55 protein-coding genes, 2 tRNA genes and 1 pseudogene (1 of these 58 running past the window's edge) are annotated in these 54,671 nt (G+C 67.3%); 25 read left to right on the top strand and 33 right to left on the bottom strand.

Annotated features, from left to right (window positions below; translation table 11 throughout):
- From nudC to ARC23_RS12805, 4 genes are all read right to left on the bottom strand, one after another.
- Positions 1-510: the 5' portion of an NAD(+) diphosphatase gene (gene nudC / locus ARC23_RS12820; RefSeq protein ID WP_057497548.1), read on the bottom strand. 396 nt of this gene lie to the left of the window's left edge; 510 of the gene's 906 nt are visible here — the first part of the coding sequence; its start codon is at positions 508-510; its stop codon lies off the left edge, out of view.
- 153 nt (positions 511-663) lie between these two features.
- Positions 664-1,056, bottom strand: a complete 393-nt coding sequence (gene erpA, locus ARC23_RS12815; RefSeq protein ID WP_057497547.1) for an iron-sulfur cluster insertion protein ErpA — start codon at positions 1,054-1,056, stop codon at positions 664-666.
- 31 nt (positions 1,057-1,087) lie between these two features.
- Positions 1,088-1,552, bottom strand: a complete 465-nt coding sequence (locus ARC23_RS12810) for a bactofilin family protein (protein WP_057497546.1) — start codon at positions 1,550-1,552, stop codon at positions 1,088-1,090.
- Between the two features lie 4 nt (positions 1,553-1,556).
- Positions 1,557-2,300: a DUF6776 family protein gene (locus ARC23_RS12805; RefSeq protein WP_057497545.1), complete on the bottom strand. Its 744-nt coding sequence runs from the start codon at positions 2,298-2,300 to the stop codon at positions 1,557-1,559.
- Between the two features lie 179 nt (positions 2,301-2,479).
- On the opposite strand from ARC23_RS12805, the gene ARC23_RS12800 reads away from it, so the two are divergent.
- Genes ARC23_RS12800 through ARC23_RS12790 form a run of 3 tightly spaced genes read left to right on the top strand, consistent with a single transcriptional unit; the run spans position 2,480 to position 7,240 of the window.
- A complete protein-coding gene (locus ARC23_RS12800) occupies positions 2,480-3,097 on the top strand; it encodes a DUF4126 domain-containing protein (protein WP_057497544.1) in 618 nt (205 codons plus the stop codon).
- Positions 3,098-3,141: 44 nt separating this feature from the next.
- Positions 3,142-5,019 (top strand): EAL domain-containing protein, encoded by a 1,878-nt coding sequence (locus ARC23_RS12795; protein ID WP_057497543.1) that lies wholly within the window; start codon positions 3,142-3,144, stop codon positions 5,017-5,019.
- A 1-nt stretch (position 5,020) separates the two neighbouring features.
- Positions 5,021-7,240, top strand: coding sequence for a hybrid sensor histidine kinase/response regulator (locus tag ARC23_RS12790; protein ID WP_057497542.1), 2,220 nt, complete (start codon positions 5,021-5,023; stop codon positions 7,238-7,240).
- Between the two features lie 35 nt (positions 7,241-7,275).
- Here the strand turns inward: ARC23_RS12790 and bfr are convergent, their stop codons facing one another.
- From bfr to ARC23_RS12775, 3 genes are all read right to left on the bottom strand, one after another.
- Positions 7,276-7,746, bottom strand: coding sequence for a bacterioferritin (bfr, locus tag ARC23_RS12785; protein WP_033833577.1), 471 nt, complete (start codon positions 7,744-7,746; stop codon positions 7,276-7,278).
- 143 nt (positions 7,747-7,889) lie between these two features.
- Complete coding sequence (locus ARC23_RS12780) at positions 7,890-8,096, bottom strand: (2Fe-2S)-binding protein (protein WP_057497541.1); 207 nt, start codon at positions 8,094-8,096, stop codon at positions 7,890-7,892.
- A 108-nt stretch (positions 8,097-8,204) separates the two neighbouring features.
- A complete protein-coding gene (locus ARC23_RS12775) occupies positions 8,205-8,828 on the bottom strand; it encodes an RNA pyrophosphohydrolase (RefSeq protein WP_057497540.1) in 624 nt (207 codons plus the stop codon).
- A 120-nt stretch (positions 8,829-8,948) separates the two neighbouring features.
- Between ARC23_RS12775 and ARC23_RS12770 the strand changes: the two genes are divergently transcribed.
- Positions 8,949-9,025 (top strand) — tRNA-Met (locus ARC23_RS12770).
- Positions 9,026-9,080: 55 nt separating this feature from the next.
- A tRNA-Gln gene (locus ARC23_RS12765) sits at positions 9,081-9,155 on the top strand.
- Positions 9,156-9,491: 336 nt separating this feature from the next.
- Here ARC23_RS12765 and rpsI read toward each other — a convergent pair.
- The gene (gene rpsI / locus ARC23_RS12760; RefSeq protein ID WP_005411311.1) at positions 9,492-9,884 is read right to left on the bottom strand and encodes a 30S ribosomal protein S9; all 393 of its coding nucleotides are present in this window, start codon (positions 9,882-9,884) and stop codon (positions 9,492-9,494) included.
- A gap of 2 nt (positions 9,885-9,886) precedes the next feature.
- Positions 9,887-10,315 (bottom strand): 50S ribosomal protein L13, encoded by a 429-nt coding sequence (gene rplM, locus ARC23_RS12755; RefSeq protein ID WP_005414692.1) that lies wholly within the window; start codon positions 10,313-10,315, stop codon positions 9,887-9,889.
- Between the two features lie 197 nt (positions 10,316-10,512).
- On the opposite strand from rplM, the gene coq7 reads away from it, so the two are divergent.
- Positions 10,513-11,157 (top strand): 2-polyprenyl-3-methyl-6-methoxy-1,4-benzoquinone monooxygenase, encoded by a 645-nt coding sequence (gene coq7 / locus ARC23_RS12750; protein WP_057497539.1) that lies wholly within the window; start codon positions 10,513-10,515, stop codon positions 11,155-11,157.
- 124 nt (positions 11,158-11,281) lie between these two features.
- On the opposite strand, the gene ARC23_RS12745 is transcribed toward coq7, so the two are convergent.
- Together ARC23_RS12745 and speD are read right to left on the bottom strand one after the other, a co-directional pair.
- Positions 11,282-11,602, bottom strand: coding sequence for a DMT family transporter (locus ARC23_RS12745; protein ID WP_057497538.1), 321 nt, complete (start codon positions 11,600-11,602; stop codon positions 11,282-11,284).
- Positions 11,603-11,770: 168 nt separating this feature from the next.
- Entirely contained in the window at positions 11,771-12,565 is a 795-nt protein-coding gene (gene speD / locus ARC23_RS12740; RefSeq protein WP_005411315.1) for an adenosylmethionine decarboxylase, read from the bottom strand.
- Positions 12,566-12,715: 150 nt separating this feature from the next.
- On the opposite strand from speD, the gene crp reads away from it, so the two are divergent.
- Both crp and ARC23_RS12730 read left to right on the top strand, forming a co-directional pair.
- Complete coding sequence (gene crp, locus ARC23_RS12735) at positions 12,716-13,405, top strand: cAMP-activated global transcriptional regulator CRP (protein WP_010482649.1); 690 nt, start codon at positions 12,716-12,718, stop codon at positions 13,403-13,405.
- A 55-nt stretch (positions 13,406-13,460) separates the two neighbouring features.
- Positions 13,461-14,222 (top strand): sulfite exporter TauE/SafE family protein, encoded by a 762-nt coding sequence (locus ARC23_RS12730; RefSeq protein ID WP_057497537.1) that lies wholly within the window; start codon positions 13,461-13,463, stop codon positions 14,220-14,222.
- Between the two features lie 84 nt (positions 14,223-14,306).
- On the opposite strand, the gene ARC23_RS12725 is transcribed toward ARC23_RS12730, so the two are convergent.
- The 10 genes from ARC23_RS12725 to ARC23_RS12680 form a co-directional block, all read right to left on the bottom strand.
- Positions 14,307-15,023: a haloacid dehalogenase-like hydrolase gene (locus ARC23_RS12725; RefSeq protein ID WP_057497536.1), complete on the bottom strand. Its 717-nt coding sequence runs from the start codon at positions 15,021-15,023 to the stop codon at positions 14,307-14,309.
- On the bottom strand, positions 15,020-15,814 hold the full coding sequence (gene trpC, locus ARC23_RS12720) for an indole-3-glycerol phosphate synthase TrpC (protein ID WP_057497535.1): 795 nt from the start codon (positions 15,812-15,814) through the stop codon (positions 15,020-15,022). The genes ARC23_RS12725 and trpC overlap by 4 nt, the downstream gene beginning before the upstream one ends.
- A 74-nt stretch (positions 15,815-15,888) precedes the next feature.
- Complete coding sequence (gene trpD / locus ARC23_RS12715) at positions 15,889-16,920, bottom strand: anthranilate phosphoribosyltransferase (RefSeq protein WP_057497534.1); 1,032 nt, start codon at positions 16,918-16,920, stop codon at positions 15,889-15,891.
- Positions 16,921-16,936: 16 nt separating this feature from the next.
- Positions 16,937-17,524 carry an anthranilate synthase component II gene (locus ARC23_RS12710; protein ID WP_057497533.1) on the bottom strand — a complete coding sequence of 196 codons (588 nt, stop codon included), beginning with the start codon at positions 17,522-17,524 and terminating at the stop codon, positions 16,937-16,939.
- 2 nt (positions 17,525-17,526) lie between these two features.
- Positions 17,527-18,297 (bottom strand): SIMPL domain-containing protein, encoded by a 771-nt coding sequence (locus tag ARC23_RS12705; RefSeq protein ID WP_057497532.1) that lies wholly within the window; start codon positions 18,295-18,297, stop codon positions 17,527-17,529.
- A 67-nt stretch (positions 18,298-18,364) separates the two neighbouring features.
- Positions 18,365-19,840: an anthranilate synthase component I gene (gene trpE, locus ARC23_RS12700; protein ID WP_057497531.1), complete on the bottom strand. Its 1,476-nt coding sequence runs from the start codon at positions 19,838-19,840 to the stop codon at positions 18,365-18,367.
- A gap of 292 nt (positions 19,841-20,132) precedes the next feature.
- Positions 20,133-21,086: a lipid kinase YegS gene (gene yegS / locus ARC23_RS12695; RefSeq protein WP_057497530.1), complete on the bottom strand. Its 954-nt coding sequence runs from the start codon at positions 21,084-21,086 to the stop codon at positions 20,133-20,135.
- Between the two features lie 224 nt (positions 21,087-21,310).
- Positions 21,311-21,793, bottom strand: coding sequence for a GNAT family N-acetyltransferase (locus ARC23_RS12690; RefSeq protein ID WP_057497529.1), 483 nt, complete (start codon positions 21,791-21,793; stop codon positions 21,311-21,313).
- 12 nt (positions 21,794-21,805) lie between these two features.
- Positions 21,806-22,483: a ribulose-phosphate 3-epimerase gene (rpe, locus tag ARC23_RS12685; RefSeq protein WP_057497528.1), complete on the bottom strand. Its 678-nt coding sequence runs from the start codon at positions 22,481-22,483 to the stop codon at positions 21,806-21,808.
- A 57-nt stretch (positions 22,484-22,540) separates the two neighbouring features.
- Positions 22,541-22,870 (bottom strand): J domain-containing protein, encoded by a 330-nt coding sequence (locus tag ARC23_RS12680; protein ID WP_049415432.1) that lies wholly within the window; start codon positions 22,868-22,870, stop codon positions 22,541-22,543.
- A gap of 141 nt (positions 22,871-23,011) precedes the next feature.
- Between ARC23_RS12680 and ARC23_RS12675 the strand changes: the two genes are divergently transcribed.
- The 8 genes from ARC23_RS12675 to ARC23_RS12640 all read left to right on the top strand — a co-directional run bounded on the left by ARC23_RS12675 (position 23,012) and on the right by ARC23_RS12640 (position 30,822).
- Positions 23,012-23,938 carry a phosphoribosylaminoimidazolesuccinocarboxamide synthase gene (locus tag ARC23_RS12675; RefSeq protein WP_057497527.1) on the top strand — a complete coding sequence of 309 codons (927 nt, stop codon included), beginning with the start codon at positions 23,012-23,014 and terminating at the stop codon, positions 23,936-23,938.
- A gap of 144 nt (positions 23,939-24,082) precedes the next feature.
- Entirely contained in the window at positions 24,083-24,568 is a 486-nt protein-coding gene (locus ARC23_RS12670) for an Mpo1 family 2-hydroxy fatty acid dioxygenase (RefSeq protein ID WP_057497526.1), read from the top strand.
- Between the two features lie 331 nt (positions 24,569-24,899).
- Positions 24,900-27,728, top strand: coding sequence for a monovalent cation/H+ antiporter subunit A (locus ARC23_RS12665; protein ID WP_057497525.1), 2,829 nt, complete (start codon positions 24,900-24,902; stop codon positions 27,726-27,728).
- Complete coding sequence (locus ARC23_RS12660; RefSeq protein ID WP_049468031.1) at positions 27,728-28,120, top strand: Na+/H+ antiporter subunit C; 393 nt, start codon at positions 27,728-27,730, stop codon at positions 28,118-28,120. The genes ARC23_RS12665 and ARC23_RS12660 overlap by 1 nt, the downstream gene beginning before the upstream one ends.
- Complete coding sequence (locus tag ARC23_RS12655; RefSeq protein WP_057497524.1) at positions 28,117-29,652, top strand: monovalent cation/H+ antiporter subunit D; 1,536 nt, start codon at positions 28,117-28,119, stop codon at positions 29,650-29,652. The genes ARC23_RS12660 and ARC23_RS12655 overlap by 4 nt, the downstream gene beginning before the upstream one ends.
- On the top strand, positions 29,649-30,155 hold the full coding sequence (locus ARC23_RS12650; protein WP_057497523.1) for a Na+/H+ antiporter subunit E: 507 nt from the start codon (positions 29,649-29,651) through the stop codon (positions 30,153-30,155). The genes ARC23_RS12655 and ARC23_RS12650 overlap by 4 nt, the downstream gene beginning before the upstream one ends.
- A complete protein-coding gene (locus ARC23_RS12645; protein WP_005411334.1) occupies positions 30,152-30,436 on the top strand; it encodes a K+/H+ antiporter subunit F in 285 nt (94 codons plus the stop codon). The genes ARC23_RS12650 and ARC23_RS12645 overlap by 4 nt, the downstream gene beginning before the upstream one ends.
- The gene (locus ARC23_RS12640) at positions 30,433-30,822 is read left to right on the top strand and encodes a Na+/H+ antiporter subunit G (RefSeq protein ID WP_057497522.1); all 390 of its coding nucleotides are present in this window, start codon (positions 30,433-30,435) and stop codon (positions 30,820-30,822) included. The genes ARC23_RS12645 and ARC23_RS12640 overlap by 4 nt, the downstream gene beginning before the upstream one ends.
- Positions 30,823-30,869: 47 nt before the next feature.
- Here ARC23_RS12640 and ARC23_RS12635 read toward each other — a convergent pair whose 3' ends face one another.
- Both ARC23_RS12635 and ARC23_RS12630 read right to left on the bottom strand, forming a co-directional pair.
- Positions 30,870-31,835: a sodium:calcium antiporter gene (locus ARC23_RS12635; RefSeq protein ID WP_057497521.1), complete on the bottom strand. Its 966-nt coding sequence runs from the start codon at positions 31,833-31,835 to the stop codon at positions 30,870-30,872.
- A gap of 73 nt (positions 31,836-31,908) precedes the next feature.
- Entirely contained in the window at positions 31,909-32,565 is a 657-nt protein-coding gene (locus tag ARC23_RS12630; protein WP_057497520.1) for a hypothetical protein, read from the bottom strand.
- Positions 32,566-32,690: 125 nt separating this feature from the next.
- Between ARC23_RS12630 and ARC23_RS12625 the strand changes: the two genes are divergently transcribed.
- Positions 32,691-33,230: a hypothetical protein gene (locus ARC23_RS12625; protein WP_057497519.1), complete on the top strand. Its 540-nt coding sequence runs from the start codon at positions 32,691-32,693 to the stop codon at positions 33,228-33,230.
- 84 nt (positions 33,231-33,314) lie between these two features.
- Here ARC23_RS12625 and hmgA read toward each other — a convergent pair whose 3' ends face one another.
- Both hmgA and hppD read right to left on the bottom strand, forming a co-directional pair.
- A complete protein-coding gene (gene hmgA, locus ARC23_RS12620) occupies positions 33,315-34,613 on the bottom strand; it encodes a homogentisate 1,2-dioxygenase (RefSeq protein ID WP_057497518.1) in 1,299 nt (432 codons plus the stop codon).
- Positions 34,614-34,699: 86 nt separating this feature from the next.
- Complete coding sequence (gene hppD, locus ARC23_RS12615; protein WP_203226361.1) at positions 34,700-35,812, bottom strand: 4-hydroxyphenylpyruvate dioxygenase; 1,113 nt, start codon at positions 35,810-35,812, stop codon at positions 34,700-34,702.
- A 129-nt stretch (positions 35,813-35,941) separates the two neighbouring features.
- Here hppD and ARC23_RS12610 point away from each other — a divergent pair, with 129 nt between their 5' ends.
- Positions 35,942-36,436 (top strand): MarR family winged helix-turn-helix transcriptional regulator, encoded by a 495-nt coding sequence (locus tag ARC23_RS12610; RefSeq protein ID WP_010482680.1) that lies wholly within the window; start codon positions 35,942-35,944, stop codon positions 36,434-36,436.
- Positions 36,437-36,517: 81 nt separating this feature from the next.
- Here ARC23_RS12610 and ARC23_RS12605 read toward each other — a convergent pair whose 3' ends face one another.
- The 4 genes from ARC23_RS12605 to ARC23_RS12590 all read right to left on the bottom strand — a co-directional run bounded on the left by ARC23_RS12605 (position 36,518) and on the right by ARC23_RS12590 (position 41,017).
- Positions 36,518-37,657 (bottom strand): hypothetical protein, encoded by a 1,140-nt coding sequence (locus tag ARC23_RS12605; RefSeq protein WP_057497517.1) that lies wholly within the window; start codon positions 37,655-37,657, stop codon positions 36,518-36,520.
- A 178-nt stretch (positions 37,658-37,835) separates the two neighbouring features.
- Positions 37,836-38,441: a thioredoxin family protein gene (locus tag ARC23_RS12600; RefSeq protein ID WP_057497516.1), complete on the bottom strand. Its 606-nt coding sequence runs from the start codon at positions 38,439-38,441 to the stop codon at positions 37,836-37,838.
- A gap of 19 nt (positions 38,442-38,460) precedes the next feature.
- Entirely contained in the window at positions 38,461-39,960 is a 1,500-nt protein-coding gene (locus tag ARC23_RS12595) for a peptide MFS transporter (protein WP_057497515.1), read from the bottom strand.
- A 181-nt stretch (positions 39,961-40,141) separates the two neighbouring features.
- Positions 40,142-41,017 (bottom strand): tryptophan 2,3-dioxygenase, encoded by an 876-nt coding sequence (locus ARC23_RS12590; protein ID WP_057497514.1) that lies wholly within the window; start codon positions 41,015-41,017, stop codon positions 40,142-40,144.
- A gap of 334 nt (positions 41,018-41,351) precedes the next feature.
- On the opposite strand from ARC23_RS12590, the gene pdhA reads away from it, so the two are divergent.
- From pdhA to ARC23_RS12570, 4 genes are read left to right on the top strand one after another with little or no spacing between them, the layout of a single operon-like run.
- Complete coding sequence (pdhA, locus tag ARC23_RS12585; protein ID WP_057497513.1) at positions 41,352-42,434, top strand: pyruvate dehydrogenase (acetyl-transferring) E1 component subunit alpha; 1,083 nt, start codon at positions 41,352-41,354, stop codon at positions 42,432-42,434.
- Positions 42,427-43,494, top strand: coding sequence for an alpha-ketoacid dehydrogenase subunit beta (locus tag ARC23_RS12580; RefSeq protein WP_057497512.1), 1,068 nt, complete (start codon positions 42,427-42,429; stop codon positions 43,492-43,494). Before pdhA ends, ARC23_RS12580 begins: the two co-directional genes overlap by 8 nt.
- Before the next feature lies 1 nt (position 43,495).
- Entirely contained in the window at positions 43,496-43,849 is a 354-nt protein-coding gene (locus tag ARC23_RS12575; RefSeq protein WP_012512332.1) for an SH3 domain-containing protein, read from the top strand.
- The gene (locus tag ARC23_RS12570) at positions 43,846-45,234 is read left to right on the top strand and encodes a dihydrolipoamide acetyltransferase family protein (protein ID WP_057497511.1); all 1,389 of its coding nucleotides are present in this window, start codon (positions 43,846-43,848) and stop codon (positions 45,232-45,234) included. Before ARC23_RS12575 ends, ARC23_RS12570 begins: the two co-directional genes overlap by 4 nt.
- A gap of 168 nt (positions 45,235-45,402) precedes the next feature.
- Here ARC23_RS12570 and ARC23_RS12565 read toward each other — a convergent pair whose 3' ends face one another.
- From ARC23_RS12565 to ARC23_RS12555, 3 genes are all read right to left on the bottom strand, one after another.
- Positions 45,403-45,789, bottom strand: coding sequence for a VOC family protein (locus ARC23_RS12565; RefSeq protein ID WP_057497510.1), 387 nt, complete (start codon positions 45,787-45,789; stop codon positions 45,403-45,405).
- Between the two features lie 175 nt (positions 45,790-45,964).
- A complete protein-coding gene (locus ARC23_RS12560) occupies positions 45,965-46,672 on the bottom strand; it encodes a helix-turn-helix transcriptional regulator (protein ID WP_057497509.1) in 708 nt (235 codons plus the stop codon).
- Positions 46,672-47,307, bottom strand: a complete 636-nt coding sequence (locus ARC23_RS12555) for a Rossmann-fold NAD(P)-binding domain-containing protein (protein WP_057497559.1) — start codon at positions 47,305-47,307, stop codon at positions 46,672-46,674. The genes ARC23_RS12560 and ARC23_RS12555 overlap by 1 nt, the downstream gene beginning before the upstream one ends.
- Positions 47,308-47,412: 105 nt before the next feature.
- Between ARC23_RS12555 and ARC23_RS12550 the strand changes: the two genes are divergently transcribed.
- On the top strand, positions 47,413-48,951 hold the full coding sequence (locus ARC23_RS12550; RefSeq protein WP_057497508.1) for a GGDEF domain-containing protein: 1,539 nt from the start codon (positions 47,413-47,415) through the stop codon (positions 48,949-48,951).
- 95 nt (positions 48,952-49,046) lie between these two features.
- Here the strand turns inward: ARC23_RS12550 and ARC23_RS12545 are convergent, their stop codons facing one another.
- On the bottom strand, positions 49,047-49,973 hold the full coding sequence (locus ARC23_RS12545; RefSeq protein WP_057497507.1) for a DUF808 domain-containing protein: 927 nt from the start codon (positions 49,971-49,973) through the stop codon (positions 49,047-49,049).
- A gap of 215 nt (positions 49,974-50,188) precedes the next feature.
- Here ARC23_RS12545 and ARC23_RS12540 point away from each other — a divergent pair.
- Positions 50,189-51,835, top strand: a pseudogene (locus tag ARC23_RS12540) (ABC1 kinase family protein); the annotation flags it as partial.
- Positions 51,836-52,078: 243 nt separating this feature from the next.
- Positions 52,079-54,184, top strand: a complete 2,106-nt coding sequence (locus ARC23_RS12535; RefSeq protein ID WP_057497505.1) for a phosphoglycerol transferase I — start codon at positions 52,079-52,081, stop codon at positions 54,182-54,184.
- The last annotated feature ends 487 nt before the right edge of the window (positions 54,185-54,671 follow it).

Genomic DNA, 54,671 nt, shown 5'->3' with positions numbered 1-54,671 from the left:
CTCCACCGCCACGATCACGGCGGGGTCGACACGCGGGTAGTGCTCGGTGGAACACTGCGCGCACCGACCGACGAAGCCGCCGCGGGCAAACGCCACGGCGCCACCGCACACGCCGCAGAAGCGGGTGCGCGCGTGCCAGTAGGACATGCCACGGGCGTAGCTGAAGGCGGTCGCATCGGCCATCGGCCACAGCAGCGCGGCCTGGCGCAGGTCGAGGCGGCGCGGCGCGGTGATGGTCACGCTGGCGGCTTCAACCGAGAACCACGCCTGCTCACCGCGCAGGCCGAGGAAGATCGCAGCACCGGGGCCACCGCCAATGTCGGCGCCGGTCACTGCCAGCGGCTGATCGTCATCGCCGGTAAAGGCGCTGCCGTCATGATCGAGGACGAGGATCCGCGCGCCCGGCCACAGGCGCGCCAGTGCATCGGCATCCTCGCGCAGGGCATCGGCGCGCTCCAGCGGTTCGCCCACGAAGGCGAAACCTGAAAGCGGCGAAGGAGTATTGGGCATCCGGCAAGCGTGCCGCCAATCGATGCGGGTGGCAAGGTCGGCGCTGTGCGCAATCTGTCGTTGTGGATGCAGGAAGGACCATCCACGCATGGCGTGGATCTACTCGCTCTGGCAGGTGCCAACCCTGGTTGGCACATTCCGGCCACAGGCCTCTTACATGCTGAAGCTGCTGCCGCAGCCGCAGGTGGTCTTGGCGTTCGGGTTGCGGATCACGAACTGGGCACCGGTCAGGCTCTCGGTGTAGTCCACCTCGGCACCCATCAGGTACTGCAGGCTGAGCGGGTCGACCAGCAGGGTCACCCCGCTGGTCTGCACCGCCAGATCGTCATCGGCCCGGTTCTCGTCGAACTCGAACCCGTACTGGAAGCCCGAACAGCCGCCCCCTTCGATGTACACGCGCAGGGCCAGGTCGGGGTTGCCCTCTTCCTGGATCAGGGATCTGACCTTGGCGGCCGCCGACTCGGTGAAGTTCAGCGGGCGCTCCAGCGACTGGTAATCGGGCGCGGCGGCCGGGGTGGCGCCGGGCAGGGAGACTAGCGTGCTCATGGTGTCAGCATGGGGGCGCCGGCGATGGCTTTCAAGCCATCGCCTCGGCCAGCTTGCGGCGCGCGGCGGTGTCGCCCTTGCCGGCATTGGCCTCATCGCCTTCCGGGGCTGGCAGCGCTGCCATCGGGGCGCTGGCATGGATCAGGCGGCCGTTCAGCTGGGCGCCCGCATTCATTTCCACCACCTGGTAATGGACGTTGCCGTTGACCCGTGCGCTCGGGGTCAACTCGACCTTCTCGGTGGCGTGTACATCGCCGTCCAGGCGACCGCTGATGACCACCACCTGGGCCCGGATCTCGCCCTCGATCACGCCATGCTCGGCCACCGTCAGGGTCGCGCCACTGGCGCCCTCGGCGGCGATCACCTTGCCATGGATGCGGCCTTCCACATACAGGCCCCCACTGAATTCCACATCGCCGCGGATCACCACCTGGTTGCCGATCAGGGCATCGACCACCAGCTGGCCTTCACGGTTGGATTTGCTGCTTCCGAACATCTACCTACTCCCCTTTGCTGGCCGGCGCACCGGCCTGTTTCCAGTCGAATACCTGGGTGGTACCCCCCGTACCACTCCCCAATGTCACCCGCACGCGTTGCGGGGTGAAGTCAGCCGGCAGCATCACGCTGCCGGTGAGCTGCTGGAAGTACCGGAACGAGTATTCCTGTCCCGGTACCTTGCTGCGCTGGTGCAGATCATCCCAGCTGATCGTGGCCAGCTTGCCGTTCTTGACGCCTTCCACGGTGAAACGCATCTGCCCCTGGCTGATGGCGCCGCGGTTGAGGTTCTGGGTCAGCACGGCGGTGTACTGCCAGGTGCCGGCAGCCTCCGGGCTGAACTCGATCGAATGGGTGTTCAGGCCCTTGCGCTGGCTGGTCGAGCCGACCAGGCGCTCGTAGAAGGCCACGTCGGCACGCAGGCCGGCGATCTCCTCGTCGCGCTCGGCCAGCGAGGATTGCACCTCGGTGTTGGCGGCGCGGCTGATGCGGTCGGAGGCTTCCAGCGTGGCCTGCTTCTGGCGCAGTTCGGTCAGCTGCGCCTGCAGCGTCTCGGCGCGCTTCTCGGCAGCCTGCAGGCGCTGGCCCTGGGCATCGCGCGGGGTGGCCATCCAGCAGCCACCCAGCACCGCCAGCACCAGGCTGAGCAGCCAGATGCCGCCGATCACCAGCAGGCGGCGACGGTCGGCCGGCGGTTGCGGCGCGCCGGGCAGGCGGACCTGCACGCGCATGGGAGGACGGTTGGTCATGGGTGGTTTCCGGGGTATCGCGCGGGCGACACCGGTACGGCCCCTGTGGCAAACGACGGGCTAGTGTATGACAGGACGGGTGGGTTTCCTGCGCAGTGGCCGGCCACGGTCTGTGGCGTTCAGGCACGCCATCGTCGATAGTGTGGCCCCCTGCACAGTTCCGTCGCCGGAGCACCGCCATGACCGAAGCCCACCTGTTCGTGATCGGCATCCTGCTGGCCTGGCTGGCCGGCATCCGCGTCTACCTCACCGTGTTCGGTGTCGGCCTGGCCGGGCTGCTTGGCTGGGTCGACCTGCCCCCCGCCCTGCAGGCCACCGAGTCGTGGTGGGTGCTGGGAACATCGGCGGCGCTGGCCATCACCGAATTCTTCGCCGACAAGATCCCCGGCGTGGACTCGGCCTGGGACCTGGTGCAGACCCTGGCACGCGTACCCGCCGGCGCCTTCCTCGCCGCCGCCACGCTGTCGCCGGATGGCCAGCTGGGAACGGGCGCGCTCGCTGCCGGCGCCGGCGTGGCGCTGGCCAGCCATGGCCTGAAAGCGGGCACCCGCGCCCTGCTCAACACCTCGCCGGAACCGGCCAGCAACTGGGTGGCCTCCGCCGCCGAGGACACCGTAGTGATCGGAGGCCTGGCGTTGGCGCTGGCGCACCCGTGGATCGCGCTGGTGGTGGTGCTGGCCTGCAGCCTGGCCGGTGCCCTGGCGGTCTGGCTGGTCTGGCGCGCCCTGTGGAAGGGCGTGCGCTGGCTGGCACGCGGGGGCTCGGCGTCGGTAACGCGGCAATCCGGCAGCGGTTGATTACCGGGCTTGTCGCATAATGGACGCGAACACCAGGAGCACCGATGGCCGCAAACGAATCCCCCGCGGGCGCCCGCCCGGGACGCGCTGAAACCCCGCCGGCCGACCACTGGCAGCGCTGGGCACACGAGGTGACGGCCTCGGTGATGGCAACACCGCCGCCTCCGGCCGGTCCGGCGGCAACAGCACCGCCCTCCGTTGCGCCACCGGCGCTGCCGGGTGCGGCCGTGCTGGCCGACGCCGGCAACTCTGACCCGGCCCCACCGCCTGCGGACTCGCCCTATCGCGTACTGATCGTCGAGGACGACCGTGCCCAGGCCCTGTTCGCGCAGAGCGTGCTGCACGGCGCCGGCATGCAGGCGATCGTGCACAGCGATGCCGACGGCGCGCTGCAGGCCATCAAGGAACACCATCCCGACCTGATCCTGATGGACCTGCACCTGCCAGGGCTGGATGGCATGCGACTGACCGCGCTGATCCGCCAGCAGCCCGGCCTGCAGCTGCTGCCGATCGTGTTCCTCAGCGGCGACCCGGACCCGGAGCGCCAGTTCGAAGTGCTCGACAGTGGTGCCGACGACTATCTGAGCAAGCCGATCAGGCCCCGTCACCTGATCGCGGCCGTGGCCAACCGCATCCGCCGCGCGCGGGCCCAGGCCGCCACGCTGCCCGGTGCGGGCGGTGCGCCGGCCACCAGCAACCCGGAAACCGGCCTGCCGACCCGCCACCACGTGTTGCAGCAACTCAATGCCGCGCTCGCCCACCGCGACCATGGCGGTGTGTTCTTCATCGAGGTGGCCAGCGCACTGGGGCTGCGCGAGCGCTACGGCTATGCCGCCTTCGAGCGGCTGATGGTGCAGGCCGGGCAACGTCTGGCCGAGGCCGGTGACCCCCATCTGCTGGCCCGCCTGAACGACAACAGCTTCCTGCTGCTGGCCCGCAATGCCGGCGAAGACTCGCTGGAAGGCATCGCCGCGACCCTGCGCGAGCAGCTCTCTGCACGCGCCTTCGTGATCCGCGATGACGAGTCCGTGCACCTGCGCGGCGTGGTTGGCTATGCGCCGTTGTCGCCCGGCTTCGACGACGCCAGCAGCGCGCTGGAAGCCGTGGAAAGAACCACCCTGCAGGCGCGCCTGCTCAGTGCAGGCGTGGCCGGCCACGTGCATCGCCAGGCCGTGACCGAACAGGAGCACCTGGCCCTGCTGGAAGGCCAGCTGGAACTGGCCTACCAGCCGATCGTCGCCGTTGCCGGCGGCAATACCGCGCAATACCAGCTGCTGCTGCGCCTGCGCCAGGCCGATGGCACGGTGCTGGCCGCCGGCCAGGTGATCCCGGCGGCCGAAGCGGCCGGCCGCATCGCCGACCTCGACCAGCAGGTGATGGACCATGCGCTGGGCCTGCTGGACCTCTACCGGCACGCCACGCAGCCGCTGAACCTGTTCGTTTCGCAATCGCTGCGCACGCTGCAGCGCGACGCCTTCGGTGACTGGCTGCTGGAATCGCTGCAGCAGCGCGACCTGCCCGGCCGTGCGCTGGTGATCGACGTGCGCCTGCCCGATGCGTTGATCCACACCGTGCCGTTGCAGCAGTTCTGCCAGCGCATGGCCACTGCCGGCGTGCGCTTCTGCCTGAGCCAGTTCGAGCCCGGCGCCGATGCCGACGCGCTGCTGACCCAGCTGCCGCTGTCGTTCGTGCGCATGGCCGCGCGCTATTCCAGCAGCCATTCCAACCCGGCCACGCGCGAGGAGCTGCGCCGGGCGATCGAACAGGCACATGCCGCCGGGTTGCAGATCATCGGCCAGCAGATCGAAGATCCGCAGGCCGCTGCGGCGATGTGGGTCGGCGGTGTCGACTACATCCAGGGCAACATGGTGCAGTCGGCCGGCAGCGACCTGAACTTCGACTTCCACAACGCGGTGCTCTGAGGTGCCGCTGTGGGTGGCGCTGCTGGTGGCCCTGGCGGTGGCGGCCTGCGCGTTGCTGCTGTCGAGCCTGCGCCTGCGTGCCCAACGGCATGCGCTGAGCGCGCTGCAGCACAGGCATGACGCGCTGCTCGGCGAGCGCGACCAGCTGCGGCGGACCACCGAGCGCCAGGGCCAACTGGAGCAGCAGCTGCTGCAGGCCAAGCAGGCGGCCGAGGCGGCAGTGCTGGCCAAGGGCGAATTCCTGGCCACGATGAGCCACGAGATCCGCACCCCGCTCAACGGCATCCTGCCGATGCTGGAGCTGATCGCACGCGGGCCGCTGGGCGATGACCAGCGGCAGATGCTGGCCACCGCGTCGGCCAGCTCGCAGCAGCTGCTGCGCATCGTCGACGACATCCTCGACTACTCACGGCTGGAAGCACAGGCACTGGAACTGGAGATCACCAGCTTCAACCTGCGTGACCTGCTCGACGGCGTGGTGCAGTTGATGCAGCGTGCCGCCGACAACAAAGGCCTGGCACTGGCCTTGCAGCTGGACCCATCGGTGCGCCTGCCGGTACGCGGTGATCCGGTCCGCCTGCGCCAGGTGCTGAGCAATCTGCTGGCCAACGCCATCAAGTTCACCGCACGCGGGCAGGTGCAGCTGCGCGTGCTGCGCCTGGGCGAAGCGGCCGCGCAGCATCAGTTGCGCTTTGAGATCATCGACACCGGTATCGGCATTGATGCGGCACTGCAGGCCCGGCTGTTCCAGTCCTTCAGCCAGGCCGACGCTTCAACGACCCGCCTCTATGGCGGAACCGGCCTGGGCCTGGCCATCTGCAAGCGCATCATCGACCTGATGCAGGGCCGTATCGGCGTGCAGTCCACCCCCGGCCAGGGCGCCACTTTCTGGTTCGAGATTCCGCTGCTGAAGGTGCCCGGCGACCTGCCTGCGATGGCCCGCGCGCCGGCCCCGCTGCTGCTGTTCAGCGCCGACGCGACGCTGCAGGCGCGCGTGCAGCGCATCGCCGCCCATCACGGTCTGCAGGTGCAGGTGCTCGCGCAGCTGGATGCCGTGGTCGAGCGCCTGCGCGCAGCGCCGGGCCCCGGGCAGCAGGCCCCGGCGTGGTTGCTGGCCGATGCACGCGCGCGTCGCAATGGCGGGGCCACGCTGCAGCAGGTCGTGGCCGAACGTGGCGAGGATGACATCCTGCAACTGCTGTGGCTGCAGGACGAGGCCATGCCGGCGCGCGCGCGCCAGCACCGGCTGCCCACCGACTTCGATGATGCCGCCCTGCATGCACTGCTGGGCGCTCCGGCGGCCCACGCACGGCCCTCGGCCCTGCTGGCCAGCGCCGAAGCCCTGCCGCCGGCGACGGCGCTGGCGCCGCTGCATCTGCGCGTGCTGCTGGTCGAGGACAACACGGTCAACCGGATGGTCGCCGAGCAACTGCTGCGCGTGTTCCAGTGCGATGTCCGTCACGCCGCCGATGGTGAGCAGGCGCTCGCCGCGCTGCGCGAAGGCGGCACGGATGTGGTCCTGATGGATTGCCAGATGCCGGTACTGGACGGCTACGCCGCCACACGCCGCTGGCGCGCCGAGGAAGCCGACGCCGGGCGCACGCGCCTGCCGATCATCGCGATGACCGCCAATGCCATGGCCGGTGACAGGGAGCGTTGCCTGCAGGCCGGCATGGACGACTACCTGTCCAAGCCGATCGCGCGCGCCACGCTGCATGCGCTGCTGAAGCGCTGGGGTGGCGGTAAAGCCGCATCACCTGCACGGCTTTCTGTAGAGCCGAGCCAGGCTCGGCTGACGGCCAATAGCAGCCGCGCTCCATCAGCCGAGCCTGGCTCGGCTCTACAGGACGATGACAACCGAGTCGGCTCCAAGCCGCAGCCGGTGCTGGACCGCGATGTGCTGGACGAACTGCATGCGGTCATCGGGGAGAGCGCCATCCAGATCGTCTCGGTGTTCCTGGAGGATGCGCCGGCGATGGTGCAGCAGTTGCAGCTGGCCGCGCAGAACGGTGATGAACTCCGCCTGCAGGCGGTCGCGCACAGCCTGAAATCATCCAGTGCGAACGTGGGGGCGTTGTCGCTGTCGGCGGTTGCTGCGCGCATCGAGCGCGAAGCGCGCAGTGGCAGCCTGCAGCGCCCCGCCGTGGCGGTCGCGCTGCTGGTGGCCGAGTTCGCCCGTGCGCGGGTGGCGCTGACGGGCTACCTGGCACAGCGCCGGTAGCATCGAGCTCGTTCGACGCTACCGGCAGATTGCAATCACTCTTCCAGCTTGCTCAGCAGGTACTTCGGTTCGCCGATGCGCTCGATCAGGTCAAGCTGGGTTTCCAGCCAGTCGATGTGCTCCTCTTCCGAATCGAGGATCTTCACGAACAGCTGGCGGCTGACGTAGTCGCCCACCGAATCGGCATGCGCCACGGCCTCGCGCAGCGTGACCACACCGTCGCGTTCCAGCGACAGGTCGCACTGCAGGATCTCGGTCGGGTTCTCGCCGATGCGCAGCTTGCCCAGCGCCTGGAAGTTCGGCAGGCCTTCGAGGAACAGGATGCGGTCGGCGAGCATGTCGGCATGCTTCATCTCGTCGATCGATTCCTTGTACTCGTGCTCGGCCAGTTCCTTGATGCCCCAGTTCTTCAGCATCTTGGCGTGCAGGAAGTACTGGTTGATCGCGGTCAGCTCGTTGTAGAGGACCTTGTTGAGGAATTCGATGACCTTGGTGTCGCCTTTCATGGCGGTGCTCCTGCGCGCTGAAAACGCGGGCACTTTACCCCCTTGCACGCAGGCGTGAAGGAACGCGAATCGTGCGCATTGGCCAGTGCGGCCAGTGGTGAACCGGATGGGGGGCGTGGCGTCAGCGCCGCGCGAAGTGCGGATCAGGCCGCCTGCAGGCCCAGCACCGGCAGCGGCAGGTCGTGGGTGGCCAGTGCCTTGGCCAGCAGATCACCGGCCATGTCCAGGCAGGATCCGCAGGTAGCGCCGCAGCCGGTACGCATGGTCAGCTCGCCCACCGAGGTGACGCCCTGTGAGGCGGCTTCACGGATCTGGTGGTCGGTGACTCCGTTGCAGATGCAGACGTACACAGGCAGGAACCGGGCTGACAGGCCAGAAGCGACCTGTTGCCTATTCCAATGGAAACGAGAATGGTTGTCAATCAAGGACATGAACCATTCTCGATACCGTTCAGCCGATCAGCTCGCCGGGCCGTCGCCCTGGGCCTTCCTGGGCCAGTAGCCGCGGGTACGGGGGCGCTTGCGGGGGCGGTCGTGACCGGCGTTGTGCCCCGGCATCCAGGCCTCGGCGGCGCTCTTGGGCATGGCGGTGACCCCCTCCTGGCCTGCGACCCCGCGAGCCAGTGGCGCCAGGTGTCGCAATGCGCGAGCGTAGACGCCGCGCTTGAACATCACCACATGCTCCACCGGGTACCAGAAATCGACCCAGCGCCAGTGATCGAACTCGGGCGAGTCGGTGTGGTCCAGCTTCACATGGGATTCGTCGCCGGTCAGCCGCAGCAGGAACCAGACCTGCTTCTGGCCGATGCAGACCTGCCGCTCGTTGCGGCGGATGGCCCGTGCCGGCAGCTTGTAGCGCAGCCAGCCGGGCGTTGCCCCAAGCACTTCCACATGCTCAGGCAGCAGGCCGGTCTCTTCCTGCAGTTCACGATACATGGCCTCGACAGGCGTCTCGTCGGTATTCATGCCGCCCTGCGGGAACTGCCAGCCGTCCCGGCGCACGCGTCGTGCCCAGAACACCTGGCCGTCCTGCCGCATCAGCACAATGCCGACGTTCGGTCGATAGCCGTCCGGATCGATCACGATGCGGACTCCTAAAAAATCTACTGTCCGGGACTATCCCATGCCCTCTCCCGGCCCACAAGCTCGGCACAAAGGTGTTGACATGACCGCCACACATCCGCAGAATAGCGGGCTCACCAAGGCTATGTAGCTCAGCCGGTTAGAGCACAGCACTCATAATGCTGGGGTCGGTGGTTCGAGTCCACCCATAGCCACCACATTGAAAATGAAGTTGTTTTTCAATGTGAAAAGTGAGAAAATAGTTGCACGTTTTGCCCCGTCGCCAAGCGGTAAGGCACCTGACTCTGACTCAGGCATTCGGTGGTTCGAATCCATCCGGGGCAGCCAAATTAAAAGCAAAAGGCCAGATCTTTCGATCTGGCCTTTTGCTTTTAATTTGGTCGCGCATTCCACCTTATCCCCGCGCCTGTCGGCGCACCCCCTTGAACAACAAGGGGGCTCTGCTCCAGAGAGAGGCCCGGGGTCGGATCCTTTTCCAGAGGAAAAGGCTCTGACCCCCCTTCCGACCCCACCCCCTTCCGAGATGCGAAACCATGTGTAGTGCCGGCCGCCGGCCGGCAACCAGGAAATGCATCCTCCCGAAACGACAAAAGCCCGGCCGAAGCCGGGCTTTTGCGTTTCCAGCCAGCGGGCTCCCGAAGGAGCCCAACCAGGCGCGATGGATCAGCGCTTGGAGAACTGGGTGGCGCGACGGGCCTTGTGCAGACCGACCTTCTTACGCTCGACTTCACGGGCGTCACGGGTCATGAAGCCAGCCTTGCGCAGCTCGGACTTCAGGGTTTCGTCGTACTCGACCAGTGCACGGGCAATGCCCAGACGGATCGCACCGGCCTGGCCGGTGGTGCCGCCGCCAGCGGCGGTGACCAGGATGTCGAAGCTTTCGGTGTTCTTGGTCAGCTCGAGCGGCTGGCGCACGATCATGCGCGCGGTCTCACGACCGAAGAACTCGTCCAGCGGACGGCCATTGACGGTGATGTTGCCCGAACCCTTGCGCAGGAACACGCGAGCGGTGGAGGACTTGCGGCGGCCAGTGCCGTAGTTTTGAGTGATAGCCATGATTAGATATCCAGAACCTGCGGCTGCTGTGCGGCGTGCGGATGCTCAGTGCCGGCGTAGACCTTGAGCTTGCGGTACATCTGGCGACCCAGCGGGCCCTTCGGCAGCATGCCCTTCACGGCGATCTCGATCACGCGCTCCGGGTGGCGCTCCAGCGCCTGGGCCAGGGACTCGGTCTTCAGGTTGCCGATGTAGCCGGTGAAACGGTGATACATCTTGTCCTGCAGCTTCTTGCCGGTGACGGCAATCTTTTCTGCATTGATGACGACCAGGTAGTCGCCGGTATCAACGTGCGGGGTGTAGACCGGCTTGTGCTTGCCGCGCAGACGGCGGGCCAGCTCGGTGGCGAGACGGCCCAGGGTCTTGCCCTCGGCGTCGACGAGGTACCAGTCGCGCTGGACGGTCTCGTTCTTGGCAGTGAAAGTGCTCATGAAGAACTCTAGGTTAGGTCGGGCTCATTGCGGCGAAAGGCTCGCCGGAACTCTGCCACGCGTTGTGAAAAGGTGAAGCGTAAGAGGCGGGATTGTACGCAGGTCAGACCCCCGTTGCAAGCCGGCCCCTGACCGGGTTGGCAGGGGGACGGGGCCGGGCGAGAATCGCGGGGTCTTCCGCCCCACCGTGTACCGCCATGACCGTGCTCCGCCAGATCACCCCGCTGGACCACCTGCTGACCGAGGCGCAGCGCGCCCTGGACACGGTGTTCGGCAACCCGCCGGCGGCCCGTCCCTACCCGGCCACGGAGACCGGCGAGCCCGGCATGGACCGCGCCGAACGCCGCCATGCGGCCGGCCTGATGCGGATCAACCACGTCGGCGAGGTGTGCGCGCAGGGCCTTTATTTCGGCCAGGCCGCCGTGGCCCGCGACCCGGCCACGCGGGAACACCTGCTGGAAGCGGCGCAGGAAGAGACCGACCACCTGGCCTGGTGCGCCACCCGCCTGGGCGAACTGGACAGCCGTCCCAGCCTGTTCAACCCGCTGTGGTATGCCGGCAGCTACACCATCGGCACCCTGGCCGGGCTGCGCGGGGACGGCTGGAACCTGGGCTTCGTGGTCGAGACCGAACGCCAGGTGGAGGCCCATCTGGACGAGCACCTGGTCGACCTGCCGCCCGGCGACCTGCGCAGCCGCGCGGTCATCGCCGTGATGAAGGAGGACGAGGCCCGCCATGCGGACCACGCCGAGCAGGCCGGCGCACGCCGCCTGCCGTTCCCGATTCCGGGCGCGATGGCGCTGGCCTCCAAGGTGATGAAGACCATCGCCTACCGGCTGTAGGCCCCGGGTAGTGCCGGCCGCTGGCCGGCAACCCCCAGGCACCGCCGAAGATCAGGAGGTTGCCGGCCAGCGGCCGGCACTACCGAATCAGGCGGTGGGGCCCGACCGTTGGTCGGGCCATCAATCAGTTCGGCGACACCAGCTTCAGGCCGATCACACCGGCCACGATCAGGCCCACGCACGCCAGCCTGGCCGGCGATGCGCTGTCGTTGAACAGGTAGATGCCCAGCACCGCCACGCCCAGGGCGCCGATACCGGTCCAGATCGCGTAGGCCGTACCGACCGGGATGCTCTTCATGGCCTGGCTCATCAGGTACAGGCTGATCAGTGCGGACACCACCGTGGCAACGGTGGGCAGGGGTTTGCTGAAGCCTTCGGAGTACTTCATTCCAAGCGCGAAACCGATCTCGAACAGACCGGCCAGCAATAGGTAGATCCAGGGCATGGTGGGGGGCTCCTTACCTTTTTTGACAAAAACGAAACGGCCCGGTGTTTTCACACCGGGCCGTTGGTCGGTACATCACCGTGGAACTATACCGCTTGCGCAACACAGGTTCCACGGGGCGGGTCGTCCCGCCTGGGTGGCGATGCCTGCGGGCATCGCGCATGGGGCTTACTCGGACAGGTTGCGGCCGTGGAACAGCTCTTCGATCTCGCGCTTGAGCAGCGCTTCGATCTTCATGCGTTCCTTGAACGACAGGTTCTTGGCCTTTTCCTCGAACAGGTACTGGTCCAGGTCGAAGTCCTTCAGGTGCATCTTCGTGTGGAAGATGTTTTCCTGGTAGACGTTGACGTCGAACATCTCGTAACGCGACTTGATGTTCTTGGCCAGGAAGTTCTGGATCGAGTTGATCTTGTGGTCGATGAAGTGCTTCTTGCCCTTCACATCGCGGGTGAAACCACGGACGCGGTAGTCCATGATCACGATGTCCGACTCAAGGCTCTCGATCAGGTAGTTCAGGGCCTTCAGCGGCGAAATGACGCCACAGGTCGCCACGTCGATGTCCGCGCGGAACGTCGCGATACCTTCCTGCGGATGGGTTTCCGGGTAGGTATGGACGGTGATGTGGCTCTTGTCCATGTGCGCGACCACGGCATCGGAGATCAGCTCCTTGCCGGCCAGCTTCTTGTCGATCACCGGTTCTTCGGAGATCAGGATGGTCACCGAGGCACCCTGCGGGTCGTAGTCCTGGCGGGCCACGTTCAGGATGTTGGCGCCGATGATCTCGGCGACATCGGTCAAGATTTGAGTCAGCCTGTCGGCGTTGTACTCTTCATCGATGTATTCAATGTAACGCTGACGCTCCTCTTCGGTGCGCGCGTAACACACGTCATAGATGTTGAAGCTCAGCGCCTTGGTGAGGTTGTTGAAACCCTGCAGCCTCAGGCGAGGCAACGGCTTGACCACGGCGGTCGATTCCTGTGTAAGAAGGGAAAGGGGGAATTATGGGGCAAACTGCCCCCGGGGGGGAACGTGAAGACGCAAGAGTTCTGGCACACTGTTTGCCCTTAACAATTGCGCTGGTTAAGCTCCGCTATCGACCCCGTGAATCCGTTCATGCGCAGAGGGAGCGCCCCTATCGTGTCAACCGTGCGCCTAGCTAGCAGTCCACTGGCCCTGGATATCGCCACCATCGATCGTTTCCTGGCGCACAGCCATCGGCGGCGATATCCCACCCGTACCGACGTCTTCCGACCCGGTGACCCGGCGGGAACCCTGTATTACGTCATCAGCGGCTCGGTTTCGATCATGGCCGAGGAAGATGACGACCGCGAGCTGGTGCTGGGCTACTTCGGTGCCGGCGAGTTCGTGGGCGAGATGGGCCTGTTCGTCGAATCGGACCGCCGCGAGGTGATCCTGCGGACCCGCACCGCCTGCGAGCTGGCTGAAATCAGCTACGAGCGCCTGCACCAGCTGTTCCTCGGCCCGCTGTCGGCCGATGCCCCGCGCCTGCTGTACGCGCTGGGCCAGCAGATCTCCAAGCGCCTGCTCGACACCAGCCGCAAGGCCAGCCGCCTGGCATTCCTGGACGTCACCGACCGGATCGTGCGCACGCTGCACGACCTGGCCCAGGAACCGGAGGCGATGAGCCACCCGCAGGGCAGCCAGCTGCGCGTCTCGCGCCAGGAACTGGCGCGCCTGGTCGGCTGCTCGCGCGAAATGGCTGGCCGCGTGCTCAAGAAGCTGCAGACCGATGGCCTGCTGCATGCCCGTGGCAAGACCGTGGTGCTGTACGGCACCCGTTGAGCACGCGGTGGGTGCGGACCTTGGTCCGCACTCCTTCGCACGCTAGGCTCGGTGCATGGAACTGAGCAGCGAATTCTGGTGGTTCATCCTCATCGGCCTAAGCGCACAGCTGGTGGACGGCGCTTTGGGCATGGCCTTCGGCCTGGTCTCCTCGTCGGTGATGCTGAGCATGGGCCTGCCCCCGGCCCAGGTCAGCGCCAGCATCCACACCGCTGAAGTGTTCACCACCGGGGCCTCGGGTGTGTCGCACCTTGCAGCCGGGAATGTCGATAAACGCCTGTTCCTGCGCCTGGCCCTGCCCGGTGCGGTCGGTGGCGCCCTGGGCGCCTACGTGCTCACCCAGATACCCGGCGACATCATCCGCCCCCTCATCTATCTGTACCTGCTGGTGCTGGCGATCATCATCCTGGCGCGCGCCGCGGGGCGCTGGATGCCCAAGGGCGAGATCCGCCGGGTACCGGTGCTGGGCTTCTTCGCGGGCCTGCTGGACGCCAGCGGTGGCGGCGGCTGGGGGCCGATCGCCACGTCCACCCTGCTCGCCCGGGGCGGCCAGGCGCGCACCACCATCGGTACGGTCAATGCCGCGGAGTTCGTGGTCACGCTGACGGTGTCAGCGACCTTCCTGCTGTCGATGGGGGTGCAGCACCTGCAGATCGTCGCCGGCCTGCTGATCGGCGGCATGATGGCCGCGCCGGTGGCGGCGATCCTGGTCAAGCGGGTGAAGGAGCGCTGGGTGCTGGTGGCCGTTGGCGTGCTGGTGCTGGGCATCAGCCTGTTCCAGATCGGGCACGCGGTGTACGGGCAGCTGGGGCGATAAGCGCAAGAGCCTGTAGAGCCAAGCCATGCTCGGCTGCTGGCCGGAAAGCAGTCGAGCATGGCTCGACTCTACAACAGGCTCGAATCAGGCCTTGTCGCCGCCGCGGTCCACGCAGCCCCAGTTGAGGATGCGGGTGCCAGCCGGCAGCACGCGGCGGAAGAACGCCACCCGACCCGGCTTCGGGTTCACCACCACTGGCGCCTTGGCGGCCAGCAGCAGCGGCAGGTCGGCGGTGCTGTCCGAATACGCGATATCGATATCGCCGTAGCCGCGCTCACGCAACATGCGCATCTTTTCTTCGTTGTGGCAGTGGCGGGTCGGGCCGACGCCGCCCCATCGCGGGCCGACCTCGGTGCCGATCACCGGCACGTCCTGATGGGCGACGAACGCCAGGATCGCCCGTGCCAGCTCCGGCGGCGCACCGGTGGCCACCACCACCCGGTCGCCCTTGGCGCGGTGCGCGGCGAACACCTCCAGCGCCTGCGGCAACAGCTTGGCGCGCATCTGCGCCTGGTTGCGCAGCACGTAGGCATCGATGACCTTGTTGAAGTCACGCGCACGGTGCAGGCCGAAGCTGCCGATCCACACGTAGACCGAAATGCCGGCACGGCGCGTGGGCAGCATCGCCACCATCGGCCCGGCAATCGGCGTGACCAGCAGCGCGGCCAGCATGCGCAACGGGTTGCGCTTGATCAGCGAGGCGAACAGGTGCGTGCCCGAATCGCCGTCGTAGAGGGTGTGGTCGAAGTCGAAGACCACCAGCGGCGCATCCCCGCGCGGCGTTGGATAGTGCGTTGTCATGCCGCGAAGAATAGCTGACGCAGGCCCTCGCCCGGCTCTTCCACGCGCATGAAGGCCTCACCGACCAGGAACGCATGGATACCGGCGTCGCGCATCAGCGCCACGTCCTGCGGGCCGAGGATGCCGCTCTCGGTGACCAGCAGGCGGTCACGCGGCACCGCCTGCTGCATGTCCAGGGTGGTCTGCAGCGACACCTCGAAGGTGCGCAGGTTGCGGTTGTTGATGCCGATCATCGGCGCCGGCACCTGCAGCGCGCGCTCCAGTTCATCGATGTCGTGCACTTCCACCAGCACGTCCATGCCCAGCGACAACGCCAGTTCGGACAGCGTGGCCAGCTGGGTGTCGTCCAGCGCGGCGACGATCAGCAGGATGCAGTCGGCGCCCAGCACTCGCGCTTCGTACACCTGGTAGGCATCGATCACGAAGTCCTTGCGCAGCACCGGCAGCGTGCAGGCCTCGCGCGCCTGCTGCAGGTAGGCGTCGGCGCCCTGGAAGAAGTCCACGTCGGTCAGCACCGACAGGCAGCTGGCGCCACCGAACTCATAGCTGACGGCAATGTCGGCCGGGCGGAAGTCCGGGCGGATGACGCCCTTGGAGGGGCTGGCCTTCTTCACCTCGGCGATCACCGCCGGGTCGCCGTTGGCCACCGCCGCCTGCAGCGCGCGCACGAAGCCACGTACCGGCGGGGCGCTGGCCAGGGCGGCCTGCAGCGCCTCGAGCGGGCGCTGGGCGCGGCGCTGGGCCACTTCTTCGGCCTTGCGGGCCAGGATCGTCTGCAGGATGTCGCTCATCGTCGTCGGTTCAATGCGGGGGCGGCGAGGACGGCCATTATCGGCCATCGGGTGGGTCAGGCTGAACCGCGCGCTCAGGCAACCAGCGCGCGGGAGGTGTCAACGTACTGCTGCAGGCGCTGGCGGGCGCTGCCGTTGGCGATGGCGGCACGGGCGCGGGCCAGTCCGTCGCCGATGTCGCTGGCCACGCCGGCCACGTACAGCGCGGCGCCCGCGTTGAGGGCAACGATATCCAGCGCCGGACCCGGCTGGTTGTCCAGCACCGCGCGCAGCAGGGCAATGGACTGCTCCGGGCCATCCACGCGCAGGTTGCGGCTGGCCGACATGGCGATGCCGAAGTCCTCCGGGTGGATCTCGTACTCGCGCACCTTGCCGTCGCGCAGTTCGCCCACCAGGGTGCCGGCGCCCAGCGAGATCTCGTCCATGTTGTCGCGGCCCCAGACCACCATGGCGCGCTCGGTGCCCAGCTCGCGCAGCACGCGCGCCTGGATACCCACCAGATCAGGATGGAACACGCCCATCAGCACCGAGGGTGCGCTGGCCGGATTGGTCAGCGGGCCAAGAATGTTGAAGATGGTGCGCACGCCCATTTCGCGGCGGACCGGCGCGACGACCTTCATCGACGGGTGATGGATCGGCGCGAACATGAAGCCGATGCCGGTGCGGTCGATGGCCTGCGCCACCTGCTCCGGCTGCAGTTCGATCACCGCGCCCAGCGCTTCGAGCGCATCGGCACTGCCGGACTTGGAAGACACGCTGCGGTTGCCGTGCTTGGCCACGCGCGCACCGGCGGCAGCGGCCACGAACATCGAGCAGGTGGAGATGTTGAAGGTATGCGAGCCATCGCCGCCGGTGCCGACGATGTCGACCAGGTGGGTGGGATCGGCCACCGGCACCGCCAGCGCGAATTCGCGCATCACGGTGGCCGCTGCGGCGATCTCGTCGATGGTCTCCTTCTTCACGCGCAGGCCGGTGAGGATCGCAGCGGTCATCATCGGCGAGACGTCGCCGCGCATGATCTGCCGCATCAGGTCGACCATTTCGTCGAAGAAGATTTCGCGGTGCTCGATGGTGCGTTGCAGGGCTTCCTGGGGGGAGAAGCTCATGGGAATGCTCCTTGGATCAGGCCGCCGGGCGCTGCAGGAAATTGCGCAGCAGGGCGTGGCCGTGTTCGGTGAGGATGGATTCGGGGTGGAACTGCACGCCTTCCACCGGGAACTGGCGGTGGCGCAGGCCCATGATCTCTTCGATCGAGCCGTCGTCGTTCTCGGTCCAGGCAGTCACTTCCAGGCAGTCCGGCAGGCTGTTCTTGTCCACCACCAGCGAGTGGTAGCGGGTGGCCTGGTAACGATCCGGCAGGCCGGCGAACACGCCCTTGCCTTCGTGGCGGATCGGCGAGGTCTTGCCGTGCATGATGTTGCCGGCACGGATGACCGTGCCGCCGTAGACCTGGCCGATGCCCTGGTGGCCCAGGCACACGCCGAGGATCGGCGTGGTCGGGCCCAGGCGCTCGATCAGCTGCAGCGACACGCCCGCTTCGTTGGGCGTGCACGGGCCGGGCGAGATGACGATGCGCTCGGGTTTCTGCGCGGCGATCTCATCCACGCTCATCGCATCGTTGCGCACCACCTTCACCTCGGCGCCCAGCGTCTGCAGGTACTGCACGAGGTTGTAGGTGAAGCTGTCGTAGTTGTCGATCATCCACAACATGGTCAGGTTCCGTCGCTTATCAGGAAAATGGCGTACACGTTTTCGGTGTAGGTGATGGGGCCGGCTTCGATCGACTCGCGTATGTTCGAACCGGTGGCCTCGATGCTGTTCTGCGGCGCGGGCGGCGCGGGCGGCGTGACCATGTCGTCGGCGCGGGGCCAATTGCCCGCCTGCACGCCATAGGCTAAGTTCGGCGCCACATCGGAAATGCTGTACAGGCCGCGCAGCCGCGTGCCGTAGGCCTTGGCCAGGCCCTGCGCGGACTGGCGGGTCTGGGCTGCAGCCTCGCCCTTGAGCTCGCGCCGCAGCGCCACTTCGCCCGAATAGGCCGGCGCCAGGCTGCTGACCTGCACGTTCTCGTTGGCCTTCAACGCACCCAGCACGTCCTGCATCGCCTTCACGCTGGCGAAGCTGGCACGCAACTGGCGCGACACGCGGGTACCGATGAAAACCTGCCGGTTCTGCTCATAGCGCGTCGCCGGGCCGATCCGCAGGTTGTCAGCGCGCACGCTGCCCTCCACCGCCTTGTGCTGCTTGAACAGCGCCAGCACGCGGGCCACGTTGTCCTGCACGCGGCGGCGCGCCGCATCGGCGTCCATGTCGGTCTCTTCGATGTTCAACTGCAGGCCGAACCGGTCCGGCATCACCGTGCGGGTGCCCTGCCCCTTCACCAGCAGGTGCGGCTGCGAGGGAATGGTGTTGGCCTGCGCCCATGCAGACGGGGCCATCGTGGCCAGCAGTGACGACCACAGCAATGCGCTCAGCAGCTTCATGCGGTACTCCTTGTCTTGAATGGGAACAGCGGAAGGTGCCGCGGCGCAGGCCACGGCACAGGCAAACTCACAGGCCCTTGGCAGCCTGGGCGACGGCGCGGAACAGCGCGCGGCCCTTGTTCATCGTCTCGTCCCATTCCTTGTCCGGGTCCGAGTCGTAGACGATGCCGGCGCCGGCCTGCACGTACAGGCGGCCGTCCTTGATCACCGCGGTGCGGATCGCGATCGCGGTATCGGCATCGCCGTGCCAGCCGATGTAGCCGATGCTGCCGGCATAGACGTTGCGCTTGATCGGTTCCAGCTCTCGGATCACTTCCAGCGCGCGGATCTTCGGCGCGCCGCTGACCGTACCGGCCGGGAAGGTGGCACGCAGCACGTCGGCATAGCTCAGGCCCGGCTGCAGCTGCCCGGTCACTTCGCTGACGATGTGCATGACGTGGCTGTAGCGCTCGATCACGAACTGCTCGCCCACTTCCACGGTGCCGGCCCTGGATACGCGACCGGCATCGTTGCGGCCGAGATCGATCAGCATCAGGTGCTCGGCGCGTTCCTTCGGATCGGCCAGCAGCTCGGCTTCCAGCGCCAGGTCCTGCTCGACAGTGGCGCCGCGCGGACGGGTACCGGCAATCGGGCGCACGGTGACTTCGCCATCCTGCAGGCGCACCAGGATTTCCGGCGACGAGCCGACCACCTGCAGGTCGCCGACATCGAGGAAGTACATGTACGGCGACGGATTCAATGCACGCAGCGCACGGTACACATCGACCGGGCGCGCCTTGAACGGCACGCTCAGGCGCTGGCTGAGTACCACCTGGAAGATGTCACCGGCGCGGATGTATTCCTTGCTGCGCTGGACCGCATCGACGAAGCCTTCGCGGGTGAACCCGGAGACGAAATCCGATTCGTCCAGCACGTCGCTGTTGAGCGGCGCCGGATAGCCGGCACCCGGTGCACGCAGCTTGGCGGTCAGTGCATCCAGGCGCGCCTGGGCCTGCTCGAAGGCGCCCTCGACCCGCGGGTCGGCGTGCACGATCAGGTACAGCCGGCCCTTGAGGTTGTCGAACACGGCCAGTTCGTTGGAATCCAGCAGCAGGATGTCCGGCGTGCCCAGCTCATCGCGGCCGGCGGGCGGGGCCAGGCGCGGCTCGATGTAGCCGATGCACTCGAAACCGAACCAGCCGACCAGGCCACCGGTGAAGCCCGGCAGGCCTTCCAGCTTCGGCACCGAGTGGGCGCTGCGCAGCGCCTCGACTTCGGCGAACGGGTCGGCCACCTCGCGGGTTTCCACTACCTGGCCATCTTCGCGCACGGTCAGCGTGTGGCCGTGGAAGGCGTACACGCGGCGCGCCGGCAGGCCGATGATCGAGTAACGACCAAAGCGCTCGCCGCCTTCGACGGATTCAAACAGGTAGGTATTGGGGCCGTCGGCGAGCTTCAGATAGACCGAAAGCGGCGTGTCCAGGTCGGACAGCACTTCACGGACGACGGGAATATGGGTGTGGCCTTCAGCGGCCTGCTGCTGAAACTGAGCGTGCGAGTTCAAGACGACTTTCCTTCCGGGACACAGCGTTATGGGGGCGGACGACGGCAACGGGCCACCATCGCCACCAACGGCGTGCGGAAGAAAGGGTATGCGGGGTCGTCAGGCTGGACACCCCCTGACTGTATCGCAGCTTGGACGGCAGGGGAACCCTGGCAAACTGAACCACGGCACGGCCGGGCCGGCCGCGGGAACCGACGACGCGGACCGGTAGAGTCGACTGTCAGTCGACTTGCGCGCGTAGCGCGGGGTTTTTACGCCGTCGGAACGAAAAGCAGTCGACTAACAGTCGACTCTACCCCCCCTGCCCATCTAATCCCTGCCCGGCCAGCAACGGGCAACCAGCCGGCAGATGCATCCGCACCCGGCCCGGTACGCACTCGATGCGGAACTGGCGGGCCTGCACCGGTTCGCCGTCCAGGTTGAGCGTCAACGGACGCTCGGATTCCACCTGCAGCCACGGCAGCCGCGCACGCGTGGCCAGCTGTTCCAGCGCAGCCTGGGTGCCGGACTTCAGCATCTGGCCAAGGGTGGCGGTGACCTCGCCTTCCAGCTCCGGCAGCACCGTGACATCCAGCAGCCCATCGTCGATCAGGGCCTGCGGGCACAGCTGCTGGCCACCGCCGGCCTGGCGCCCGTTGCCGATGCCCAGCGCGATGAAGTCGCCTTCCCAGGCGAAGTCCGGGCCGGACAGGCGCGCGTTGATCGGCTCGATGCGGCCGAGCTTGGCGATACCGGTAATGACGTAGGCCAGCCCACCCAGCATCTTCTTCAGCCCGGCATCGGTCTCCACGGTGACCTGCGTGCCGAAGCCGCCGCTGGCGAGATTGGCGCACCACCATTGCGTGCCATCGGCGTCCACGCGCAGAAGATCGATCGCATGCGGGGTCGCCTGCCCGATCAAGGCGAAGGCCTCCTTCGGCTCAGTGGGAATGTCGGCGGCAGTCGCGAAATCGTTGGCGGTCCCCATCGGAATCAGCGCCAGCGAGGGCAGCGCATCTGCCGCTTCCTCGCGATGTGCCAGTGTCTCGGCCACCGCACTGAGCGTGCCATCGCCACCGGCGGCCACGATCACATCCACGCCATGATCGATCGCCTCGGCCACATAGCGCTCGGCGTCGCCGTCTTCCCAGGTCACCCGCACCTCCAGCTGCACGCCCTGCCCGCGCCAATGGCTGACCGCATCGCGCAGTTGGTCATTGCCTGCGGATTTGCCGTTGAGGATCAGGCGCCAGCGCGGGGTGGTCATGCAGTGCTTCCAGCAGGGGGTGGCACAGGCTAGCAATGCGCTGTTTGTCCGCAGTGAATGTCACGCCGGTGTCATTCAGCTGCTGGAGAATGGAAGGCCATAGCAGGGACGACGGATGGAGGCAGGATCAGCCTCCCACGCATGCAGCGAGGCCACGCCAGAGATTGGCGTGGCCTTTTTTTTGCCCGGCAGTAGATCCACGCCATGCGTGGATGCACTCCGCCTCAACCGTTGGCGAAATCGTGCAGCGCCTGGCCCTGCAGCCGGTACACGGTCCACTCATCCTGCGGTTTCGCGCCGGCCGCGGTGTAGAACGCGATGGCCGGGGTGTTCCAGTCCAGCACCGACCATTCGAAACGGCCGCAGCCTTCGGCCACGGCCTGGCGGGCGATGTACTTCAGCAGCGCCTTGCCGGCGCCGGCGCCACGCTTTTCCGGGCTGACGTACAGGTCTTCCAGGTAGATGCCCTTGCGACCCAGCCAGGTCGAGTAGTTGTAGAAGTACACCGCATATCCGATGGCCTCGCCACCGGCTTCGCAGATCAGCGCGCGCGCCGTGGCATCGGCACCGAACAGGCTCTCGGCGATGCCGATCTCATCGGTCTGCACCGAATGCTCGGCCTTCTCGTAGATGGCCAGCTCACGGATGAAATGCAGGATCAGACCGGCATCGGCCACGGTGGCCGGGCGGATGTTCAACACGGCCACCGTACTCATGGCTCAGCCCCTTGCCGCAGCGACGTTGGCGCGCATCTGCGCGATCACGTCCTGGTAGCTGGTCCTGGCATTGAAGATGGCCGAACCGGCGACAAAGGTGTCGGCGCCCGCGGCAGCGATCTCGCCGATGTTGTCGGCCTTCACGCCGCCGTCGATCTCCAGGCGGATGTCCTTGCCGCTGGCATCGATCATCCTGCGCACCACGCGCAGCTTGTCCAGCGCCGAGGGGATGAAGGCCTGCCCGCCGAAGCCCGGGTTGACCGACATCAGCAGCACCAGGTCGAGGTCATCCAGCACCCAGTCGAGGATGTCCACCGGCGTGGCCGGATTGAGCACGATGCCCGGCTTGCAGCCCAGCGAGCGGATCAGCTGGATGGTGCGGTGCACGTGGCGGCTGGCCTCGGGGTGGAAGCTGATGTAGGTGGCGCCGGCTTCGGCAAAATCCGGAACGATGCGGTCCACCGGCTCGACCATCAGGTGCACATCGATCGGCGCGGTCACGCCGTGCTTGCGCAGGGCCTGGCAGACCATCGGGCCGATGGTCAGGTTCGGCACGTAGTGGTTGTCCATCACGTCGAAGTGGACCCAGTCCGCGCCGGCGGCGAGGACGTTGTCGACTTCCTCGCCGAGGCGGGCGAAGTTGGCGGACAGGATGGAGGGGGCGATGAGGCAGTTGGACATGGCCGGGGCCTTCGGAACGGGGAAAGGGGTCTCCCGCCCGCAGGCGGGACTGTGGGGTCAGCGCTTGCGCAGGGTCTTGATGCGGTCGTAGGCGGCATTGATCCGCCGCGACTTCTGCTCGGCCTGCTGCTGCAGCTCGGGGGCTGCGCCGCCCAGCTTGTCGGGGTGGTACTGGGAGATCAGCCTGCGGTAGGCGCGCTCGATCTCGGCATCGGTGGCCTCGGAGGTCAGCCCCAGCTCCCGGTACGGGTTCTCCTTGTTCAGGCGGAACCAGTCCGAGTCGAAGGCATGGCCGATCAACAGGCCGACCACCGCGCCGAACAGCGGATTGGGTCGGAACAGCAGGGCGCCGGCGATGAATCCGAGCAGTTTTCCGTACCAGCGCATGGCGCCCCAGGGTCGACCGGCGAAATGGACGCTCATTTTACGTCACAGCGGGCCCGGACCGCTTTACACTAGGCCGCCCGCTGGTCAGCGGGCCCGCCGGGTCCGTTGGGCAGCCGTATCGACAACGCCCCAGGAGTGCCCGTGCCAACCACGCTGTTGCAATCCGATCTCCCCGGCCTGCCCTTGCGCCATCGCGGCAAGGTGCGTGATGTGTTCGATATCCCGCGCGAGCGGCTGCCTGCAGGGACCCCACCGGGCGACTACCTGCTGATGGTCGCCACCGATCGCCTGTCGGCGTTCGACGTGGTGCTGCCCGACCCGATTCCGGGCAAGGGCGAGATGCTCTGCCAGGTGTCCAACTTCTGGTTCGCCAAGACCGCGCATCTGATGCCCAACCACCTGACCGGCATCGAGGTGGCCAGCGTGCTGCCCGAAGGCGTGGACCCAGCCCTGTACGCCAAGCGCGCGGTGGTCACCCGCAAGCTGAAGCCGGTGCCGGTGGAAGCGATCGCCCGCGGCTACCTGATCGGCAGCGGCTGGAAGGACTACCAGCGCACCGGCAAGGTCAGCGGCATCGACCTGCCCGACGGCCTGCGCCAGGCCGAGCAGCTGCCGGAGCCGATCTTCACCCCCTCGACCAAGGCCGCCGTGGGCGACCATGACGAGAACATCGATTTCGATGCGATGGTGAAGCAGGTCGGTGCGGACCTGGCCGAGCGCGTGCGCGACGCCACCCTGCGCATCTACAAGTTCGCCGCCGATTACGCCCGCGAACGCGGCATCCTCCTGGCCGACACCAAGTTCGAGTTCGGTACCGACGCCGACGGCCGCCTGTACATCATGGACGAGATGCTGACGCCGGATTCCTCGCGTTACTGGCCGGCCGACGAGTACGAAGTGGGCACCAGCCCGCCGAGCTACGACAAGCAGTTCGTGCGCGACTACCTGGAGACGCTGGACTGGGGCAAGACCGCCCCGGGCCCGAGCATCCCGGCCGAGATCATCGAGCGCACCCGCGCCAAGTACGCTGAAGCGCTGCAGCGCCTGGCCGGGATCAGCGTCGACTGATCCCCTGCGCCCCCCGGCCGAAGAGGCAGGGGGGCGTTCTGCACGCGGAGTGCCGGCTGCTGGCCGGCAACTTCGCGAACTCGGCTATGCTCTGGATTGCCGGCCAGCGGCCGGCACTACCGTTGTCCGAGGAAGCGACGCAGCATGCAGACCACCACCGAGCTTGCGCGGCCGATCGACCGCTATTTCGCCAGCTATTCCGACGACCATCGCAACGTCATCAACCAGCGCATCCATGTGGTGGCGGTGCCGGCCATCCTGTGGTCGGTGGTGGCGCTGCTGTGGTGCCTGCCGCCGCTGATCACCTGGTTCCAGTACGGCATCTGGTCGGCGTTGGCGATGTTCAGCGCCTGGTGTTTCTACAACAAGCTGTCGCGCCCGCTGGGCATCGGCATGCTCATCCAGTTCTTCGTGTTCGGCTGCCTGTGCCGCCTGCTGGAGGCCGAGATCGGCCTGCACAACCTGTTCTGGCTGGCCGTGGGCGTGTTCGTGGTGGCCTGGATCGCGCAGTTCATCGGCCACAAATTTGAGGGCCGCAAGCCCAGCTTCCTGACCGACCTGACCTACCTGCTGATCGGCCCGGCCTGGGTGATGGCCAAGTTCTACCGCAAGCTCGACTGGCGCTACTGACCTCCCGGCCCGGCTGCGGTCGTCGTTTCCTGAACGGGCAGATTCCATCACCGGCGCTCCACGACGGCCCTGCCAGCCTGCGCTGGTGACTCGTTCCCCACTTCCCGCCCATCGACGGCAGCCCCTGTGCGACAGGGCCTGCGGTCTCCCTGCGTGGGCGTAGGGTGTCCTCCCAGCGCTAGCGGGGAAGAGATGCAGGAACGCGATGCTGCACCGCAGAAAAAATGAATCAGCGAACGTTACATGCAATTGATCGCTGTTCGATGGGTTTCGGCGACATTTCGCAGCCTGTTATCCTCCCTGACCTGCTCGTGAATCATGGATTCCCTGCATGCTCCCCAGCCTGCCCCTGCTGCTGGCCCTGCCGTTCCTGATGGCAGCGGCTGTTGCGGCCTTCCCCCGTAGTTCGCGCTCGACTGCTGCCTGGCTGGCGGCGCTGGCGCCGTTGGGCGGGTTGGCCATCCTCGGCTGGCTCACGCCGTCGGTGCTCGATGGCCAGGCGGTGCGCACCCTGGTGCCCTGGCTGCCGCAGATCGGGCTGGACTTCAGCCTGCGACTGGACGGGCTGGCCTGGATGTTCGCGGGGCTGGTGCTCGGCATCGGCGCGCTGGTGGTGCTGTATGCGCGCTACTACCTGAGCCAGCAGGACAACGCGCACCGCTTCTACTGCTACCTGCTGCTGTTCATGGGTGCCATGCTGGGCATGGTGCTGTCGGGCAACCTGCTGTTGCTGATGATCTTCTGGGAAATGACCAGCATCAGTTCGTTCCTGCTGATCGGCTTCTGGTCGCACCGCCAGGACGCCCGCGAGGGCGCGCGCATGGCGCTGGTGATCACCGGCGGCGGCGGCCTGGCCCTGCTCGGTGGCGTGCTGCTGATCGGCCGCATCGTCGGCAGCTTCGACCTGGACGTGGTGCTGGCCGCCGGCGAGCAGATCCGCGCCAGCGCGCTGTACCCCTACGCCCTGTTCCTGGTGCTGGCCGGCATCTTCACCAAGAGCGCGCAGTTCCCGTTCCACTTCTGGCTGCCGCATGCGATGGCCGCGCCCACCCCGGTCTCGGCCTACCTGCACTCGGCCACCATGGTGAAGGCCGGCGTGTTCCTGCTGGCGCGGCTGCACCCGGTGCTGGCCGGCAGCGACCTGTTCTTCTACACGGTCAGCGGCATCGGCGCGCTGACCCTGCTGATCGGTGCCTGGAACGCGATCTTCCAGCACGACCTGAAGGGCCTGCTGGCCTATTCGACGATCTCGCACCTGGGCCTGATCACCCTGCTGTTCGGCCTGTCCACGCCGATGGCGGTGGTGGCCGGCGTGTTCCACATCCTCAACCACGCCACCTTCAAGGCCTCGTTGTTCATGGCCGCCGGCATCATCGACCACGAGACCGGGACCCGTGACATGCGCAAGCTGGGCGGCCTGCGCAGGCTGATGCCGTTCACCAGCGCACTGGCGATCATCGCTTCGTTGGCGATGGCGGGCATTCCGCTGCTCAACGGCTTCCTGTCCAAGGAAATGCTGTTCGCCGAGGCGATTACGGCCGGCGGCCCGGGCATCATGCGCACGGCGGTGTCGATCGCGGCGCTGCTGGCTGGCGTGTTCGGGGTGGCCTACAGCCTGCGCTTCGTGCACGACACCTTCTTCGGCGCTGGCCCGCACGACCTGGACCGCGTGCCCCACGAACCGCCGCGCTGGATGAAGGTGCCGGTGGAACTGCTGGTGGTGATCTGCGTGGCGGTGGGCGTGGCACCTGCACTGACCGTAGCGCCGGTGCTGCACGCCGCGGCGGCGTCGATCCTCGGCAGCGCCATGCCCGAGTACAGCCTGGCGGTCTGGCACGGCTTCAACCTGCCGCTGGCGATGAGCGCGATCGGCGTGATCGGCGGTGTGGCCCTGTATTTCGGCCTGCGCAAGCTGATCAACCTGCACGCCGTGACCAATGTCAGCACCGGCCGCAACGTGTTCCATGCACAGCTGGATGCGATCTCCGCGCTGGCCATGCGGCTGACCAACGGCATCGCCAACGGCAGCCTGCAGCGCATGCTGCTGGGCCTGGTGCTGGTGGCGATCGTGGCCGCCGCCGCGCCGTTCGTGGCCAACCCCGCCTCGCCGGACTGGACCAGGCCACAGCCGATCCCGCTGCTGGGCTGGGCGCTGTGGCTGGTGATGATGGCCTGTGCGGTCGCCACCCTGCGCATCTACAAGCAGCGCCTGCTGGCCGTGCTGCTGGTCGGCGGCGTCGGCCTGATGGTGGCGCTGACCTTCGTGTTCCTGTCCGCGCCCGACCTGGCCCTGACCCAGCTGCTGGTGGAGATGGTGACGCTGGTGCTGATGCTGCTGGGCATGAACTACCTTCCCGCCCAGTCCGGCCCGGAGCGTCCGCGCTGGCGCAAGCGCCGCGACGCGGTGATCGCGATCATCGCCGGCGCCGGCCTGGGCGCGCTGGCCTACACCGCGATGACCCTGCCGCCGAACACCATGGCCGGCGAGCTGCTCGCCCGTGCCCTGCCCGAAGCGTATGGGCAGAACGTGGTCAACGTGATCCTGGTCGACTTCCGCGGCTTCGATACCTTCGGCGAGATCACCGTGTTCGGCATCGCCGCGCTGGTGGTGCATGCCCTGCTGCGGCGTACGCGGATGGCACCGGAGCAGATCATGCCCGGCCCGCCGATCAAGCTGCCGGTGCCGGCCGACCTGGCCCAGATCATGTTCCCGCTGACCCTCACCGTGTCGATCTTCCTGTTCCTGCGCGGCCACAACGCGCCGGGCGGTGGCTTCATCGCCGGCCTGGTGCTGGCGGTGCCGCTGCTGATCCAGTACGTGATCCAGGGCACCGCGTCGGTGGAGTCGCGCTTCGGCTTCGACTACATCCGCTGCATCGGCATGGGCCTGCTGATCGCCCTGCTCAGCGGCTGCGCCTCGATGCTGTTCGGCGTGCCGTTCCTGACCAGTGGCCACCTCGACCTGCACCTGCCGCTGATCGGCGACGTGCCGCTGGCCAGTGCGATTGGCTTTGACATCGGCGTCTACCTGGTGGTGTTCGGCGGCGCCATGCTGATGCTGTCGATGATGGGCACGATCAAGCCGTCGCGTACCCGCACTGCCCGCAAGGGTGAGATCGACCTGCAACGCCGTTCGGCCCGCACCGGGGAGATGCACTGATGGAACTGGCCCTGGCTACCGCGATCGGCGTGCTGACCGCCATCGGCATCTACCTGCTGCTGCGTGCGCGCAGCTTCGATGTGATCCTCGGCATGACCTTCCTGTCCTACGCCACCAACCTGCTGATCTTCGCCGGTGGCCGCGTGGTGCTGGGCAAGGCGCCGGTACTGCAGGAAGGCGTGGACAGCCACCTGGGCAACTACACCGACCCGCTGCCGCAGGCGCTGGTGTTGACCGCGATCGTGATCGCCTTCGCGATGACCGCGGTGAGCATCGTGCTGGCCATGCGCAGCCGCAGTGACAACCACAGCGACCACGTGGACGCCCACGAGCCCGACGACGACCTGCAGGATGAGCGCGCACCGCCGCGCCAGGGCGAGGACCGCGCATGAACCATCTGGTGATCCTGCCGATCCTGGTTCCGCTGCTGGGTGCGGCACTGTCGCTGTTCGTCGAACACCGCCGCTATGGCCCCAGGGTGCAGCGCGCGGTGGCCTGGACCTCGCTGTCGGCGCTGGCGCTGGCGGTCGGATTGCTGTTCGCCAGCACGGCCAGTGGCGAGATCAACGTCTACCTGCTCGGCGACTGGCCGTCGCGGCTGGGCATCGCACTGGTGGCCGACCGGCTGTCGGCGTGGATGCTGCTGACCACCCTGCTTCTGGCCATTCCCTGCCTGCTGCATGCCTGCTCGGGCTGGGACCGTCGCGCCCCGCACTTCCATGCGCTGTTCCAGTTCCAGCTGGTGGGCCTCAACGGTGCGTTCCTGACCGGCGACATCTTCAACCTGTTCGTGTTCTTCGAGGTGATGCTGATCGCTTCCTACGGCCTGCTGCTCAGCGGTGGCCGCGGGCTGCGCATGCGCATCGGCCTGCACTATGTGGTGTTCAACGTCACCGCCTCGACCCTGTTCCTGATCGCGCTGGGCCTGCTGTACGCCTCGCTGGGTTCGTTGAACATGGCCGAGCTGTCGCAGCGCATCGCGCAGGTGCCGCCGGCGCAGCTGACCCTGGTCAAGGCGACGATGGGCCTGTTGCTGCTGGTGTTCTGCGCCAAGGCCGCACTGATGCCGCTGTACCTGTGGCTGCCGGAAGCCTACTCGCGCGCGCCGGCCGCCGTGGCCGCCCTGTTCGCGATCATGACCAAGGTCGGCCTGTACGCGGTGCTGCGCGTCCAGATGCTGTGGTTCGGCGACGAGGCCGGCGCAATGGCCGGCTACGGCCGCGACTGGCTGCTGTGGGCCGGCGTGGCCACGCTGGTGCTGGGCGGCCTCGGCGCGCTGGCCGCGACCCGCCTGCGCGTGCTGATCTCCTACCTGGTGATCGTGTCGGCGGCCACGCTGTTCATCGCCTTCTCGGTCGGCACGCCGCAGGTACTGTCGGCCGGCCTGTACTACCTGCCGCACAGCAGCTTCGTGGCCGCCGCGCTGTTCCTGATTGCCGACCTGATCCGCCGCCGCCGTGGCGGTGCCAGCGACCGCAAGGAAGTGGTCGCGCCGATGCCGGGCAAGGAAACGCCGGCGGTGTTGTTCCTGATCGGCGCGGTGTCGGTGGCCGGGCTGCCACCGCTGTCCGGCTTCCTGGCCAAGGCCGCGCTGCTGGCCGGCATGCCGGCGCAGTACACCGCACCGGTCTGGACCGCCGTACTGGTCAGCAGCCTGCTGGTGATCATGGGCCTGACCCGCGGCGGCATCCGCTTGTTCTGGCGCGTGCCGCCGGTCGACCCCGATGCGCCGAAGCCGCGCAAGGCACGCCTGCGCCGGGTCGAGCTGTACGCCGCCTGCCTGCTGCTGGCCTACGGCGTCGGCATGACCCTGGCCGCTGCGCCACTGATGCGTTACACCGACGCCACCGCCGCACAACTGCTGCACCCCAGCGAGTACGTGCAGCAGCTGCGCGCGACCACGCCGGAGATCCGCCAGCCATGACCGCCCCGCGCTCCCTGTTCCGTCGCCTGATTCCCTCGCCGATGCTCAGCATCATGGTGGTGGCGTTCTGGCTGCTGATGTCCGACAGCTTCAACCTCGGCCAGATCGTGCTGGGGCTGGTGCTGGGCGTGGTGGTACCGCTGTTCGCCGCGCGCCTGGACCGCGAGTTCGCCCGCATCGGTACATTGCGGCCGCTGCCCAAGCTGGTGTGCGTGACCCTGTGGGACATCCTGATCTCCAACATCCGCGTCGCCCTGCAGGTGCTGGGCCCGGAAAAGAACATCCACCCGGGTTTCATCTGGCTGCCGCTGGACATCGCCAACATCCACGGCATCGCCGCGCTGACCAGCATGATCACCCTGACCCCGGGCACGGTCTCGGCCGCGCTCAGTGACGACCGCAGGTTCCTGCTGGTGCACGTGCTGCACCTGGAGGATCCACAGGACCTGATCGATACGATCAAGCGCCGTTATGAGGCGCCGTTGATGGAGATCTTCCCATGACCGGTTTTGAAGTCATCCAGACCACCCTGGTGGTGTGCATGCACGTGGTCGGCCTGGCCATGCTGCTGGCCACCTGGCGCCTGCTGCGCGGGCCGACCGTGCCCGACCGCATCCTCGCACTGGACACCCTGTCGGTAACCGCGATCGCCGAACTGATGTTGTTCGGCATGTACCTCAACTCGCCGATCTATTTCGAGGCGGCGCTGATCATCGCCATGCTCGGCTTCGGCAGCACCGTGGTGCTGAGCAAGTTCGTGCTGCGCCGGGACATCGTCGAATGATCACCGCGATCCAGATCGGCCTGTCGATCCTGCTCCTGTTCGGCTGCTTCTTCATCCTGGTCGGCGCACTGGGCCTGGTGAAGCTGTCCACCTTCTTCAAGCGCCTGCATGCACCGACCAAGGCCAGCACACTGGGCGTGGGCTGCGTGCTGGTGTGTTCGGTGTGCTACCACATCTTCCTGGGCCAGGACCCGCAGCCGCGCGAGCTGCTGATCACCGTGTTCCTGTTCATCACCGCACCGATCAGCGCGCACATGATGGCCAAGGCCGCGCTGTCGCTGCTGATGGAGACCCGCCCCAGCCTGCCCGGCAACGAGCGTGCCGCCGAAGAGCAGCTGCCGCCGCCGGAACCGGTGCGGGAAGAAGACACCGCGCAGAACCGGTAGTTCCGGCTGCGGGCCGGCACGAACAGCAGCCGAGCGTGGGCTCGGCTCTACAGCGCCGGTGCGCCCACCAGCAGCAGCTCCAGTGCGAACCAGCCGACGAACGCGACCAGCAGGATCGCGCCTTCACCACGGCTGATCTTCAGGTCGCCGCGCAGCATCGGGTACAGCACCAGCGCGAACGCCAGCAGCGCCGGCAGTTCCAGGCGCACGAACGAGGCCGGCAGCGCCAGCGGTTGCAGTATCGCCATCGCGCCGATCACCAGCAGCAGGTTGACCACGCTGGAACCCAGCACGTGGCCGAGCACCATGTCGCCGTGCCCGCGGCGTGCGGCGGCGATGGCCGTGGCCACTTCCGGCAGCGCCGTGCCGATTGCCACCGGCAACAGGCCGACCAGCAGCGGCGTCCAGCCCAGCGCGGCCCCGAAGTCGGCGGCGGCACCCACCACCAGGCGCGCGCCCCAGTACAGGGTCAGTGCGGCGATCAGCACCCGCAGCACGTTCAACGGCAGGCTGGTGCGGCTCAGTGCGGACTCGGCGAGGGCCGCCTGCACCTCGGCGCTCTCACTGCGGCCCCGGCGCAGCAGCAGCACCTGCACGGCGATGAAGCCGGCCACCAGCACCCCGCCTTCCCAGCGCGCCAGGCGACCATCCAGCCCGAACAGGATCAGCAGCACGCCGGCCGCCAGCAGCGAGCACCACAGCACCGTCTGCAGGCGCGCGCGCAGCAGCAGGGGCGCGGCGATGGCCGCCACCGCCAGGGTCAGGCCCAGGTTGGCGATGCTGCTGCCCACCGCATTGCCCAGCGCCAGTTCTGGCTGGCCCACCGCCAGCGCGCGCGCGTTGACCGCCAGTTCCGGCAACGAGGTGGCTACCCCGAGCAGCAGCAGCCCGGCGGTGAACGGGCTGGCCCCGAAGCGCTGGGCCAGGCCGGACACGGCCTTGACGATGGAGTCCCCGCCCAGCGCCAGCAGCAGCAGGCCGAGCAGGAACCAGGCAATGGCAATGGCGATCATCGAGCACTCCCCCAGCAATGGTGGCGCGATTCTACGCGTGGCCTGAGCGCATGGCTGGGCGGTGGATCAAGGATCAGCCACAGCCTTCGGCGTAATCGACCTGCGGGGTCTTGCCGACGCGCCAGGCACTGACCCGTCCATCAGCGCCGAGTGCGAAGTCGATGACCGCCCCGCCCTCCTGCGCCGGGCGCACGCGCAGGTGCTGCGCTTTCTCGTCGTACTTGTCAGGACCGACGTCCGCGCGCTCGGGGTACAGCACCTGCAGCTCGCCCAGGGTCATGCCGACCTTGCCGCCGCCCGGTGCGGTGATGGCGGCGCTGCGCACGTCGTAGCGCACCAGCTTGCGGCCTTCGATCATCAGGCGCGGGTCCTCGGCATCCTGCGGGCGCAGGAAGTAGCAGCCGTCGTTGCCGTCGTCGGCGGGCAGCGGCTTGCCGGCGGCATCGGTGCCCAGCCCCTGCAGCGGCGTGCCGAAGCCGCTGCGGACCTCGGCGATGCCGGTGCCCAGCGTGGCGCCGCCGAATCCATCCAGGCGCGCCGGGCTGTCCTTGCGGAGGTCGTTCGCCGGGCGGGCCGCCAGGTCGGGATCGGTCGACTGCGCGGGCCCGGTCGCCGAGGCAGTTTCGGCCGGGGTATCACTGCCGCTGCCGGCGGCGCCCTGCTTGTCGGGGCCTGCACTGCAGGCGGCGAGCGAAAGGAGCAACAGACCAGCAATCGGGAGGTGCTTCATCGGTGCGGTTCCCTGGCACGAAGGTAGCTGCACGCTAGCGCAGCGCGCGTGCAGGCGCTGCATTGTCATCGCCGTTTCATCGCCTTCGTTCAGGCTCGGCGTGCACCGACTTGGCTGTCCCTTCCATGCAACCGCGCAAGACCGATCTCGCCCGAACCGCGCTGCAGGCGCACCGCGCGCCGCTGGACATGCGCCAGCGCCGGTTGCTGATCCTGTGCGATGGCCAGCGCAGCATCGCCGATCTGACCGGCCTGCTCGGCCAGGACGCGCCCGCCATGGTGATCCAGCTGGTGCAGGCCGGCTACCTGAGCACCGGCCCGGCAGCGGCGGCCCCCTCCCCTCCAGCCGTTGCCGGGCCAGCCAGGGCCGCATCGGCGCAGGCGTCGGCAGCGCCTGCCGCCACGCCGGTCGAACGTCGCCGCTCGCTGGTGGCCGCGCGCATCTACGTGCTGGGGATCCTGGAGATGCAACGTCACCCGCAGGCAGCGGCATTGTTCCGCGACCTGCAGCAGGCGCGCGCGGAAGAAGAGGTGTTGCAGCGGCTGCATTCGGCGATGCGGATGCTGCCCGGGCTGGCCTCGGACGGCTATTGCCAGCGCGTACGGCAACGCCTGCTGGAGGCGTTGCCATTGGAGCATTGCGACGCGTTCGCCGAGGTCGCTTGAAGAAAAAAGGGGACGGAGGGGATTAAGCCGTTTCAGGCACACGTGTGCTGATTGCGGCTTAATCCCCTCGTCCCCCTTTTCGGGTCAGCGGAAATTGTTGCGCAGGCCGTTCCAGCACTGCTGGTAATCGCCCTGGCGATGGCCCGCTGCCAGCGCCTGCGCGGTCGGCCGGATCACTGCGCGGGTCTCGAACATGAAGGCCATCGTGTCCTTGATCACATCGGCCTTGGACAGGTCGGCACTGGAGGCCTTGTCGAAGGTCGGCGCGTCCGGGCCGTGACCGCTCATGCAGTTGTGCAGCGATGCGCCACCCGGCACGAAGCCTTCGGCCTTGGCATCGTAGGCGCCATGCACCAGGCCCATGAACTCGCTGGCGATGTTGCGGTGGAACCACGGCGGGCGGAACGTGTTCTGTGCCACCAGCCAGCGCGGCGGGAAGATCGCGAAGTCCATGTTGCTGGTGCCGGGCGTGTCGCTGGGCGAATGCAGTACCAGGAAGATCGACGGATCCGGGTGGTCGTAGCTGATCGAGCCGATGGTGTTGAAGCGGCGCAGGTCGTAGCGGTACGGCGCGTAGTTGCCGTGCCAGGCCACCACGTCCAGCGGCGAATGGTCGATCGGCGCGCGCCACAGGCGGCCCTCGAACTTGGCGATCAGCTCGAAGTCACCGTCCACATCCTCGAACGCCGCGTGCGGGGTCTCGAAGTCGCGCGGGTTGGCCAGGCCGTTGGAGCCGATCGGGCCCAGGTCGGGCAGCTTCAGCAGCGCACCGTAGTTCTCGCAGATGTAGCCGCGGCTCGGGCCAGCGGGCAGTTCGACGCGGAACCGCACGCCACGCGGGATCACCGCGATCTGCTGCGGCTCGATCTCGATCACGCCCAGCTCGGTCAGCAGGCGAAGGCCGCCCAGCTGCGGCACGATCAGCAGCTCGCCATCGGCATTGTAGAAGTAGCGGCCAACCATGTCGCGGTTGGCGGCGTAGAGGTGGATGCCCACGCCGGCATGCGCGTCGGGCGAGCCATTGCCGCCCATCGTGTACAGGCCTTCGACGAAGTCGGTCGGCAGTTCCGGCAAAGGCAGCGGGCTCCAGCGCAGCTGGTTCGGCGAGGCCGGCTGCGCGCCGAAATCGCACTGCAGCTGCGACTGCGCGAACGGGGTGAACTCGCCGTGGGTGACCGCCGGGCGGATGCGGTACAGCCAGCTGCGGCGGTTGCTGCCACGCGGGGCGGTGAAAGCGGTGCCGGTCAACTGTTCGGCGTACAGGCCGTGGGCCACCTTCTGTGGCGAATTCTGCCCGACCGGCAACGCGCCGGCGACGGCCTCGGTGGCGAACTCGTTGCCGAAACCGGACTGGTAGCCGCGGGCGGTGAGGGCGGGGGACATGGGAACTCCAGAGATTGCCGGCCAGCGGCCGGCACTAACATTCGGACAGGCAATGCCGACCGGCAGGCCGACATTGCCTGCAGACCTTACAGCACGCCGCGGCGGATCTGGTCGCGCTCGATGCTCTCGAACAGCGCGGTGAAATTGCCTTCGCCGAAGCCTTCGTTGCCCTTGCGCTGGATGATCTCGAAGAAGATCGGGCCGATGCAGTTCTGGGTGAAGATCTGCAGCAGCTTGCGCTGGTGGGTTTCCGGGTCGGCATCGATCAGGATCTTGTTCCTGGCCAGGCGCGGCACGTCTTCACCGTGGTTGGGCACGCGCTGGTCGATCACGTCGAAGTAGGTTTCCGGCGTGTCGAGGAAATCCACGCCCTGCGCGCGCATCGCTTCGACGGTCTCGTAGATGTTCTCGGTGAAGCAGGCGATGTGCTGGATGCCCTCGCCCTTGTACGCGTCCAGGTACTCGTTGATCTGGCTCTTCGGATCGGACGATTCGTTCAACGGGATGCGCACGATGCCGTCCGGGGCGGTCATCGCCTTGGACACCAGGCCGGTCTTGAGGCCCTTGATGTCGAAGTAGCGGATCTCGCGGAAGTTGAACAGGCGCTCGTAGTAGTCCGACCACTGCTGCATGTTGCCGAAATACAGGTTGTGGGTCAGGTGGTCGATGAAGGTCAGGCCGAAGCCGAACGGGTGCAGGTCCGCCCCTGCGATCGGCTCGTAGTCGCCGTCGTAGATGCTGCCGGCGCTGCCATAGCGGTCGACCAGGTACAGCATGCAGTCGCCGATGCCCTTGATGACCGGTGCGCTGACCGCCTTGCTGTCCGGCTTGAAGGCGATGGCTTCGGCGCCGTTGCCCAGTGCGGTCTGGTAGACCTCCTGGCCCGGCTTCTTGAAGCGGATGGCGAAGCCGCAGGCGCACGGACCATGCTTTTCGGCGAAGTCGGCGGCGAACGAATCGGGGTCTTCATTGACCAGGAAGTTGACGTCGCCCTGGCGATAGACGGTAATCGGACGCTGCTTGTGCTTGAGCACCGCGCTGAAGCCCATCTTCCGGAAGTACTCATGCAGCTCCTGGCCACGGCCGGCCGGGGCGGCGAATTCGACGAACTCGAAGCCGTCGATGCCCATCGGGTTCTCGAAGGTGGTGACCTGCATGCCGGGGTTGGGGTGCGAGGCGGTCGGGACTGCGGTATTCATGGCGTGGCTCCGAATCGGTACCGCATCGGTACAAACCAGGTGCGGGCAGGTTGGGACCCGGCGAGAATGCAGGGTCTGGACCTTCCCCTTATAGTTACATTTGAAACCACCAGCAAGGTGCACCGCAACATGAGCCCCGCCGATCCCGCCTCGACCCGCCTGCGTGCCTCGCACGTCCTGCTCGACCTGGAACAGTTCCTGCCCTACCGGCTGAGCGTGCTGTCCAACCGGGTCAGCGGCAACATCGCCAAGCTGTACGGCGATCGTTACGGTCTGGCGATTCCCGAATGGCGGGTCATCACCATCCTGGCGCTGTACCCGGGTTCCTCGGCCAGCGAGGTCTCCGACCGCACGGCGATGGACAAGGTGGCGGTCAGCCGCGCCGTGGCCCGCCTGCTGGAACGCGGCTTCATCAAGCGCGAGACCCACGGCGACGACCGCCGCCGTTCGGTGCTGGCGCTGTCGGCGGCCGGCTTCGAGGTATACGAGACCATCGCGCCGATGGTGATCGAGATCACCCGCAAGCTGATGTCGGTGCTGAGCGAGGAAGAGGAGCAGCTGCTGGAAAAGCTGATCCTGCGCCTGGCCGGTGATGGCCTGGAGCGGATGGGCGAAGGGGTCTGAGGGAAAAAAGGGGACGGAGGGGATTAAGTCGTTTCAGGCACACCTGTGCTGATTGCGGCTTAATCCCCTCCGTCCCCTTTTTCAGCTCAGGTGTTTGCGCCGCGCATGGATCCACGGCACCGCCAGCGCGGCGATGGCGCCACCGGCGAAGCCGAGCGAGGCGGCGACCGTGGCCGCTTCGACCGCCCCCGGCAGGGCCAGCGCGGCGGCCACCAGCAGCAGCGAGGGCAACCCGACGAACGTGCCCAGGAAGAAGTGCCAGCGCGGTGACCAGGTGTTGAGCTGCAGCAGGCTGACCGGCTGCCAGGCTTCGGATGCGGCATCCTCGGCGATCTTCGCCACGGCCTTGCCCAGGTCCACTTCGGGCAGCGCGCGGCCCAGGCGTGCGCTGGCCAGCAGTTCGGCCACCGCCTCCACCGGCGGGAACGTAGTTGGCCACGCCACCGGCGCCGGCACGCCGTAGGCGGTCAGCAGCGGCACGCTCAGCCACGGCGCCACCAGCGGCCGCATGCGGCGGCGGCCGTGCACGCACCAGATCTGCGGCTGGCCGTGCACGGTGACGCTGTACAGCGCCAGTTCGCTGGCCGCTGGATAGCCCAGCATGGTCACCCGCGCGGCCAGGCTGTCCTGCCCCATCGCACGCAGGAAGCCGGGCCGGCTGCGCCCTTCCTGCATCCACGCCAGGCCCAGCGCGCCGACCAGGTAGGCTTCTGCCACGTCCTTGCTGCCGGCCGTGGCGCGCTCGTCGCTGGCCAGGTACCACGTCAGCGATTTCGGTTCGGACACATCGCCCAGGCCCCAGCGGCTGTCGTCGCCCAGCACATGGCGCACCGGCAGGCGGGCGGGCGCGGTCTCGCCACGCTCGCCGGGCTGCAGGAACGGCAGCACGCCCTGGATGAAGGTGGACAGTTCGATCGCGCGCACGCCATGGCCCTGCCATTCAGGCGGCAGCAGTCCCGCCAACTGGCCTTCGGCAGCCAGCGCATCAAGCCGCGATTTCTGCTCGACCAGTTTCTGCACAGCACCCTTCAGCACCACGTTGTCGGGCAGCGCGATCTGCGGCAGGCGATGGCGCGGCGGTGCCAGTTCAACGATGCCCTCACCGGTGCCGGCGTCATCGAGCAGCGCCTCCTGCGGCGGCAGGGTCACACCCTCGCCTGCCCCAGCCGCGGCCAGGTCGCTGGCAGGTTCGGGCAGTCGTTCGGCGTGGTCGCTGTGCATGGGCGTTCCGGAAGGTTGCATCGACGGGGTGTCGATTGAGGTCCTTGCCGGTAGCGGCGAGCGCGTTGCGATATTGAGAGGCCGATTCCGGGAATGTGACCGCCACCACAGTAGATCCACGTCATGCGTGGATGCGACCCGACATCAATCAGTGCCGGCCAGCGGCCGGCACTACCCCCTATTCCGGTTTGTCAGGTGCCCACTGCTTGAGGAACGCGGTCACCCGTGCGGGCTGGAAGGCTTCGCCCTTGCGCAGCTCGCCGGTGGCCTGCGATACCAGCAGTCCGCCATCGGCATCCAGCACCAGCAGGTGCGGGTAGTCGCGCTCCATCACCGGGAACTGGGCGAAGAAGGCGGTGTTGGGCTGTTCGTCACTGGCATTGACCTTCACCCACACGTAGTGCGCATCGCGGAAGCGGCGCAGGTCGCCGTTGCCTTCCACGATCTCGTCCAGTGCGTGGCAGCGGTCGCAGGCGGCGTTGCCGACCTCCAGCAGGATGCGCTTCTTGCCGCGCTGGGCTTCCACCTTGGCGGTGGCCAGGTCGTCGGCGGGGTTGCGGGCCGGGTCGAACTGCGCGCCGAGCCCGGCGATGGCGGCGATGTCCGCCGCCACCGGGGTATTGCCCGAGGCCACCGGTTCGCTGGGGTCAGCGACCGGTGGCTCGGTGGGTCGGGTATCCAGAGGTTGCGTGGGCTCGGCGGCGGCAGGCGGCTGCGGTTGGGAACAGGCGCCGATCAGCGCCGCACAGACCACCACCATTGCACCACCGAGCTTCATGCGCATGCCTTCTACCCTCTCATCATCATTTGACGCCGTGCATCAGCTTGTTGATCAGCGGGGCGATCAGGAACAGCACCACGCCGGAGCCGATCAGGGCCCAGAACCCGAAGGTATACCCCTTCAGGGCCGACTCGACCGTCATGCCGCCTTCACCACTGACCACGCCGGCGAAGATGCCCGACAGGTTGTTGCCGATGCCGGTGGACAGGAACCAGCCACCCATGCCGAAGCCGACCAGGCGCACCGGTGCCAGCTTGGTCACCATCGACAGGCCGATCGGCGACAGGCACAGCTCGCCGACCGACTGGATGACGTAGACCATGAACAGGGTCCAGAACGGAATCTTGCCATCCACGACCATCTGCGACAGGGCGTACATCAGCAGTGCGAAGGCGGCGCCGTTGAACAGCAGGCCCAGGCCGAACTTGCGCGGAATGGACGGATTGGCGCGGCCCAGGGCCACCCAGATCCAGGCGATGACCGGCGCCAGGGTGATGATCGCCACCGAGTTGACCGACTGGAACCACGCGGTCGGGAAGGTCCAGTCACCCATCTGGCGGTTGACGATGTTCTCGGCCAGGAAGGTGAACGAGCTGCCGGCCTGTTCGAAGAACATCCAGAACATCACGTTGAAGGCGAAGATGATCAGCATGGCGATCACGCGGTCGCGCTGCACCTTGCCCTCGCGGATGCCCTCCACCAGCAGCAGGATGGCCAGCGCGGTGAACATCGCACCCAGGATCCAGGCCAGCGCGGTAGCGCCGGTGGCCAGCAGGAAGTACGCCACGGGAATGGCGATCACGGCACCGGCCAGCACCATGATGATGCGGCCGAAACCTTCGGCGCCGGCCGGCGGTGCACCGATGCCCTTCAGGCCGGCACGACCGATGTAGAACCACACCAGCGAGATCAGCATGCCCACGCCGGAGGCGATGAACACGACCTTGTACGACGGCATTTCCGAGGTACCGAAGACCTTGCGGGCCAGGTACTCGGTCAGCACCGGGGCGATCATCGCGCCGATGTTGATGCCCATGTAGAAGATGGTGAAGCCCGAGTCGCGGCGCTCATCCTTCAGCCCGTACAGCTTGCCGACCATGGTCGAGATGTTGGGCTTGAACAGGCCGTTGCCGACGATGATCGTGGCCAGGCCGAGCTTGAAGATGTGCTCCTGCGGCAGCGAGATCATGAACAGGCCGGCCGCCATGATGATCGCGCCGGTCAGGATCGAGCGCTGGTACCCCAGCACCCGGTCGGCGACATAGCCACCGAAGATGGCCGCAGCGTACACCAGGGCCAGATAGGCGCCGTAGATGCGGCTGGCATCGCCCTCACCGGCGGCGTTGCCGCTGTAGAACTGGGAGACGATGTACAGCACCAAGGCCCAGCGGATGCCGTAGAACGCAAAGCGCTCCCAGAACTCGGTCATGAACAGCATCCACAACGGGCGCGGGTGGCCCAGCGTGGTCTTGAAGTCCGGCAGCGCCGGCTCCGGGGTGTTCGCAGTGGCGTTTACGCTCATGCGGGTTTCCTGGTTCGGTGGATGACGAGCACGTCCGATGTGCAGTTGAAGCAACGCGCGAGGATCACCGACTTGTGGCGTTCACGTCAAATACACGCCGTTTGAGGCAGGTGACCGCCTGCTCGCTGAACTTGCATCTGAAACGATCCAGCCACCTGTCGGGGGCCAAGCTGAATGCGGGTCAGCCCAGCGCTGCCGGGGGCGCGGCCTGCAGGGTGGTGCGCACCTGGAACAGCTCGGGGAAGAAGGTCAGCTCCAGCGCCTGGCGCAGGAACCCGACCCCGGACGAGCCACCGGTGCCGCGCTTGAAGCCGATCACCCGCATCACCGTGCGCATGTGGCGGAAGCGCCAGAGCTGGAAGGCAGTCTCCAGGTCCACCAGGTCCTCGCACAGCGCGTATTCGCGCCAGTAGCGGTCGGTGTCCTGGTAGATGCGCTCGAACACCGGCTGCAGGGCGTCGTCGGCCACATGCGGCTGGGTCCAGTCGTGGTTCTCGTACACCACCGGCACGGCGTGGCCGAAGCGGGCCAGGTACTTCAGGAATTCCTCGTACAGGCTCGGCGCTTCCAGCACGGTGCGCAGCTGCGCCTGCCCGGCCGGGTCGTGCTCGAACACCTGCAGCATCTGCGCGTTCTTGTTGCCCAGCAGGAACTCGATGTAGCGGTACTGCAGCGACTGGAAGCCCGAAGACGGGCCCAGCACGTCGCGGAAGCCCATGTATTCAGAGGGGGTCAGCGTTTCCAGCACCGACCACTGCTCGGTCAGCTGGCGCAGCACCTGCTTGCTGCGGGCCAGCACCTTGCGGCACTGCCAGACTTCATCGCGCTGCAGGAAGCCGATCGCCGCGCGCAGCTCGTGGCCCAGCAGTTTCAACCACAGCTCCGACGTCTGGTGCTGGATGATGAACAGCATCTCGTCGTGGTGCGGCGGATTGGACAGCGGCTGCTGCGCGCTGAGCAGCTGGTCCAGCCGCAGGTAGCCGCCGTAGGTCAGGCGCCCGTGCAGATCGGTGTGGATGCCGGCTTCGAGATCGCGTTGGTTGTTGTCGACGGACATGGGTGGAACCAGATCAGGGGCGGCAAGGGTAGCGCGTTGCCCGCCACGCGCGCAGCCGACCCACCATACCGGGCCGTGCGGTGGCCGTGGAGCATCGGCCGATCCCCGGGCTGCGCGTGGAACCGGTCAGGGCGTTGCGCTGGCGGTCAGCCAGAGGCGTATTCTGATGCTTTGCAGCAACGACTGAATACGTTGTTGTTATTGGCCCCCCACCCGCCGGCAGGGGTAAAACGGGGAATCGCCGTGTTGCGGCGCAGGAAGGCTATTCCGTACGCGTTCCTTAACATGGCGATTCATATCATTTGTAACTTCTCTGTCGAAGGTGCAGTACGCAATGACGGTTGCCGCTGAATTCAAGATCGAATACCTGCAGTACCTGGACGCGGACGGCAAGCTCGTCCGCGATGACCTGCCCGCGTCGCTGCGCGACCCCAAGGTCCTGGTACCGCTGTTCAAGCAGATGCTGTTCGTACGTACGTTCGACAGCAAATCCATCGCACTGCAGCGCACCGGCAAGCTGGGCACCTATGCCGCCTGCCTGGGCCACGAAGCCGCGCACGTGGGTATCGGCGCGGCGATGCAGAAGGACGACGTGTTCGCCCCTTCGTACCGCGAGTATGGCGCGATGTTCATGCGTGGCGTGCGCCCGCACGACGTGCTGATGTACTGGGGCGGCGACGAGCGCGGCAATGATTACGGCGGCAACGCGGCCAAGGACTTCCCGTTCTGCGTGCCGATCTCCACCCAGTGCCTGCATGCCGCAGGCGCGGCGCTGAAGTTCAAGCTCAACAAGGAAGCGCAGATCGCGGTGGCGGTGTGCGGCGACGGCGGCAGCTCCAAGACCGACTTCTACGCGGCACTGAATTCGGCCGGCGCCTACAAGCTCCCGCTGATCCTGTGCATCGTCAACAACGGCTGGGCCATCTCGGTCCCGCGTTCGGCCCAGACCGGTGCCGAAACGCTGGCGCAGAAGGGCCTGGCCGGTGGCCTGCACTGCCTGCAGGTGGACGGCAACGACCTGATCGCGGTGCTGGCTGCCATGGAGCAGGCGCGCGAACGTGCGCTGGCCGGCGACGGCGGCACCGTGCTGGAACTGATGACCTACCGCCTGTCCGACCACACCACCGCCGATGACGCGCGCCGCTACCGCGACGACGCCGAGGTGAAGGATGCCTGGCAGCGCGAGCCGATGCTGCGCCTGCGCAAGTACCTGACCGCCGCCGGCGTGTGGAGCGAGGAAGAAGAAACCGCCTGGGTCGCCGAGTGCGGCACGCGCGTGGACGAGGAAGTGAACCTGTACCTCAACACCCCGGTGCAGCCGGTCGAGGCGATGTTCGACTTCCTGTATGCCGATCCGCCGCCGGATCTGCTGGCCCAGCGTGCCCAGGCGATCGCCCTGGAGAAGCGCCATGGATGAGATCAAGAACGGCGCGCCCGGCGCGCACACCCACGCCGCCGACAGCGCTGCCATCGCGCGCGGAGATGACAGCATGACCACCACCCCGATCACCCTCATCGAAGCCATCACCCAGGCGCTGGCCTGGGAGCTGGAGCACGATCCGTCGGTGCTGGTGCTGGGCGAGGACGTGGGCGTCAACGGCGGCGTGTTCCGCGCCACCGCCGGCCTGCAGCAGCGCTTCGGCTCCGAGCGCATCCTCGACACCCCGCTGGATGAAACCACCATCGCCGGCCTGACCATCGGCCTTGCCGCGCAGGGCATGAAGCCGGTGGCCGAAGCCCAGTTCGACGGCTTCATGTACCCGATGGTCGACCATATCGTCTGCCACGCCGCGCGCCTGCGTTACCGCACCCGTGGCCGCCTGCACTGCCCGATGGTGCTGCGCGTGCCGTGGGGCGGCGGCATCCGCGCGCCGGAACACCACAGCGAGGCCAACGAGGCGATCTTCACCAACGTGCCGGGCCTGCGCGTGGTGCTGCCGTCGTCGCCTCAGCGTGCCTACGGCCTGCTGCTGGCCGCGATCCGCGAACCGGATCCGGTGATCTACATGGAGCCCAAGCGCATCTATCGCCAGTACAAGGAAGTGGTCGTCAACGACGGTGAAGCCCTGCCGCTGGACGTCTGCTTCGTGCTGCGCGACGGCACCGACGTGACCCTGGTGACCTGGGGCGCACAGGTGAAGGAAGCGCTGGAAGCGGCCGACAAGCTGGCCGGCGAAGGCATCAGCGCCGAAGTCATCGACGTGGCCACGCTGCGTCCGCTGGACTTCGCCACCATCGCAGAGTCGGTGGCCAAGACCGGCCGCTGCGTGATCGTGCAGGAGGCCCCGAAGACGGCGGGCTTCGGCGCCGAGATCGCCGCGCGCCTGGCCGAGGAATCGATCTACGACCTGCTGGCACCGGTCGAGCGCGTGACCGGCTACGACACCCACATTCCGCTGTTCCGCCTGGAAATGAAGTACCTGCCGAGCGTTGAGCGGATCGTGGCTGCGGCCAAGCGCGCGGTGGCGGCCGGCTGACATGCGGGCCCGCCTTCTGGGGGCTTACCGCAGCCAGTATCCCAACCCGCTCCGGTTCCGCACCGGCCAGATCGTCGAAGTAGGTGTCCGTGACGAGGAATGGCCGGCGTTTGCCTGGGTACGCACCAACGATGGGCGCGCTGGATGGGCGCCCATCGCCTGGTTGCAGCTGCTGGACGAGGGTCGCGCCGAAGCCCTGTGCGACTACGACGCCCGCGAGCTGGATGTGGAAAGTGGCGAGATGGTGAAGCTTCATCACGAACACGGTGGGTGGTGGTGGTCCGAGCGCGCCAATGGCGCGACGGGTTGGCTGCCGGCCCGCGAACTGGAACTGCTGGAAGAGAACTGCAAATGAGCCAGACCAAGAACTTCAACCTGCCCGACCTGGGCGAAGGCCTGCCGGACGCGACCATCGTCGAGTGGTTCGTCAAGGAAGGCGATGTGATCAAGCTGGACGAGCCGCTGGTCTCGATGGAGACCGCCAAGGCCGTGGTGGAAGTGCCCTCGCCGTTCTCCGGCAAGGTGCTGAAGCTGTCCGGCGGCGCCGGCGACATCATCCCGACCGGCTCGGTGCTGGCCAGCTTCGAACTGGACCCGAACCTGCCGCAGCGCGCCGATGGCCAGGACACCGGCCACAGCCATGGCCACGCCGCACCGGCGGCCGCACCGACCCCGCCGCCGCTGCCGGCCGCTGCTGCACCGGTGGTCGCCGAAGAAGCCAAGCCCGCCGCTGCCGAGCGTGATGACGCCGGTACCGTGGTCGGCGCCATGCAGAGCTCCAATGCCGTGCATGCCGAACAGGCACTGGCCGTCGGTGGCGTCAAGGCGGTGCCGGCCGTGCGTGCGATGGCCCGCAAGCTGGGCGTGGACCTGAGCCGCGTGGCCGCCACCGGCACTGATGGCGCGGTGACCATGGCCGACGTCAAGCAGGCCGCCGCCAACGGCACCGCCAAGCTCGGCGCTGCTCCGGCACCGGTTGCCGCTGCTGCCTATGCTGCGCCGGCCCCGGCGCAGGTGTCTGCCCCGGTGCAGAGCGAAGCCCGCACTCCGCTGTCCGCCGCCGGCAAGCCGATGCGTACCCAGCCGCCGGGCGTGGTCGCCAAGGGCCAGCCGGAACCGCTGAAGGGCGTGCGCCGCAACATGGCCCGCGTGATGGCCGACGCGCACAGCAAGGTGGTGCCGACCACGCTGAACGACGACGCCGACATCCATGCCTGGCTGCCGGGCAACGACGTCACCGCCCGCCTGGTGCGTTCGATCGTGGTCGCCGCGCAGAAGGTGCCCGCGATGAACGCCTGGTTCGACGGTGAAGCACTGACCCGCACCCTGCACGCGCACGTGGACATCGGCATCGCCGTGGACACCGACGACGGCCTGTTCGTGCCGGCCCTGCGCAATGCCGACATGCTCGATGCACGTGGCATCCGCGAGGGCGTCAACCGCCTGCGCGAGCAGGTGGAATCGCGTTCGATCGCCGCCTCGGAACTGAGTGGCTACACCATCTCGCTGTCCAACTTCGGCATGTTCGCCGGCCGCTACGCGACCCCGGTCGTGGTGCCGCCGTGCGTGGCCATCGTCGGTGCCGGCCGTGCCCGCCATCAGACGACCCCGGTGATGGGCGGCGTGGAAGCGCACAAGGTGATCCCGCTGTCGGTCACCTTCGACCACCGCGCGGCCACCGGTGGCGAAGCCGCCCGCTTCCTGCGCGCGATGATGGACGACCTGGCACTGGCCAGCTGATCGGCCACCACCTGTGAAACACAAACGCCGGGCATTGCCCGGCGTTTTTTTTGTCCGCTCTACTGTAGAGCCGAGCCATGCCCGGCTGCTTTTCAGTGGATCCACGCCACGCGTGGATGAACGCATGAAGCAGCCGAGCGTGGGCTCGGCTCTACAGAACGCATGCGATCAATCGCGCGCGACCATGCCTTCGGCGCGGCTGTACACACGCAGGCGGTGGCCATCCGGATCGGCCCCGACGAAGGTGTGGCCGAACTCCAGCGTCACCGGCGCCTGCAGGATCTGCACGCCGAGTGCGCGCCACGCATCGTGCATCTGCTGCACGGCGTCGGGGTTGGCGACGACCATCGCCAGTTCGGCGGCGCCGGCCTGCGCGGACACCGGCGGCTGCACGCCGTCGCGCTGCCACAGGCCCAGTGCGGCGCCATCGCCGAGCAGGAACAGGGCGAAGCCAGGAGACTGCTCGACCGGCGGTTTGCCGAGGATGCCGCTGTAGAAGGTGGCGCTGGTGGCGACGTCGCGCACGTACTGCAGCAGGGTGCTGGGCGTGAACATGGGGAAGCTCCGTTGTTGGGAGCGCTCATGGTGGTACGGCCCTGCTGACAGATTCTGTCAGTAGAGTCGACTGTTAGTCGACTGTTCTCTTCCTTCAGCCTGCCTAAAATCCCGCGCTGCGCGCGATAGTCGACTAACAGTCGACTCTACCCCCCGCTCTCGGCTGTTGCTGTGGTTATGAGCGATCCAGCCAATCCGGCGCGATGCCCTGGGCCTTCTGCCAGCGCCGCAGCAGGGTGGCGCGCGGCACGAGGTAGTGATCCTCCAGCGCGCGTACCTGGCGGATGCGATCCAGCCGGAAATGGCGGAAATCCTCGCGGCTCTCGCACCACGCCGCCAGCATCGGCACCTCATCGAAGTAGCCCAGCGCGAACGGCCAGACGATTCGCTCGCTGCGCTGGCCGTGCGCATCCTGGTAGCCGAACGTCAGGCGCTGCTGCGAACCCATGGCTTCTCGCACGGCCTGCAGGCGTGCAGGGGGTACCTTGGCCGCGGTGCGCGAAGGGCCCACGCGCAGGCCAGTGTCACGCAAGGCTTCGCGGCGTGCTGCGGGCAGCACATGGGCGATACGCGCCAGCGCGTCACGTGCGGCCTCGGCCAGCGCCGGCTCGGTGCGCGCCGCGACCCAACGCAGGCCGAGCACCAGTGCATCGATCTCGGCCGGTGGCAGGGTCATCGGCGGCAGAGTATCGCTCGGCGCCAGCTGGTAGCCGACGCCGGCCTCACCGCGCAGATCGGCACCCTGCTCGCGCAGGGTCTCGATATCGCGGTACAGCGTGCGCAGGCTGATGCCCAGCGCGTCGGCCAACGCCTGCCCGGCCACCGGCCGTCGATGGCGGCGCAGCAGCTGCAGCAACTGGGTCAGGCGCAGCGCACGTGACATCAGCCGACCAGTGCGCTCGATGCCACCACATGCTCACCCGGCTGCGGGGCCAGCGCGGCCTCGACCAGCGCCTTGGCGATCTCGCTGGCCGGGTTGATCCGCCACGCCCGCGGCAGTACCGGCCCCAGCGCGCCGAGTACCGCCAGTGCCAAGCGCTCGCCGCGACGCACCTCGGTGCGCTCGCCACCGATCAACCCTGGGCGGACCAGGGTCAACGAGTTGAAGCCCAGCGCGCGCAGGTCACGCTCCAGCTCGCCCTTCACCCGGCTGTAGAAGATCGACGACTGCGGGTTGGCGCCGGCTGCGGAATTCAGCACATAGACCTGCGCACCCTGCGCTTGCGCCAGGCGGGCGAACGCCAGCGGGTAGTCATGGTCGATGCGATGGAAGGCCTCGCGGCTGCCGGCCTGGGCCAGGGTGCTGCCCAGCGCGCAGATGACCGCGTCCACGCGCGCCCACTCCGGTGCGGCCGGCAACGCATCAAAGGCCAGCACCGGGGTCTCCAGCTTCCCGTGAGTCATGCCCAACGGGCGGCGAGTGGGCGCCACCACGGCGCTGCAGCGCGGATCGTCCAGCAGCCGGGACAGGGTCAGCCCGCCGACCAGGCCCGTCGCTCCCAGCAACATCACGCGCATCACCACCTCCACTGCGGCATCCTGTCGCCCATCCTAGCCGTTCAAGCCGTCGGCGGCCGCGCCGATATGCTGGAACCAGCCCCTGCCAGCCCCAGGATTTGCTCCATGACGGACCAGCCCGACCACCGCCCTGCCCCCGGTACTGCCTTTGGGCCGCCGGCACGCGTGCGCGCGGTGGTGGATGACGGCCTGGGCGACCGCGTGGTGCTGCAGGGCGGTGGCGGCGTGGCGCTGCAGCAGCTGTTCGCAGGAGCCGACGCGCCGGAACCGCTGCTGGCCGCGTTCGCCAACGGCATGGCCACCCTGCCCGGCGAGCTGGGCGACATGGGCGACCGCCTGCAGTCGGCGCAGGCCAGCGCCGATTGGCCGCGCTACGGGCGCGCGATGCGGCAGTTGATCGACAAGTACATCCGCACCATCGAGCAGCATTCACCGGACGGGCAGCCCGAAAGCCTGCGCTTGTCCGAGCAGCTGCGGCTGCTGCTGGGCGGCGCGGTGGTGGCGCTGCTGCAGCACGACCCGGATCTGCGCGAACAGGCGCAGGCCCTGGCCACGCGGCTGCGCCAGTGGCAGCCGGGCACCGCACTGGAGCCGATCGAACAGGGCGTGCGCGAACTTGGCCACCAGGTCGGTGTGCGCGCCGAAAGCTGGCAGGAGCAGCAGGCACTGTTGCTGGAACTGTTCGCATTGCTGCTGGAAAACGTGAGCGAGCTGCTGGACGACCGCAGCTGGCTGCAGGGCCAGATCGCGGCGGTGCGCCAGCTGCTGGATGGGCCGCTGGAAGCTGAAGCGGTCGAGCGCACCCGCGCCGAACTGCGCGAAGTGATCTACAAGCAGGGGCTCCTGCGCCAGGGCATCGACGATTCGAAAGCGGCCATGCGCGGATTGATGGGCGAGTTCATCGAACGCATGGATGGCATGGCCACCAGCACCGGTGAGTACCACGACCGCATCGGCAGCTATGCGCTGCAGCTGCGCGAAGCGCGCAGCATCGCCGACCTCAACCAGCTGCTGCAGGACGTGATGCGCGACACCGGGAAGGTGCAGCAGCAAGCGGCACAGGCGCGCGATCACCTGGCCAACGCGCGGCAGGAGGTGGAGCGTGCCGAGCAGCGCATCGCCGAGCTGGAGCAGGAACTGCGCGCGGCCGGCGATCTGGCCCGCATTGATCCGCTCACCCAGGCACTGAACCGTCGTGGCCTGGAAGAGCTGCTGCAACGCGAACTGGCGCGGGCCGCGCGCAACCACTCACCGCTGGGCGTGGCGGTGATCGATCTGGATGATTTCCACCAGACCAACGACGCGCACGGCCATGCCGGCGGTGATGCACTGCTGCAGCACCTGGTGGCCGTGTGCAAGCTGCTGCTGCGCGCCACCGACGGCATCGCACGGCTGGGCGGCGATGAGTTCGTGCTGGTGCTGCCGGAAACCCAGGGGGCCGACAGCATGGCCACCGTACTGCGCCTGCAGCGCTCGCTGGCGCACCGCGTGCTGACCGTGCAGGACCGGCGCGTGCCGGTGCACTTCAGCGCCGGCCTGGCGCAATGGCAGCCCGGCGACGATGCCGACGCGCTGCTGCGGCGCGCCGATGATGCGCTGTATGCGGCCAAGCGACAGGGCAAGAACCGCGTGCAGGCAGGCTGATGACCCAGCGTGCAGACGCTGTAGCGCCCGAGCCCAGGCTCGGGCGGCGGCGCGCAGCGCCGTAGAGCAGCCGAGCGTGGGCTCGGCTCTACAGATCACTTCCCGCGCAGCTTCTGGAACCCGGTCACCGCCGCCAGCACGATGGCACCGGCGATGATGCCCACCACCATGTTGGCGGCGGCACTGATCAGCCAGCCCCACGACCCTTCGCCCCCCATCGCCTGCACCGCATGGTGCAGCGCCGGCACGTTGTGCACCAGAATGCCGCCACCGACCAGGAACATGGCGATGGTGCCGGCCACCGACAGGAACTTCATCAGCCAGGGCGCCGAGGCCACCAGGCCGCGACCAAAGGCCGCCACAGCTCCACCCTTGCGCGACAGGTACAGGCCGACGTCGTCGAGCTTGACGATGCCCGCCACCAGCCCATACACGAACACCGTCATCGCCAGCGCCACCACCGCCAGCGTAACCACCTGGTTGGTGAACGACGCGGTGGCGACCACGCCCAGGGTCAGCACGATGATCTCGGCCGACAGGATGAAGTCGGTGCGGATCGCGCCCTTCACCTTGTCCTTCTCCCAGGCCACCATGTCCACCTGCGCATCGGCCAGCGCCTTGCGGCGTTCGGTCTGGCGCTCGGCATCGTCGTCGGCTGAATGCAGGAAGCGGTGCGCCAGCTTCTCCACGCCCTCGAAGCACAGGAAGGCACCGCCGATCATCATCAGCGGCACGATCAGCGGCACGTTCCAGCCGCGGCTGTGCAGCCAGGCTTCCAGCGCACTGATCCCCAGCGCCGCCGGCACCAGGATGACCTTGTTGACCAGCGAGCCCTTGGCCACCGCCCAGACCACCGGCAGTTCGCGGTTGGCGTTGACCCCGGTGACCTGCTGCGCGTTCAGCGCCAGATCGTCGCCCAGCACACCGGCGGTCTTCTTCGCGGCGACCTTGGTCAGCACCGAGACATCGTCGAGCAGGGAGGCGATATCGTCGAGCAGGGCAAACAGGCTGGCACCGGCCATGGGGCGTCCAAGAAGGGGAATGAGCGGATTCTGACCGATCCGGCGGCCTCTGCGATAGCTGCGGGGTTCACCGCATGCCCACCGCCCCCCAGCGACACTGCGACACCCGGGCATCGCCGGCCAGCGGCCGGCGGCCGGCGCTACCCGTCTTCGTCGCATGGGAGTTCCGCTTGAGCAATCCGCCCACCGCCAATGGCAATCCCCCGCTGGTCAAAGGCATGAACCGGCGCAGCCAGATCCTGCGCCTGCTGCTGCGCTACCGCCATTCGGGCGTGTTCTCCGGCATGAACCTGGACGCCGCCAGCAACCAGGCCGACGTGCCCGCCGATGGCAACCCGGAACAATTCGTTAGTGACCTGGAGGCCCTTGGGCCGACCTTCGTCAAGCTGGGCCAGATGCTGTCCACCCGCCCGGACATGGTGCCGGTGGAGTTCGCCACCGCCCTGGAGCGCATGCAGGAGAAGGTGGCGCCGATCCCGGTAGAGCGCATCCACGCCATCATCGAGCAGGAGCTGGGGGTGGGGGTGAACAAGCTCTTTGCCTCGTTCGATCCCGAGCCGTTGGGTTGTGCGTCGATCGCGCAGGTACATCGCGCGGTGCTGCACGATGGCCGCCAGGTGGCAGTGAAAGTGCAGAAGCCCGAAGTGGCCGCGCAGCTGCGCTCGGACCTGGAAGCGCTGCGCAGCTTTGCGCTGGCCGCCGATCACCTGACCCAGGTCGGCCGCCGCGTGCGGTTGCGCGACTGGCTCAACGAGTTCGCCAAGACCCTGATGCAGGAGCTGGACTACCATACCGAGGCCGAGAACCTGTCGCGCTTCGGGCGCCACCTCAAGCCCTTCCGGCGGCTGTGGGTGCCGCAGCCGATCTGGGACTACAGCAGCCAGCGCGTGCTGACCATGGAGCTGGCCACCGGCGTGCGCGTGGATGCCATTCCCGGCGTGCGCCGCACCGAACAATCGATGGACCCGCTGGCGGCCGCGCTGATCCGTGGCTACCTGGACCAGATCTTCGTGCACGGCGAGATCCACGCCGATCCGCATCCAGGCAACCTGCGGGTGATGCCCGACGGGCGCCTGGCGATCTTCGACCTGGGCATGGTCGCGCACATGCCGCCGCGCCTGCGCGAACGCCTGCTGAAAATCCTGTTCGCCGCCGTCGATGGCCGTGGCGAGGAAGTGGCCGACGACCTGATCAGCATCAGCACGCGGCTGGAAGCATTCGACGAAGAGCGCTACCTGCGCGAAACCGGCCAGCTGATCGCACGTTATGCGGCCAGTGGCAGCTTTTCCGAAGGCCGCGTGGTGCTGGACATGGTGCGCATCGCCACCGCCTGCGGGCTGCGCACGCCACCGGAACTGAGCCTGCTGGGCAAGGCCCTGCTCAACCTGGAAACCGTATGCCGGCTGCTGGCGCCGGAACTGGACACGCGCCGCATCGTCGAGCGCCAGCTGCAGCACGTGATGCGCGCGCGCCTGAAGAAATCACTGTCGGCGGCCAACATCGCCAGCGAGGCGATGGAGCTGCAGCAGCTGCTGCGCGACGGACCGCGCAAGCTGTCGGACATCATGGCGCTGCTGGCCGAGAACCGCCTGCAGATGAAGGTGACCGGGCTGGAAGAATCACGCCTGATGGAGAACCTGCAGAAGATCGCCAACCGTGTGGCCGCCGGCATCATCAGTGCCGCCCTGATCATGGCCGCCGCGATGATGATGAAGATCGACACCGGATGGCATCTGTTCGGCTATCCACTGATCGCGCTGATGCTGCTGCTGATCGGCGTGGTGCTGGGGCTGGGCATCGTGACCAGTGCATTGCTGTTCGACCGTCGCGCGCGTGCACGCGAGGAGCGCGGGCACCGCTAGCGCATCGGCGAAACAGCCGTATTCATGCGTTTTTTAATGCAATCCAACGGAGCATTTCACGCTCGTTTTACCTTCTGAGCGCCATTGCGCGCGCATTGTTTCAACAAACATTTCAGTCAGGTTCGTGCATGCACTATCGGGTCATCGGCCTGTCATCTGCATGTGCTTGCGGCAGCGCCGGTCGGATGGGCACGCGTCGGTACGACGTCCATCACCACCACCCCGTCACTGCCGAAGCTGCCTATGCTCTGGATACTGCTGCTGTCGTTGTTGCTGCTGTGCTGGTTGTTCCTCGCGTCCGGAAAGTGGGTGTGGTGGAAGGCCGCCGCACTCTCGCTGCTGCTGCTCATGCTCAGCGCGTGGTGGCTGATCGACAAGCTCTCTGGTGACGGGCTCAATGCCGCCACCCTGTACCACCTCGGCGCGGACATGGAAGGTGCCGGCGTCTCCGACTTCAAAGGCTACATCGCCGGCTTCATCGTGCTGGCGCTGGTCTCGCTGCTGCCGCTGTTCGCCACGCGGGTGAAGCGCTGGCGCCGCCCCGGCCGTGGCGGTGCGTGGTTCACCGGTTTCGCCGCAGTGTGGCTGGCCACGGTCATGATCAGCCCGCTGGCCCGCGACGGCCAGCGTCTCTACCAGCAGCTGCGCCCGGTCGATTTCGCCCGTATCGCCCCTGAATACCAGGTGCCGACGCAGCCGCTGCAACGCCCGCGCAACATCGTCTGGATCTACGGAGAAAGCCTCGAACGCACCTACCTGGACGAGGCGGTGTTTCCCGGCCTGATGCCCGACCTCAACCGCCTCGCCGCCAGATCGCTGGATGTTCGTGGGCTGGCCTCGGCCGAAGGCAGCGGCTGGACCATCGCTGGCCTGGTCTCGTCGATGTGCGGCGTGCCGTTGACCACCTCGCAGGGCGATGAGAACAGCATGGACCGCATGGGCAGCTTCCTGCCCAAGGCGGTGTGCCTGGGCGACTACCTGAAGCAGCAGGGCTATACCAACCACTACCTCGGCGGTGCCAACGGGCGCTTCGCCGGCAAGGGCCAGTTCCTGGCCAGCCACGGTTTCGACGAAGTACACGACCTGGACTGGTTCAAGCAGCAGAAGAAGATCGGCCGGGTGCACTACTCGCCGTGGGGCGTGCACGACGACGTGCTGCTGGATACCGCCTACCAGCGCTTTGAACAGCTGTCGCGCGAGGGTGCGCCATTCATGCTGACGACGCTGACCATGGACACGCACCACCCGGCCGGGCACCTGCCGGTGGCCTGCAAGGGCCAGCGTTACCAGGGCCCGTACGGCAACATCAACATGCTCAACGCGCTGAAGTGCAGCGATCGGCTGATCTCGCAACTGGTGCAGCGCATCCAGGCCAGCCCGTACGGCAAGGACACGCTGATCGTGATCGCATCCGATCATCTGGCCATGCCCAACGATCTGAGCCACATCCTGACCCGGCAGAAGCGCGAGAACCTGCTGCTGTTCCTCGGCGAGGGCATTGCGCCACGCCAGCTGGCCAGCGACGCCGGCACCACGCTGGATTCCGGCGCCACCCTGCTCAGCCTGCTGGACCCGAATCTGAAGACCATGGGCTTTGGCCGGTCGCTGATCGACCCGCAACGCGCGCCCAGCGCCAGCGTGGCCACCCGCCGCGAGGGCGGCCGCGATTACCCGCAGTACCTCGCCTTCGCCCGCTCGCTGTGGTTGGGCGAACCCACCCGCGAACTGAAGATCAACGGCGACGACCAGGTGCTGGTCGGCCTGCAGCAGGTGCAGCCGCCGGTGCTGCTCGAGTACGACAAGAACTGGGGCCTGAAGTCGGTGTACCTGGAGAACACCTCGCGCCAGTTCGATGATGCCGACCCGGACAACACTCTGGCCTATGTCGATCGCTGTACCGCATTCGAGGATGGCTCGGCCGACGGCGACTGGTGCGCGCTGCTGGTCAACCGCGATAACGGCATCAAGCTGTACCGCGACAATGACCTGCGTGGCGGCATCGCCGTGGATGCGCCGCTGGATGCGTTCCAGGGACCGCGACCGAGTGTGCGCCAGGCGCACATGATCACCCAGAAGGGCCGCCGTACCCGTGCCGGCCAGTACATGTTGCAGCTGGTGGCGAGCACGCGCCCGGATCGCGGCTTCTGGATCGAAGCGGTGTCGTCGCAGCGCAAGGTGGTGCTGGCCCAGCAGTGGGTGCAGCCCGATGCGGACGGCAAGATCAACGTGTCTTTCGGGCTGGACCACGAAGTGGACGATCTGGAGATCCGCGCGTGGTTGAACCATGCCGAGAAGCTGGCGGTGGATACGTTCGCACTGGTGCCATCCCGCAGCCGGCCGCGGGGGTAGGGTTCTTGGCAGGGCTGCGCCCTGCACCCGTGGTAGTGCCGGCCGCTGGCCGGCAACTTCAACAGCAACGGCAACAGCGTGCATTCCGTGGTTGGGCGGGGCGGTGCCGGAGTGCGGGGACGCCGCAAGTACGTCCCTGTAGGCTTGGCAGCCGCATGCTCGTGTGCGCTTTCCTGCGCACACGGCAAGACCGGGGTTGGGCGTCCTGCCCAACCCGCCCGAGGCATGCCTCGGACCCATGCGGCTGGCACCCCGCACTCCGACACCGCCCCACCTCTGACAGGTTCCTAGCGTCTGGTAGACCCACGCCACGCGCGGATGAAACTCGATCGAAATCGAATATTTCGACAATTGATCGAAGAACATCCACGCATGGCGTGGACCTGCGTGCCGACCAAGGTCGACACCCACCAAGAGCACGCCATGCCATTCCGACAGATCGCGGAAATCTGTCGATGGCGGGGTGGGTCCGGTTGCGGGAGTGTCC

The sequence above is a fragment of the Stenotrophomonas beteli genome, from assembly GCF_001431665.1.
GTDB classification, from domain to species: domain Bacteria; phylum Pseudomonadota; class Gammaproteobacteria; order Xanthomonadales; family Xanthomonadaceae; genus Stenotrophomonas; species Stenotrophomonas beteli.
Note: the sequence above shows the minus strand (reverse complement) of the source record. Positions and strands in the feature narration are given on the sequence as shown.

Coding starts and splice junctions, on each gene's coding strand:
- ARC23_RS12680 (WP_049415432.1), bottom strand. CDS start 22,870: ATGCGCTGGTACGGAAAACTGCTCGGATTCATCGCCGGCGCCCTGCTG.
- erpA (WP_057497547.1), bottom strand. CDS start 1,056: ATGAGCACGCTAGTCTCCCTGCCCGGCGCCACCCCGGCCGCCGCGCCC.
- ARC23_RS12725 (WP_057497536.1), bottom strand. CDS start 15,023: ATGACAACGCACTATCCAACGCCGCGCGGGGATGCGCCGCTGGTGGTC.
- coq7 (WP_057497539.1), top strand. CDS start 10,513: ATGACCGTGCTCCGCCAGATCACCCCGCTGGACCACCTGCTGACCGAG.
- ARC23_RS12800 (WP_057497544.1), top strand. CDS start 2,480: ATGACCGAAGCCCACCTGTTCGTGATCGGCATCCTGCTGGCCTGGCTG.
- ARC23_RS12590 (WP_057497514.1), bottom strand. CDS start 41,017: ATGTCCGTCGACAACAACCAACGCGATCTCGAAGCCGGCATCCACACC.
- ARC23_RS12645 (WP_005411334.1), top strand. CDS start 30,152: ATGACCGGTTTTGAAGTCATCCAGACCACCCTGGTGGTGTGCATGCAC.
- ARC23_RS12660 (WP_049468031.1), top strand. CDS start 27,728: ATGGAACTGGCCCTGGCTACCGCGATCGGCGTGCTGACCGCCATCGGC.
- bfr (WP_033833577.1), bottom strand. CDS start 7,746: ATGAAAGGCGACACCAAGGTCATCGAATTCCTCAACAAGGTCCTCTAC.
- ARC23_RS12535 (WP_057497505.1), top strand. CDS start 52,079: ATGCTCTGGATACTGCTGCTGTCGTTGTTGCTGCTGTGCTGGTTGTTC.
- rpsI (WP_005411311.1), bottom strand. CDS start 9,884: ATGGCTATCACTCAAAACTACGGCACTGGCCGCCGCAAGTCCTCCACC.
- trpC (WP_057497535.1), bottom strand. CDS start 15,814: ATGAGCGACATCCTGCAGACGATCCTGGCCCGCAAGGCCGAAGAAGTG.
- crp (WP_010482649.1), top strand. CDS start 12,716: ATGCGCAGAGGGAGCGCCCCTATCGTGTCAACCGTGCGCCTAGCTAGC.
- hppD (WP_203226361.1), bottom strand. CDS start 35,812: ATGAATACCGCAGTCCCGACCGCCTCGCACCCCAACCCCGGCATGCAG.
- rpe (WP_057497528.1), bottom strand. CDS start 22,483: ATGTCCAACTGCCTCATCGCCCCCTCCATCCTGTCCGCCAACTTCGCC.
- ARC23_RS12610 (WP_010482680.1), top strand. CDS start 35,942: ATGAGCCCCGCCGATCCCGCCTCGACCCGCCTGCGTGCCTCGCACGTC.
- pdhA (WP_057497513.1), top strand. CDS start 41,352: ATGACGGTTGCCGCTGAATTCAAGATCGAATACCTGCAGTACCTGGAC.
- ARC23_RS12640 (WP_057497522.1), top strand. CDS start 30,433: ATGATCACCGCGATCCAGATCGGCCTGTCGATCCTGCTCCTGTTCGGC.
- ARC23_RS12670 (WP_057497526.1), top strand. CDS start 24,083: ATGCAGACCACCACCGAGCTTGCGCGGCCGATCGACCGCTATTTCGCC.
- ARC23_RS12625 (WP_057497519.1), top strand. CDS start 32,691: ATGCAACCGCGCAAGACCGATCTCGCCCGAACCGCGCTGCAGGCGCAC.
- ARC23_RS12630 (WP_057497520.1), bottom strand. CDS start 32,565: ATGAAGCACCTCCCGATTGCTGGTCTGTTGCTCCTTTCGCTCGCCGCC.
- ARC23_RS12570 (WP_057497511.1), top strand. CDS start 43,846: ATGAGCCAGACCAAGAACTTCAACCTGCCCGACCTGGGCGAAGGCCTG.
- hmgA (WP_057497518.1), bottom strand. CDS start 34,613: ATGTCCCCCGCCCTCACCGCCCGCGGCTACCAGTCCGGTTTCGGCAAC.
- ARC23_RS12665 (WP_057497525.1), top strand. CDS start 24,900: ATGCTCCCCAGCCTGCCCCTGCTGCTGGCCCTGCCGTTCCTGATGGCA.
- ARC23_RS12730 (WP_057497537.1), top strand. CDS start 13,461: ATGGAACTGAGCAGCGAATTCTGGTGGTTCATCCTCATCGGCCTAAGC.
- ARC23_RS12710 (WP_057497533.1), bottom strand. CDS start 17,524: ATGTTGTGGATGATCGACAACTACGACAGCTTCACCTACAACCTCGTG.
- ARC23_RS12555 (WP_057497559.1), bottom strand. CDS start 47,307: ATGCGCGTGATGTTGCTGGGAGCGACGGGCCTGGTCGGCGGGCTGACC.
- ARC23_RS12810 (WP_057497546.1), bottom strand. CDS start 1,552: ATGTTCGGAAGCAGCAAATCCAACCGTGAAGGCCAGCTGGTGGTCGAT.
- ARC23_RS12650 (WP_057497523.1), top strand. CDS start 29,649: ATGACCGCCCCGCGCTCCCTGTTCCGTCGCCTGATTCCCTCGCCGATG.
- ARC23_RS12575 (WP_012512332.1), top strand. CDS start 43,496: ATGCGGGCCCGCCTTCTGGGGGCTTACCGCAGCCAGTATCCCAACCCG.
- ARC23_RS12605 (WP_057497517.1), bottom strand. CDS start 37,657: ATGCACAGCGACCACGCCGAACGACTGCCCGAACCTGCCAGCGACCTG.
- ARC23_RS12580 (WP_057497512.1), top strand. CDS start 42,427: ATGGATGAGATCAAGAACGGCGCGCCCGGCGCGCACACCCACGCCGCC.
- ARC23_RS12655 (WP_057497524.1), top strand. CDS start 28,117: ATGAACCATCTGGTGATCCTGCCGATCCTGGTTCCGCTGCTGGGTGCG.
- ARC23_RS12545 (WP_057497507.1), bottom strand. CDS start 49,973: ATGGCCGGTGCCAGCCTGTTTGCCCTGCTCGACGATATCGCCTCCCTG.
- ARC23_RS12550 (WP_057497508.1), top strand. CDS start 47,413: ATGACGGACCAGCCCGACCACCGCCCTGCCCCCGGTACTGCCTTTGGG.
- rplM (WP_005414692.1), bottom strand. CDS start 10,315: ATGAGCACTTTCACTGCCAAGAACGAGACCGTCCAGCGCGACTGGTAC.
- ARC23_RS12565 (WP_057497510.1), bottom strand. CDS start 45,789: ATGTTCACGCCCAGCACCCTGCTGCAGTACGTGCGCGACGTCGCCACC.
- trpD (WP_057497534.1), bottom strand. CDS start 16,920: ATGAGCTTCTCCCCCCAGGAAGCCCTGCAACGCACCATCGAGCACCGC.
- ARC23_RS12635 (WP_057497521.1), bottom strand. CDS start 31,835: ATGATCGCCATTGCCATTGCCTGGTTCCTGCTCGGCCTGCTGCTGCTG.
- ARC23_RS12560 (WP_057497509.1), bottom strand. CDS start 46,672: ATGTCACGTGCGCTGCGCCTGACCCAGTTGCTGCAGCTGCTGCGCCGC.
- yegS (WP_057497530.1), bottom strand. CDS start 21,086: ATGACCACCCCGCGCTGGCGCCTGATCCTCAACGGCAAATCCGCAGGC.
- ARC23_RS12595 (WP_057497515.1), bottom strand. CDS start 39,960: ATGAGCGTAAACGCCACTGCGAACACCCCGGAGCCGGCGCTGCCGGAC.
- ARC23_RS12795 (WP_057497543.1), top strand. CDS start 3,142: ATGGCCGCAAACGAATCCCCCGCGGGCGCCCGCCCGGGACGCGCTGAA.
- ARC23_RS12805 (WP_057497545.1), bottom strand. CDS start 2,300: ATGACCAACCGTCCTCCCATGCGCGTGCAGGTCCGCCTGCCCGGCGCG.
- ARC23_RS12745 (WP_057497538.1), bottom strand. CDS start 11,602: ATGCCCTGGATCTACCTATTGCTGGCCGGTCTGTTCGAGATCGGTTTC.
- ARC23_RS12705 (WP_057497532.1), bottom strand. CDS start 18,297: ATGAAGCTGCTGAGCGCATTGCTGTGGTCGTCACTGCTGGCCACGATG.
- ARC23_RS12600 (WP_057497516.1), bottom strand. CDS start 38,441: ATGCGCATGAAGCTCGGTGGTGCAATGGTGGTGGTCTGTGCGGCGCTG.